This window comes from Candidatus Arsenophonus phytopathogenicus (genome assembly GCF_056113345.1).
The window spans coordinates 57,236-110,504 of sequence record NZ_JBUIOB010000007.1; the positions used below are offsets into that span (position 1 = coordinate 57,236).

The 53,269-nt window shown below is 36.4% G+C and carries 68 protein-coding genes, 1 tRNA gene and 8 pseudogenes (1 of these 77 only partly in view); 48 read left to right on the plus strand and 29 right to left on the minus strand.

The genetic code is table 11. The annotated features are described in order from the left end of the window. The 14 genes and pseudogenes from cydB to aroG all read left to right on the plus strand — a co-directional run. Positions 1-179: the final stretch of a cytochrome d ubiquinol oxidase subunit II gene (cydB, locus tag AC01GB_RS01015; RefSeq protein ID WP_474449867.1), read on the plus strand. Its footprint begins 961 nt before the window's first position; the window shows 179 of its 1,140 coding nt (coding positions 962-1,140); its start codon lies off the left edge, out of view; its stop codon occupies positions 177-179. Positions 180-191: 12 nt separating this feature from the next. Beyond that, positions 192-314, plus strand: a complete 123-nt coding sequence (cydX, locus tag AC01GB_RS01020) for a cytochrome bd-I oxidase subunit CydX (RefSeq protein WP_474449868.1) — start codon at positions 192-194, stop codon at positions 312-314. Between the two features lie 2 nt (positions 315-316). Beyond that, a complete protein-coding gene (ybgE, locus tag AC01GB_RS01025; RefSeq protein ID WP_474449869.1) occupies positions 317-616 on the plus strand; it encodes a cyd operon protein YbgE in 300 nt (99 codons plus the stop codon). Between the two features lie 112 nt (positions 617-728). Then, positions 729-866: pseudogene (locus AC01GB_RS01030) on the plus strand (hotdog domain-containing protein); the annotation flags it as partial. 76 nt (positions 867-942) lie between these two features. Further along, a complete protein-coding gene (gene tolQ, locus AC01GB_RS01035; protein WP_474449870.1) occupies positions 943-1,626 on the plus strand; it encodes a Tol-Pal system protein TolQ in 684 nt (227 codons plus the stop codon). Positions 1,627-1,643: 17 nt separating this feature from the next. Beyond that, positions 1,644-2,066 (plus strand): colicin uptake protein TolR, encoded by a 423-nt coding sequence (gene tolR, locus AC01GB_RS01040; protein WP_474449871.1) that lies wholly within the window; start codon positions 1,644-1,646, stop codon positions 2,064-2,066. 34 nt (positions 2,067-2,100) lie between these two features. Continuing rightward, entirely contained in the window at positions 2,101-3,099 is a 999-nt protein-coding gene (gene tolA / locus AC01GB_RS01045) for a cell envelope integrity protein TolA (protein ID WP_474449872.1), read from the plus strand. 133 nt (positions 3,100-3,232) lie between these two features. Beyond that, positions 3,233-4,525, plus strand: coding sequence for a Tol-Pal system beta propeller repeat protein TolB (gene tolB / locus AC01GB_RS01050; RefSeq protein ID WP_474449873.1), 1,293 nt, complete (start codon positions 3,233-3,235; stop codon positions 4,523-4,525). A 70-nt stretch (positions 4,526-4,595) separates the two neighbouring features. After that, a pseudogene (gene pal, locus AC01GB_RS01055) lies at positions 4,596-5,094 on the plus strand (peptidoglycan-associated lipoprotein Pal). A 9-nt stretch (positions 5,095-5,103) separates the two neighbouring features. Then, on the plus strand, positions 5,104-5,859 hold the full coding sequence (gene ybgF / locus AC01GB_RS01060) for a tol-pal system protein YbgF (RefSeq protein WP_474449874.1): 756 nt from the start codon (positions 5,104-5,106) through the stop codon (positions 5,857-5,859). A gap of 143 nt (positions 5,860-6,002) precedes the next feature. Next, a tRNA-Lys gene (locus AC01GB_RS01065) sits at positions 6,003-6,078 on the plus strand. Positions 6,079-6,354: 276 nt separating this feature from the next. Further along, positions 6,355-7,395: a quinolinate synthase NadA gene (gene nadA, locus AC01GB_RS01070; RefSeq protein ID WP_474449875.1), complete on the plus strand. Its 1,041-nt coding sequence runs from the start codon at positions 6,355-6,357 to the stop codon at positions 7,393-7,395. 31 nt (positions 7,396-7,426) lie between these two features. Next, a pseudogene (gene pnuC, locus AC01GB_RS01075) lies at positions 7,427-8,146 on the plus strand (nicotinamide riboside transporter PnuC). Positions 8,147-8,340: 194 nt separating this feature from the next. Further along, on the plus strand, positions 8,341-9,402 hold the full coding sequence (gene aroG, locus AC01GB_RS01080; protein ID WP_474449876.1) for a 3-deoxy-7-phosphoheptulonate synthase AroG: 1,062 nt from the start codon (positions 8,341-8,343) through the stop codon (positions 9,400-9,402). A gap of 53 nt (positions 9,403-9,455) precedes the next feature. On the opposite strand, the gene gpmA is transcribed toward aroG, so the two are convergent. Then, entirely contained in the window at positions 9,456-10,208 is a 753-nt protein-coding gene (gpmA, locus tag AC01GB_RS01085; RefSeq protein WP_474449878.1) for a 2,3-diphosphoglycerate-dependent phosphoglycerate mutase, read from the minus strand. 1,535 nt (positions 10,209-11,743) lie between these two features. Between gpmA and AC01GB_RS01090 the strand changes: the two genes are divergently transcribed. The 12 genes and pseudogenes from AC01GB_RS01090 to AC01GB_RS01140 all read left to right on the plus strand — a co-directional run bounded on the left by AC01GB_RS01090 (position 11,744) and on the right by AC01GB_RS01140 (position 18,804). After that, positions 11,744-12,223: a hypothetical protein gene (locus AC01GB_RS01090; RefSeq protein ID WP_474449879.1), complete on the plus strand. Its 480-nt coding sequence runs from the start codon at positions 11,744-11,746 to the stop codon at positions 12,221-12,223. A 350-nt stretch (positions 12,224-12,573) separates the two neighbouring features. Continuing rightward, positions 12,574-13,710, plus strand: a pseudogene (locus tag AC01GB_RS01095) (inverse autotransporter beta domain-containing protein). Then, positions 13,692-13,775: pseudogene (locus AC01GB_RS18065) on the plus strand (hypothetical protein); the annotation flags it as partial. The pseudogenes AC01GB_RS01095 and AC01GB_RS18065, both read left to right, overlap by 19 nt. A gap of 3 nt (positions 13,776-13,778) precedes the next feature. Beyond that, a complete protein-coding gene (locus AC01GB_RS01100; RefSeq protein ID WP_474449881.1) occupies positions 13,779-14,516 on the plus strand; it encodes an Ig-like domain-containing protein in 738 nt (245 codons plus the stop codon). Beyond that, a complete protein-coding gene (locus AC01GB_RS01105; protein WP_474449882.1) occupies positions 14,513-14,971 on the plus strand; it encodes an Ig-like domain-containing protein in 459 nt (152 codons plus the stop codon). The genes AC01GB_RS01100 and AC01GB_RS01105 overlap by 4 nt, the downstream gene beginning before the upstream one ends. A gap of 90 nt (positions 14,972-15,061) precedes the next feature. After that, positions 15,062-15,319 carry an Ig-like domain-containing protein gene (locus AC01GB_RS01110; RefSeq protein ID WP_474449883.1) on the plus strand — a complete coding sequence of 86 codons (258 nt, stop codon included), beginning with the start codon at positions 15,062-15,064 and terminating at the stop codon, positions 15,317-15,319. A gap of 48 nt (positions 15,320-15,367) precedes the next feature. Then, a complete protein-coding gene (locus tag AC01GB_RS01115; RefSeq protein WP_474449884.1) occupies positions 15,368-15,571 on the plus strand; it encodes an invasin domain 3-containing protein in 204 nt (67 codons plus the stop codon). Positions 15,572-15,806: 235 nt separating this feature from the next. After that, positions 15,807-16,619, plus strand: coding sequence for an Ig-like domain-containing protein (locus tag AC01GB_RS01120; RefSeq protein WP_474449885.1), 813 nt, complete (start codon positions 15,807-15,809; stop codon positions 16,617-16,619). Positions 16,620-16,628: 9 nt separating this feature from the next. Further along, positions 16,629-16,982, plus strand: coding sequence for an Ig-like domain-containing protein (locus AC01GB_RS01125; protein ID WP_474449888.1), 354 nt, complete (start codon positions 16,629-16,631; stop codon positions 16,980-16,982). Further along, positions 16,983-17,537, plus strand: a complete 555-nt coding sequence (locus AC01GB_RS01130) for an Ig-like domain-containing protein (protein ID WP_474449889.1) — start codon at positions 16,983-16,985, stop codon at positions 17,535-17,537. It begins immediately after the preceding gene. A gap of 13 nt (positions 17,538-17,550) precedes the next feature. Further along, the gene (locus tag AC01GB_RS01135) at positions 17,551-17,982 is read left to right on the plus strand and encodes a hypothetical protein (protein WP_474449890.1); all 432 of its coding nucleotides are present in this window, start codon (positions 17,551-17,553) and stop codon (positions 17,980-17,982) included. A 387-nt stretch (positions 17,983-18,369) separates the two neighbouring features. Beyond that, positions 18,370-18,804: a hypothetical protein gene (locus AC01GB_RS01140; protein ID WP_474449891.1), complete on the plus strand. Its 435-nt coding sequence runs from the start codon at positions 18,370-18,372 to the stop codon at positions 18,802-18,804. Positions 18,805-18,894: 90 nt separating this feature from the next. On the opposite strand, the pseudogene AC01GB_RS01145 reads toward AC01GB_RS01140, so the two are convergent. Continuing rightward, positions 18,895-19,681: pseudogene (locus AC01GB_RS01145) on the minus strand (TOBE domain-containing protein). Positions 19,682-19,990: 309 nt separating this feature from the next. Between AC01GB_RS01145 and AC01GB_RS01150 the strand changes: the two are divergent. From AC01GB_RS01150 to AC01GB_RS01180, 7 genes and pseudogenes are all read left to right on the plus strand, one after another. Further along, the gene (locus tag AC01GB_RS01150; RefSeq protein WP_474449892.1) at positions 19,991-20,137 is read left to right on the plus strand and encodes an AcrZ family multidrug efflux pump-associated protein; all 147 of its coding nucleotides are present in this window, start codon (positions 19,991-19,993) and stop codon (positions 20,135-20,137) included. 377 nt (positions 20,138-20,514) lie between these two features. Continuing rightward, positions 20,515-20,970, plus strand: coding sequence for an iron-containing alcohol dehydrogenase (locus AC01GB_RS01155; RefSeq protein WP_474449894.1), 456 nt, complete (start codon positions 20,515-20,517; stop codon positions 20,968-20,970). Then, positions 20,971-21,180 carry a hypothetical protein gene (locus AC01GB_RS01160; RefSeq protein WP_474449896.1) on the plus strand — a complete coding sequence of 70 codons (210 nt, stop codon included), beginning with the start codon at positions 20,971-20,973 and terminating at the stop codon, positions 21,178-21,180. Positions 21,181-21,287: 107 nt separating this feature from the next. Further along, on the plus strand, positions 21,288-22,121 hold the full coding sequence (locus AC01GB_RS01165; protein WP_310511198.1) for an SDR family oxidoreductase: 834 nt from the start codon (positions 21,288-21,290) through the stop codon (positions 22,119-22,121). A 283-nt stretch (positions 22,122-22,404) separates the two neighbouring features. Further along, positions 22,405-23,612 (plus strand): annotated as a pseudogene (locus tag AC01GB_RS01170) (serine hydrolase). A 347-nt stretch (positions 23,613-23,959) separates the two neighbouring features. Next, the gene (locus AC01GB_RS01175) at positions 23,960-24,280 is read left to right on the plus strand and encodes a hypothetical protein (RefSeq protein ID WP_474449897.1); all 321 of its coding nucleotides are present in this window, start codon (positions 23,960-23,962) and stop codon (positions 24,278-24,280) included. 107 nt (positions 24,281-24,387) lie between these two features. Next, positions 24,388-24,822: a hypothetical protein gene (locus tag AC01GB_RS01180; RefSeq protein ID WP_474449898.1), complete on the plus strand. Its 435-nt coding sequence runs from the start codon at positions 24,388-24,390 to the stop codon at positions 24,820-24,822. A 105-nt stretch (positions 24,823-24,927) separates the two neighbouring features. Here AC01GB_RS01180 and AC01GB_RS01185 read toward each other — a convergent pair whose 3' ends face one another. The 3 genes from AC01GB_RS01185 to ybjG all read right to left on the minus strand — a co-directional run bounded on the left by AC01GB_RS01185 (position 24,928) and on the right by ybjG (position 29,308). Beyond that, positions 24,928-26,295 carry an L-serine ammonia-lyase gene (locus tag AC01GB_RS01185; protein WP_474449899.1) on the minus strand — a complete coding sequence of 456 codons (1,368 nt, stop codon included), beginning with the start codon at positions 26,293-26,295 and terminating at the stop codon, positions 24,928-24,930. A gap of 144 nt (positions 26,296-26,439) precedes the next feature. Continuing rightward, a complete protein-coding gene (locus tag AC01GB_RS01190) occupies positions 26,440-27,750 on the minus strand; it encodes a serine/threonine transporter (RefSeq protein ID WP_474449900.1) in 1,311 nt (436 codons plus the stop codon). A 949-nt stretch (positions 27,751-28,699) separates the two neighbouring features. Further along, on the minus strand, positions 28,700-29,308 hold the full coding sequence (ybjG, locus tag AC01GB_RS01195; RefSeq protein ID WP_474449901.1) for an undecaprenyl-diphosphate phosphatase: 609 nt from the start codon (positions 29,306-29,308) through the stop codon (positions 28,700-28,702). A gap of 105 nt (positions 29,309-29,413) precedes the next feature. Here ybjG and AC01GB_RS01200 point away from each other — a divergent pair. Then, positions 29,414-29,704, plus strand: a pseudogene (locus tag AC01GB_RS01200) (recombinase family protein); the annotation flags it as partial. A 140-nt stretch (positions 29,705-29,844) separates the two neighbouring features. On the opposite strand, the gene AC01GB_RS01205 reads toward AC01GB_RS01200, so the two are convergent. Together AC01GB_RS01205 and AC01GB_RS01210 are read right to left on the minus strand one after the other, a co-directional pair. Beyond that, positions 29,845-30,234 carry a DUF4354 family protein gene (locus tag AC01GB_RS01205; protein WP_474449903.1) on the minus strand — a complete coding sequence of 130 codons (390 nt, stop codon included), beginning with the start codon at positions 30,232-30,234 and terminating at the stop codon, positions 29,845-29,847. A 541-nt stretch (positions 30,235-30,775) separates the two neighbouring features. Beyond that, positions 30,776-31,033: a GrxA family glutaredoxin gene (locus tag AC01GB_RS01210; RefSeq protein ID WP_474449942.1), complete on the minus strand. Its 258-nt coding sequence runs from the start codon at positions 31,031-31,033 to the stop codon at positions 30,776-30,778. Between the two features lie 161 nt (positions 31,034-31,194). On the opposite strand from AC01GB_RS01210, the gene AC01GB_RS01215 reads away from it, so the two are divergent. The 3 genes from AC01GB_RS01215 (at position 31,195) to AC01GB_RS01225 (ending at position 32,760) form a co-directional block, all read left to right on the plus strand. Next, positions 31,195-31,518: a DUF1418 family protein gene (locus tag AC01GB_RS01215; protein WP_474449904.1), complete on the plus strand. Its 324-nt coding sequence runs from the start codon at positions 31,195-31,197 to the stop codon at positions 31,516-31,518. Positions 31,519-31,649: 131 nt separating this feature from the next. Then, complete coding sequence (locus AC01GB_RS01220) at positions 31,650-32,144, plus strand: YbjN domain-containing protein (protein ID WP_474449906.1); 495 nt, start codon at positions 31,650-31,652, stop codon at positions 32,142-32,144. A 184-nt stretch (positions 32,145-32,328) separates the two neighbouring features. Then, a complete protein-coding gene (locus tag AC01GB_RS01225; protein ID WP_474449907.1) occupies positions 32,329-32,760 on the plus strand; it encodes a hypothetical protein in 432 nt (143 codons plus the stop codon). Positions 32,761-32,841: 81 nt separating this feature from the next. Here the strand turns inward: AC01GB_RS01225 and AC01GB_RS01230 are convergent, their stop codons facing one another. From AC01GB_RS01230 to AC01GB_RS01295, 14 genes are all read right to left on the minus strand, one after another. Then, entirely contained in the window at positions 32,842-33,885 is a 1,044-nt protein-coding gene (locus tag AC01GB_RS01230) for a tyrosine-type recombinase/integrase (protein WP_474449908.1), read from the minus strand. Further along, on the minus strand, positions 33,842-34,084 hold the full coding sequence (locus tag AC01GB_RS01235) for an excisionase (protein ID WP_474449909.1): 243 nt from the start codon (positions 34,082-34,084) through the stop codon (positions 33,842-33,844). The genes AC01GB_RS01230 and AC01GB_RS01235 overlap by 44 nt, the downstream gene beginning before the upstream one ends. A gap of 16 nt (positions 34,085-34,100) precedes the next feature. Next, entirely contained in the window at positions 34,101-34,712 is a 612-nt protein-coding gene (locus AC01GB_RS01240; RefSeq protein WP_474449910.1) for an MT-A70 family methyltransferase, read from the minus strand. 8 nt (positions 34,713-34,720) lie between these two features. Continuing rightward, complete coding sequence (locus AC01GB_RS01245) at positions 34,721-34,963, minus strand: hypothetical protein (RefSeq protein ID WP_474449911.1); 243 nt, start codon at positions 34,961-34,963, stop codon at positions 34,721-34,723. A 184-nt stretch (positions 34,964-35,147) separates the two neighbouring features. Further along, positions 35,148-35,888 (minus strand): antA/AntB antirepressor family protein, encoded by a 741-nt coding sequence (locus AC01GB_RS01250; RefSeq protein ID WP_474449912.1) that lies wholly within the window; start codon positions 35,886-35,888, stop codon positions 35,148-35,150. A 90-nt stretch (positions 35,889-35,978) separates the two neighbouring features. After that, positions 35,979-36,233, minus strand: a complete 255-nt coding sequence (locus tag AC01GB_RS01255) for a hypothetical protein (RefSeq protein ID WP_474449913.1) — start codon at positions 36,231-36,233, stop codon at positions 35,979-35,981. A 23-nt stretch (positions 36,234-36,256) separates the two neighbouring features. Continuing rightward, a complete protein-coding gene (locus tag AC01GB_RS01260; RefSeq protein WP_474449914.1) occupies positions 36,257-36,433 on the minus strand; it encodes a hypothetical protein in 177 nt (58 codons plus the stop codon). Between the two features lie 15 nt (positions 36,434-36,448). Next, entirely contained in the window at positions 36,449-36,889 is a 441-nt protein-coding gene (locus AC01GB_RS01265; protein ID WP_474449915.1) for a single-stranded DNA-binding protein, read from the minus strand. Continuing rightward, positions 36,841-37,461, minus strand: coding sequence for a lambda exonuclease family protein (locus tag AC01GB_RS01270; protein ID WP_474449804.1), 621 nt, complete (start codon positions 37,459-37,461; stop codon positions 36,841-36,843). Before AC01GB_RS01270 ends, AC01GB_RS01265 begins: the two co-directional genes overlap by 49 nt. Beyond that, positions 37,370-38,119 (minus strand): Sak single strand annealing protein, encoded by a 750-nt coding sequence (locus AC01GB_RS01275; RefSeq protein ID WP_474449916.1) that lies wholly within the window; start codon positions 38,117-38,119, stop codon positions 37,370-37,372. Before AC01GB_RS01275 ends, AC01GB_RS01270 begins: the two co-directional genes overlap by 92 nt. Beyond that, the gene (locus AC01GB_RS01280) at positions 38,116-38,364 is read right to left on the minus strand and encodes a hypothetical protein (protein WP_474449779.1); all 249 of its coding nucleotides are present in this window, start codon (positions 38,362-38,364) and stop codon (positions 38,116-38,118) included. The genes AC01GB_RS01275 and AC01GB_RS01280 overlap by 4 nt, the downstream gene beginning before the upstream one ends. 196 nt (positions 38,365-38,560) lie before the next feature. Next, positions 38,561-38,881, minus strand: coding sequence for a hypothetical protein (locus AC01GB_RS01285; protein ID WP_474449917.1), 321 nt, complete (start codon positions 38,879-38,881; stop codon positions 38,561-38,563). A 54-nt stretch (positions 38,882-38,935) separates the two neighbouring features. Further along, on the minus strand, positions 38,936-39,691 hold the full coding sequence (locus tag AC01GB_RS01290; RefSeq protein ID WP_474449918.1) for an antA/AntB antirepressor family protein: 756 nt from the start codon (positions 39,689-39,691) through the stop codon (positions 38,936-38,938). A 63-nt stretch (positions 39,692-39,754) separates the two neighbouring features. Next, on the minus strand, positions 39,755-40,531 hold the full coding sequence (locus AC01GB_RS01295; protein WP_474449919.1) for a Rha family transcriptional regulator: 777 nt from the start codon (positions 40,529-40,531) through the stop codon (positions 39,755-39,757). 282 nt (positions 40,532-40,813) lie between these two features. Between AC01GB_RS01295 and AC01GB_RS01300 the strand changes: the two genes are divergently transcribed. After that, on the plus strand, positions 40,814-41,227 hold the full coding sequence (locus AC01GB_RS01300) for a CCDC90 family protein (protein ID WP_474449921.1): 414 nt from the start codon (positions 40,814-40,816) through the stop codon (positions 41,225-41,227). 16 nt (positions 41,228-41,243) lie between these two features. On the opposite strand, the gene AC01GB_RS01305 is transcribed toward AC01GB_RS01300, so the two are convergent. The 4 genes from AC01GB_RS01305 to AC01GB_RS01320 form a co-directional block, all read right to left on the minus strand. Further along, a complete protein-coding gene (locus AC01GB_RS01305) occupies positions 41,244-41,501 on the minus strand; it encodes a hypothetical protein (protein ID WP_474449922.1) in 258 nt (85 codons plus the stop codon). Between the two features lie 490 nt (positions 41,502-41,991). Next, the gene (locus AC01GB_RS01310) at positions 41,992-43,260 is read right to left on the minus strand and encodes a hypothetical protein (protein ID WP_474449923.1); all 1,269 of its coding nucleotides are present in this window, start codon (positions 43,258-43,260) and stop codon (positions 41,992-41,994) included. A 266-nt stretch (positions 43,261-43,526) separates the two neighbouring features. Beyond that, entirely contained in the window at positions 43,527-43,868 is a 342-nt protein-coding gene (locus AC01GB_RS01315; protein ID WP_474449924.1) for a transcriptional antitermination N peptide, read from the minus strand. A 516-nt stretch (positions 43,869-44,384) separates the two neighbouring features. Further along, on the minus strand, positions 44,385-45,086 hold the full coding sequence (locus tag AC01GB_RS01320) for an XRE family transcriptional regulator (protein WP_474449925.1): 702 nt from the start codon (positions 45,084-45,086) through the stop codon (positions 44,385-44,387). A gap of 129 nt (positions 45,087-45,215) precedes the next feature. Here AC01GB_RS01320 and AC01GB_RS01325 point away from each other — a divergent pair, with 129 nt between their 5' ends. Beyond that, the gene (locus tag AC01GB_RS01325) at positions 45,216-45,443 is read left to right on the plus strand and encodes a transcriptional regulator (protein WP_290604188.1); all 228 of its coding nucleotides are present in this window, start codon (positions 45,216-45,218) and stop codon (positions 45,441-45,443) included. Between the two features lie 153 nt (positions 45,444-45,596). Here AC01GB_RS01325 and AC01GB_RS01330 read toward each other — a convergent pair whose 3' ends face one another. Together AC01GB_RS01330 and AC01GB_RS01335 are read right to left on the minus strand one after the other, a co-directional pair. Beyond that, positions 45,597-45,908 (minus strand): hypothetical protein, encoded by a 312-nt coding sequence (locus AC01GB_RS01330; RefSeq protein ID WP_474449926.1) that lies wholly within the window; start codon positions 45,906-45,908, stop codon positions 45,597-45,599. A 429-nt stretch (positions 45,909-46,337) separates the two neighbouring features. Further along, entirely contained in the window at positions 46,338-46,676 is a 339-nt protein-coding gene (locus AC01GB_RS01335; RefSeq protein ID WP_474449927.1) for a helix-turn-helix domain-containing protein, read from the minus strand. 167 nt (positions 46,677-46,843) lie between these two features. Here AC01GB_RS01335 and AC01GB_RS01340 point away from each other — a divergent pair, with 167 nt between their 5' ends. Then, positions 46,844-47,083: a YdaS family helix-turn-helix protein gene (locus tag AC01GB_RS01340; RefSeq protein WP_474449928.1), complete on the plus strand. Its 240-nt coding sequence runs from the start codon at positions 46,844-46,846 to the stop codon at positions 47,081-47,083. A gap of 129 nt (positions 47,084-47,212) precedes the next feature. Here the strand turns inward: AC01GB_RS01340 and AC01GB_RS01345 are convergent, their stop codons facing one another. Together AC01GB_RS01345 and AC01GB_RS01350 are read right to left on the minus strand one after the other, a co-directional pair. Then, positions 47,213-47,524 carry a hypothetical protein gene (locus AC01GB_RS01345; RefSeq protein WP_474449926.1) on the minus strand — a complete coding sequence of 104 codons (312 nt, stop codon included), beginning with the start codon at positions 47,522-47,524 and terminating at the stop codon, positions 47,213-47,215. Positions 47,525-47,929: 405 nt separating this feature from the next. Continuing rightward, positions 47,930-48,358, minus strand: coding sequence for a helix-turn-helix transcriptional regulator (locus AC01GB_RS01350; protein ID WP_474449929.1), 429 nt, complete (start codon positions 48,356-48,358; stop codon positions 47,930-47,932). Between the two features lie 97 nt (positions 48,359-48,455). On the opposite strand from AC01GB_RS01350, the gene AC01GB_RS01355 reads away from it, so the two are divergent. The 8 genes from AC01GB_RS01355 to AC01GB_RS01390 all read left to right on the plus strand — a co-directional run bounded on the left by AC01GB_RS01355 (position 48,456) and on the right by AC01GB_RS01390 (position 53,241). Further along, positions 48,456-48,692 carry a transcriptional regulator gene (locus AC01GB_RS01355; protein ID WP_474449930.1) on the plus strand — a complete coding sequence of 79 codons (237 nt, stop codon included), beginning with the start codon at positions 48,456-48,458 and terminating at the stop codon, positions 48,690-48,692. A gap of 107 nt (positions 48,693-48,799) precedes the next feature. Next, positions 48,800-49,165, plus strand: a complete 366-nt coding sequence (locus AC01GB_RS01360; protein ID WP_474449931.1) for a hypothetical protein — start codon at positions 48,800-48,802, stop codon at positions 49,163-49,165. Positions 49,166-49,386: 221 nt separating this feature from the next. Then, complete coding sequence (locus AC01GB_RS01365; RefSeq protein WP_474449932.1) at positions 49,387-50,127, plus strand: helix-turn-helix domain-containing protein; 741 nt, start codon at positions 49,387-49,389, stop codon at positions 50,125-50,127. A 1-nt stretch (position 50,128) separates the two neighbouring features. Further along, positions 50,129-50,980 (plus strand): ATP-binding protein, encoded by an 852-nt coding sequence (locus tag AC01GB_RS01370; RefSeq protein ID WP_474449799.1) that lies wholly within the window; start codon positions 50,129-50,131, stop codon positions 50,978-50,980. Between the two features lie 221 nt (positions 50,981-51,201). Then, on the plus strand, positions 51,202-51,564 hold the full coding sequence (locus AC01GB_RS01375) for a helix-turn-helix domain-containing protein (RefSeq protein ID WP_474449801.1): 363 nt from the start codon (positions 51,202-51,204) through the stop codon (positions 51,562-51,564). A gap of 142 nt (positions 51,565-51,706) precedes the next feature. Then, positions 51,707-52,096: a recombination protein NinB gene (locus AC01GB_RS01380; RefSeq protein WP_474449933.1), complete on the plus strand. Its 390-nt coding sequence runs from the start codon at positions 51,707-51,709 to the stop codon at positions 52,094-52,096. Positions 52,097-52,148: 52 nt separating this feature from the next. After that, positions 52,149-52,808, plus strand: coding sequence for a metallophosphoesterase (locus AC01GB_RS01385; RefSeq protein ID WP_474449712.1), 660 nt, complete (start codon positions 52,149-52,151; stop codon positions 52,806-52,808). Between the two features lie 76 nt (positions 52,809-52,884). Further along, on the plus strand, positions 52,885-53,241 hold the full coding sequence (locus AC01GB_RS01390) for a RusA family crossover junction endodeoxyribonuclease (RefSeq protein ID WP_474449935.1): 357 nt from the start codon (positions 52,885-52,887) through the stop codon (positions 53,239-53,241). Positions 53,242-53,269 lie beyond the last annotated feature (28 nt).

Here is a 53,269-nt window from a genome sequence, read left to right on the forward strand (position 1 = left end):
CTAATGCCAGTTTGACGATTTGGGATGCCACGTCGAGCTTATTTACATTGCAAGTGATGACAGTTGTTGCCATCATTTTTGTGCCAATTATATTGGCGTATACTACCTGGTGTTATTACAAAATGTTTGGCCGAATTGACAAAACGCATATTGAAAATAACAAACATTCATTATATTAAGGAGCGAATGGCATGTGGTATTTTGCTTGGGTTTTAGGAACGCTTCTTGCCTGTAGTTTTGCTGTCATTGCAGCTCTGGCTATCGAACAGGTTGAGGCTAATGCTGCTAAGAAAGCTAAACATACTGGTGAATGATAATGGTAGACAAAATCTACTCATCAATGCATAAGGGTCCGTTTCCGATCCTTATGCTCTTTATGGCATTTGCCATGGCTTTTTGTGTAATCTGGGATCCAACCTTATTTGCCTCAAATACCAGTTTTCTTGCTGTATGGCAGGGGTTGTTGCTCATTTGGGCAACATGTAGTGGGATAATTTTTGGTATTGGGTTTTTACCTAAAAATGCTTTTTGGTGTTATCTTTTTCATCCTTTACCTGCTGTTTTGATCCTAGCTTGTGTACTATTTTATTTCTTTCGTATTAGTTTCATTTCATAAGATAAGTTTATATTTCATTATTTTTTTGTAACTTTATTTATAAATCATTCCAATAGATGATTCACTTAAGTATAGTGACGGGTAATTTATTGATAGCAAGGGGAGTAAAAATATGCTGTTTTGCTGGCCTATCCGTATTTATTATGGGGATACTGATGCGGGAGGTGTAGTTTATCATGCTCGGTATGCGCATTTTTTTGAACGTGCGAGAACGGAAATGTTGAGAGAAAAAGGATTTGCACAGCAGAAATAGTTATTGTTTCAATTGATACATTTAAAATGAAGCCAACTAGGCTTCCTGAGTCTATTGTCGCGGAGTTTAAGCAGTGACTGAAATGAATATTTTAGATTTATTCTTAAAAGCGAGTTTTTTGGTTCAACTTATCATATTGATTCTAATAGGATTCTCTATTGCTTCTTGGGCAATTATTATTCAACGAAGCAAAATTTTAAATGCCGCAACCCGAGAAACGGAAGCTTTTGAGGATCGTTTTTGGTCTGGTATTGAGCTATCTCGTCTCTATAAAGAATGTCAGGATCGGCGTAATGCATTAACGGGAGCAGAACAGATTTTCTATTCTGGATTTAAAGAGTTTGCTCGTTTACGTCAAGCCAATCTTCATACACCAGAAGCGGTGATGAATGGTGCTTCTAGAGCTATGCGAATATCGATGAATCGTGAATTAGAATCATTAGAGTCGCATATTCCTTTTTTAGGTACTGTAGGATCAATAAGTCCCTATATTGGATTATTTGGTACCGTTTGGGGAATTATGCATGCTTTCATTGCATTAGGCTCGGTTAAACAGGCAACATTACAAATGGTCGCCCCAGGTATTGCTGAAGCGTTAATTGCAACGGCAATCGGCTTGTTTGCGGCCATTCCAGCTGTGATGGCATATAACCGACTAAACCAGCGGGTGAATAAATTGGATCAAAGTTATGACAATTTTATGGAAGAATTTTTAGCCATCCTGCATCGTCAAGCTTTTGCTTCTGAAAAGCAATAAATGCGGAGAACAGAAAGATGCCACGGACTCGACATAGGCGTGAACTGAAATCTGAAATTAACATCGTTCCTTTATTGGATGTACTGTTAGTATTGTTATTGATTTTTATGGCAACGGCGCCGATTATCTCGCAAAGTGTGAAAGTGGAATTACCCGATGCGACTCAATCAAAAATTGTGTCAGGTAGTGATAATCCCCCGATTATTCTTGAAGTCTCTGGAGTAGGGCAATACAGTGTCATTATTGATGGCCATCGAGAAGAGCTTTTACCGCCAGAACAGATTGCAGCAATAACAAAAGCCGCATTGGCAAAAAATCCGCAGGCCATTTTTTTAATTGGTGGCGCTAAAGATGTACCATACGAAGAAGTTATTAAAGCGCTGAATATACTTCATCAAGCTGGCATCAAATCGGTTGGTTTTATGACTCAGCCTATTTGATGTAATTGCATAATTACTTGTTTGGAAATCTGTTGTGAGAAAGACAAAAGAGCAAAAAAATAAATTGAGTCGCTCTGTGGTTCTTTCTATTATATTCCACGTTTTGTTATTTGGTTTTATTATTTTGGGTTCATTGGATGAAATTATTAAGCTTGGAGGCGGTGGTCAAGGCGGTGAAGTGGTTGATGCGATCATGGTTGATCCCGGCGTAGTAATAGAACAGTATAATCAGCTACAACGGCAGCAAAATAGTGTCAAACAAGCCGATGTTGAGCTAAAAAAACATCTTCAACAGCAAGAAGAAGAACTCCGAAAACAGCAGGAAGAAGCACAAAAACGCTTAAAAATGGTTGAAGAGGAGCGTATAAAAATAGAAAGAGAAGCCGAGCAGCAACGCAAACAAGCAGAAGAAGCGGCGCAGAAAGCCAAGGAGCAACAGAAAATTGCTGAAGAAGCGGCGGCTAAAGCTAAAGCAGAACAAGAACGGCTAATAAAAGAGCAGGCAGAGGCGAAAGCTGAAGCTGAAGCTCAAGCTAAAAAAGAAGCTGAAATAGCTAGGGCTAAAGCAGAAGCAAAAGAAAAAGCTGAAAAAGCCGCTAAGGCGCTGGCAGCTAAGAAAAAAGCAGATGCGGCTAAACAGGCTGCTACGGTTGACTCTCTGCTTGGTGGATTAACTGCCCAACAACCAATTCAGCAAACGGGAGGTGCAGCAGCAGCGGGTCAAGGAGGAAATAGAAAAAGCGGGGCATCCAGTTCGGATGTGGCTAATTATGCAGGTAAGATCAAAGCCGCAATTGAAAGCAAATTTTATGATGCTGATATTTATCGCGGTAAAATATGCGAATTAAGCATAAAACTCGCTCCTGACGGCATGTTAATTAGTATTGCAGCTAAAAGTAATACAGCAAATGATCAACCACTCTGTGACGCAGCGATACGTGCAGCCAAAACAGCGACAATGCCTAAACCGCCTAGTCGTAGTATTTATGATGCATTTAATGAACAGGGAAGTACTTTAGTATTCAAGCCTTAGTTAATGAATGTTATGAATAGTATAAGGCTAAGAAAATTAACAAAAGTTTTTCAGTGATCTGGTTTTGTGCATTTACCTTTGTTAATATTCAAATTAATTATTACGGACGTGGATACGTGATAAGGGAGAAAAAATGAAGCAGGCATTTAAATTATTATTAGGTTTTCTAATATTATGGGCGGCATGTGCTCAGGCAGAAATTCGGATTGAAATTACCCAAGGTATCAATACTGCACAGCCTATTGCTATTGTGCCTTTTAAATGGACTGGAACTGGTGCTTTACCCGATGATGTAGGACAAATTGTTGCTGCAGATTTACGCAATAGCGGTAAATTTAATCCTATTGATCCCAGTCATATGCCTCAACAACCAACTACCGCATCGGAAGTCACACCGAATGTTTGGACGGCATTAGGTATTAATGCAGTTGTTGTTGGTCAGGTACAACCAGCTGCTGATGGTCAGTACATTACTAGTTATCAACTGGTTGATGTGGTGAATTCTCCTGGAGCAGTATTGGCGCAAAACCAATTAAAGGTGGCAGCCAAATGGCTACGCTATGCGGCACATACTATTAGCGATGAAGTCTTTGCCAAATTAACCGGTATTCGAGGTGCATTTCGTACACGTATCGCTTACGTGGTTAAAACTAATGGTGGAAAGTTTCCTTATGAATTAAGGGTCTCAGATTATGATGGTTATAATCAATTTACTGTCCACCGCTCGCCTGAACCGCTGATGTCGCCAGCTTGGTCGGCTGATGGTGAAAAATTAGCTTATGTAACCTTTGAAAGTGGTAGTTCAGCATTAGTTATGCAAACGTTAGCGACAGGCGAAGTCCGCCAGATTGCTGCTTTCCCGCGTCATAATGGTGCTCCTACCTTCTCCCCGGATGGAAGCAAGCTTGCTTTTGCCCTGTCAAAGAGCGGAAGTTTAAATCTTTATGTAATGGACATGGCCAGTGGTCAAACTCGCCAAATAACAGATGGTCGTAGTAACAATACTGAACCTAGTTGGATGCCAGACAGCCAAACGCTGATTTATACTTCTGATCAAGCAGGGCGTCCACAAATATACAAACTAAATATTAATGGTGGTGTGCCAGAGCGTATTACTTGGGAAGGCAACCAAAACCAGGATCCAAGCGTCAGCCGTGATGGTAAATTTATGGTAATGGTCAACTCGAGTAATGGCAAACAGCACATTGCTAAACAGGATCTGGCAACGGGTAACGTTGAATATTTGACGGATACGTTTCTGGATGAAACGCCGAGTATCGCACCTAATGGTACTATGGTAATTTATAGTGCGTCACAAGGTTTAGGTACTGTATTACATCTGGTGTCAACGGATGGGCGTTTCAAAGCGCGTCTGCCGGCGACTGATGGAAAGGTTAAATTTCCTGCCTGGTCGCCGTATTTGTGATGCATAATAATCGCCGTATTTGTGATGCATAATAATAAGTATGGCAATAATAATTAAAGGATCGGACAAGATGCAATTGAATAAAGTGCTTAAAGGGCTAATGTTAGCGTTACCTATGCTAGCCGTTGCAGCATGTAGCTCAAAAAAGGGCAATGACAAAACGGGTGCTGAAAACAATGTTGCAGATAGCAATGCTAGCTTGACAGCTGAGCAACTTGCTAGTCAGCAAATGCAAGAATTGCAAAGTAACAATATTGTTTACTTTGGTTTTGATAAGTATGATGTTACCCCAGAATATGCACAGCTGTTAGATCAACATGCAACTTTCCTACGCGGTAACCCTTCAGTTAAGATTACTGTGGAAGGGCATACTGATGAAAAGGGTACACCAGAATATAATATTGCACTTGGTGAGCGCCGTGCTAATGCTGTGAAAATATATTTGCAGAGTAAAGGTGTAAACGGTGAGCAAATTGCTATCGTAATCTTATGGCAAGGAAAAACCGGCTATACAAGGTAATGACGAATCGGCATATGCCAAAAACCGTCGTGCGATACTTGTGTATTAAGAGTATTATATGAACAGTAACTTCAGACATCTTTATTTGAGTCTGTCGTTATTGGTTGGCGTAGCGGCTCCAGTAGTCGCTACCGCCCAAGCGCCAATCATTAATGTCGGCTCAGGCTCTACAAGTGATCGTCTAATGCAAATTGAGACAGCGGTCAATTCTCAAGGGCAGTTATTATATCAAATTCAGCAGCAGTTATCGGATGCTCAGCGGGACATTGATACATTGCGTGGTCAAATTCAGGAAAACCAATATCAATTGAGTCAAGTTATTGAGCGACAAAAAGATCTCTATACGCAGTTGGATTCATTGACGACTGGTGCAAATAAAGTCAAGGCAAGTACCGACAGTAGTAATAATGCTGTTGTCACGGCTAAACCAGCGAATGAAAAAGCTGAGTATGATGCAGCCGTTGCACTTGCAATAAAGAGCAAATCTAAACAGCAGATTACGCAGGCAATTAGTTCTTTTCAGCATTTTATCAAAACTTACCCTAAATCTAATTATCAGCCTAATGCGAATTATTGGCTTGGACAATTGAATTATAATCAGGGAAACAAAGATGATGCGGCTTTTTATTTTGCTACCGTTGTTAAAAATTACCCTAATTCAGCCAAAGGGGCAGAATCCCTTTATAAAGTAGGGTTACTGATGCAAGAAAAAGGGCAAAATGATAAAGCACGTGTTGTTTATCAACAGGTGATTAAGGCATATCATAGTAGCCCTAGTGCGAAATTGGCAGAAAAGAAATTAGCGTCACTCTAATGAATAACCCCGAAGTATTTATTGCTATCTATTTCGGGGATAATTGTATGATTAATAAACATTTAAATTCTTTCGGTAAAAAACATTGCACCCTTAGCAAAAATAAGTAATATACTCGGCCATCACCTCAGGTAACTTCAGATGGGTCGTTAGCTCAGTCGGTAGAGCAGTTGACTTTTAATCAATTGGTCACAGGTTCGACTCCTGTACGACCCACCATCGAAAGATATTCGGACTATTTCTGTCAAAAGCTAATTTCATGTTATCTGTCTTATTTTACTGTACATACAGAATATAGATGAAAAATAGTATTCTTTTTTATTACAACCAAATGGAAAAATAGGTTATTGAGAACAATTTGATAGTAAAAATTAAGCGACAAAATTTTAAATATTGATTATCTTGTTTAGTATGCGAAACAAAATTAGCAAATAAATAGTTTTTTGGCTAAAAAATATCATTTAAAACATTAAATACTAAACATAAGAGTGCAAAATGCCTAATTTTATCGATTTCAATTTAGCTAGCTACCCATTTCCTGCTAAATCAGCGCCTTTGACGGATAATGAAAAAAAACATTGTAAACGGTCTATTAAGCTATTGTTGGAAAAAAGAAATGCGGTTATAGTCGCGCATTATTATACCGATCCTGACGTTCAAGCTCTGGCCGAAGAAACTGGTGGGTGTGTAGCAGATTCACTGGAAATGGCACGTTTTGGCTCACGACATTCTGCATCGACTTTAATTGTCGCTGGCGTTAGATTTATGGGTGAAACGGCTAAGATCTTAAATCCTGAAAAGACAATATTAATGCCTACATTGAAAGCGGAGTGCTCATTAGACTTAGGTTGTCCTGCAAAGCCGTTTGCTGAATTTAGTGATCAACATCCAGAGCGAACGGTGGTTGTTTATGCCAATACTTCTGCGGCGGTTAAGGCTAGAGCTGACTGGGTTGTAACTTCCAGTATTGCAGTTGAATTAATTGACTATTTAGATAGTCAAGGGCAAAAAATTATCTGGGCGCCGGATCGTCATTTAGGTAATTATGTACAAAGGAAAACCGGTGCAGATATGCTTTGCTGGCAAGCTGCTTGTATTGTACATGATGAGTTCAAAATTCAAGCCTTGCAGAAAATGAAAATGTTGTATCCTAATGCGGCAATATTAGCGCATCCAGAATCCCCTGCAGCGGTTGTTGATTTAGCGGATGCAGTTGGCTCAACCGGTCAATTGGTTCAAGCTGCACAAAACTTGCCTAATCAGCAAATAATTGTGGCAACGGATAAAAGTATTTTTTATAAAATGCAGCAAGCATGTCCAGAGAAATCATTTTATATTGCACCAACGGCAGGTGAAGGAGCGTCCTGCCGGACTTGTGCACATTGTCCTTGGATGGCAATGAATAGCTTAAAAACTATAGAACAAGGACTAAAAAAAGAGGGTGAATTACATGAAATATCGATTAATGATGAATTAAGAGAGAGAGCATTGAAACCTTTGGAGCGGATGTTGTCGTTTGCTGCTAACATTAAGTAGCTGAATTATAAGTATTAATAGGGTAATAGGAATGGAGTTTTTCAATACTAGTAATACTATGGTACATATTGCTCTTGGCAGCAATGGTTATAATTTATCTTATATTGAAGCCGTGGCAACAGTAGCTGGATTTTTATGTATTTGGCTTGCCAGTCAGGAAAAAATTATCAATTATCTTTTTGGTCTAATAAACGTTACATTATTTGCGGTTATTTTTTTTCAAATACAATTGTATGCAAGCTTGTTGTTATAAATTTTCTTTTTCGCAGCGAATACCTATGGTTGGTACGCTTGGAGTCGAGTAGATGCTTATCATGAAGTAAGTCTTAAGATCCGCTGGATGAGTTTTTCTAAATTAGTGGTAACTCTATTTATCGCCATTATTTTAACGCTGCTATTAAGTTTTAACATTGATAAAGTGTTTATTTTTCTTGCCCACGTTACTTGGGACATTGCTCATTTATTAGGTTTTTATCTTGAACCTGTACAAATAGAACCCGATGCATTTCCTTTTTGGGATTCAACCATGATGGTATTATCAATTATTGCGATGATATTAATGACACGAAAGTATGCTGAAAGCTGGTTACTGTGGATCATTATCGATGTTATTAGTGTTGTTATTTTCTACTTACAAGGTGTTTTAGCAATGTCATTTGAATATTTGATGCTACTTAGTATTTCAATCAATGGTTTTCGCCTTTGGAGTCGGTCAGCTAAAGAAAATGGTTCAATATTTTTAGCAAGTTAATAGTTATTTACATTGGCATAATAGTATGATTTTAAAAAATTAACAATTTTTATATCATATTATATATTGCCATTAAATATTTATAATATAAGCATGAGTATATATTTACACTTTTATCACTAGAGGTTAAATTGGGTTCATCTTTTATTTTTAGAGAATATACTGGCTAAAGAGCTATACATTGAGTAGAAAAGATGACTTATAAGAATGATGACGTGAGAATTAAACAGATTAAAGAGTTATTACCTCCAGTTGCCTTATTAGAAAAGTTTCCGGCAACAGATAAAGCCGCTTTGACAGTTCAAACAGCTCGTGAATCAATACATCAAATTCTAACTGGTAAGGATGATAGACTTTTGGTCGTTATTGGCCCATGTTCAATTCATGACCCTAAAGCAGCCATTGAATATGCCCAAAAACTAAAAAAAATTCATGATGAATTGAAGAATGAGTTAGAAATTGTTATGCGGGTTTATTTTGAAAAACCGCGTACTACTGTTGGTTGGAAAGGTTTAATTAATGATCCTTTTATGGATAACAGTTTTGATATTAATGAAGGATTGCGTATTGCACGTAATTTATTGGTAACTATTAATGATTTAGCCTTACCAACTGTCGGTGAATTTCTTGATATGATCACTCCGCAATATGTTGCAGATCTTACTAGTTGGGGAGCAATTGGTGCACGTACTACTGAATCTCAGGTACATCGTGAATTAGCATCTGGTCTTTCTTGCCCGGTAGGTTTTAAAAATGGTACCGACGGAACAATAAAAGTGGCTATTGATGCAATTAATGCTGCTAAAGCTGCTCACTGTTTTTTATCGGTTACCAAATGGGGGCATTCAGCAATTGTAAATACTACTGGTAATGACGATTGCCATATTATTTTGCGCGGCGGTAAGAAGCCTAACTATCGTGAATCAGATATACAAGCCGTTAAAGAGAGTTTGCAAAAACCAGGCGTATCAGCCCAAATTATGATTGATTTTAGTCATGCAAATTGTTGTAAGCAATATAAAAAGCCGCTTGAAGTGGCTGAAAATGTTGCTAATCAAATACGTCAAGGTGAAAAAGCAATCATTGGGGTGATGGTTGAAAGTCATCTTTTAGAGGGAAATCAAGATATAACTACCGATAAACCGCTAGCTTATGGTAAAAGTGTGACAGACGCTTGTATTGGTTGGCAAGATAGTGAAAAATTATTATATCGTTTAGTAGCCGCGGTTCGGACCCGTCGTGAAAAGAGCAACTAATTAATGCTTAATAAGGCCACAAAGTGGCCTTATACTTATAAAGTTTAATTTGATTATTTTGCTTTACCTTGATTAGCAACCGCGGCTGCTTTAGCAGCTATTTCAGCTTGATCACCAAGATAGTGATGCTTAATAGGTTGCATATTTTCATCAAATTCATAGACCAATGGAATGGCGGTTGGAATATTAAGTTCAAGGATCTCGCCTTCACTCATCTTGTCCAGATGTTTGACCAATGCTCGTAATGAGTTACCGTGAGCAGCAATAATGACTTTTTCACCTTTAGCAACTCTTGGTTTAATCACCTCTTCCCAATAGGGGACAACACGTTCAATTGTGGTAGCGAGACTTTCAGTGACAGGGAGCTTTGAGGGGGTCAAATTTGCATAACGAGGATCATTACCGGGGTAACGAGGGTCATCTTTGGTTAATTCCGGTGGTGTAATTTCAAAACCACGACGCCATAGTTTAACTTGATCGTCACCATATTTTGCTGCAGTTTCTGCTTTATCTAAACCTTGCAGAGCACCATAATGACGTTCATTGAGCCGCCAATTTTTTTCGACGGTTAGCCATTGTTGATCTATTTGGTCTAGAATATTCCACAAGGTGTGAATAGCGCGTTTTAAAACGGATGTATAAGCATAATCAAAAACAAAACCTTCTTTTTTTAATAGCTGGCCTGCATCTGTTGCTTCTTCGCGGCCCTTATCGGAAAGTTCAACATCAGTCCAACCAGTGAATCGGTTTTCTTTATTCCATTCGCTTTCGCCGTGTCTTACTAGAACCAGCTTAGTTACTGCCATAGTTTAAACTCCTATTAGTACATTCATTAAAATCGATCTGAATTATTATATTATCCGTGCAACTGAATACCAGTACAACTGATGGTAGTTTTTAAATTGCTGGGTAAGATTTATACTGATTTAACCCGCCTGTCATTAAATTAGCTGCTTAACACCGCAAAATAGCCTATTTTTCTATTATATAAATAAATATTATTTAAGTATCTTGTATATTAAACTAGTATTAGCTGGATAATTTTGTGATTAAAGAATGAATGCCAATTAAATAGGTAAATAATAGAATAGTCTTGATATTAAGGTTGCTTATTAAAGAAATTGTTTTTATCTATTACGATAAAATATTAAGTTATAATGATTATTATTTTCGTTAAAATAAATTTTTTGGTAAAATAAGTAAAATATATGTTAATTTTTTATATTATTAATTAATAAAAAAGATGAACGTAAATAAATTAAATATTTAATTTGGCAGTTTATATATAAATATAGATGTAAAAAAATTATTAATAATAGATTTTAGGGATAATATATAACTATTTTTAAATTATGTGGGTATATTTATATTTGTAACAATAGATAAAAAAATGGAGCCATTTGGCTCCAATTTTCCTTTTATAAGAGAAACTTCTCCGTTAGTTTCAGGCACAAAATAGAATAAAGTAATTAGTATAATAAAAAATACCAATTGATATGTTATATTTCCATATATTAAGTATGTTTCCAAGTCAATTAAATCGAATATTCGTTTAACAACTATTAAGGTTTAAAGTGTAAATCTTTATATTCAATATCTGCTAGCTGTATAGAATATTCAAGGTCAATTTGTTATTAAGTTGTTTTTATTTGGTTGTATTTATAATGAGTTATTTTGCAATATCATTTAATTTTATTTTCTATATTAGTTTAAAAGCGAATAATATGTAATTTTATAATCTCTGTATAGTTAAACTATAATTAAATATGTATCTAAATGTTTTAATTTATTATATCTTATTGATTTTTATTAATTTAACTCATTGGAGAAAACGCTCATACATAAGCTGATGGTTGATAGTTAATGTCTATTGATTTTTGATTTATGATCGATTAAAACAATTTGAAGTTTTAATATTTATATATAGAATTTTACTCACTAATAACTTATAGAATTTATTCTTTTTTTGTTTTAGTTCATAGTTTAATCTAATCATCCATATGATGAGAATACTTGTTTTTGGTGCTTTTAAATAATTTGTATTTGAATATAATTTAACCACTGTCATATTATTTATAAATATAGTTTATCTATGGCTAATAGTTATTCGATATTTTACTTTATTAAAAGTGAGTATTTTACTTAACTTTATTATTAATAAAATTTTAAGGATTCACTTTTATATGTCGAAACGATTATCTTTTTTTATTAAAAAACTAGTACTACCTTTTTCTGTAATTTTTATGATGTTGTGTAGTATTGAATTATTAGTTTGGATCACTCGAAATGGCTCCTTAATGGAGCTTGTTAGTTAGCTACGTAATTGAATAAAGGCTTTGTTATGAATGTTAATTTCCAAAAGTGCGCTTTAGTATTTGGTGCTATGTTTTTATTAAATGCTTGTTCTGTACCTGTGTCAAAAAAGATGAATAAAAAAGTCAATGATAAAACAGCGAGTCAAACTAATAATAGTACCGCTATTGTCAATAACCAGAGTAGTATTCCTGCGCGAAGTTATATAGAAAAAAAAGGAATGTTATTTGATGGTATTACTATTGCCTCATCAAATAATGAATGTGTTGATCGCTTTAATTTTTTAAAAGAAGCGAATGGTGGCGAATACCAACAATATTCTAATGATTATAATAAAATCAGCAGAGATTATACGTTTTTAAATGTTAATAAAAATATTATGGATAAAGATTCAAAAGAACTATTATCTATGACGTTGAGCACGAAATTAGATACTTTATGCTCGAAAGTTCAATTCTCTGGTTTTCAAAGCGTAAAAGAAAAAGTTAAAGCATTATCAAGTATTTAAATATTCTTCATATCTTACCACCTTCAATCAATTAAAGGTGGTTTCTTGCTGTGTGTACATGTGAGAGTAAATTAATTATGACACCATTTTCATCCAAGGGAAGGAAAATAATCGCGTGGCGCCTGCTTTTAATACAACTATTTTCTCCCTTCTTTTTTTCTTCAATATCAATAGCTAGTGCAGTTGAAAATGCTGAGATGACAGATACTATCTCAGGTATTTAATCCTTAATGAATGATGCAAACGCGAGTAATAATATCGTTACTGAAGATAATACTGCATCATCATCTCAGGGGGAAACTTCTCTATTTCCTTCTGAACGTTTAAGTTCAGGACATTATCCGTTAGAAATGCCACCAAGTCTTGAAACTAAAGGCAATAGTGCCAATACGATTAATACTATTTTACCTAATTTAGGTAGAGCGGAAACACCACCTGAAGATAATACAGATCAAACTTTAGCTTTAATTACCAGCCAGGTTGGTAATATTTTAGCAAATAGAAATGCAGTTGATGCTTCAATCGGTTATGCAAAAAATATTGGCGAAGGTTTGGTTAACCAGCGACTTAATGATTGGTTAAATCAGTACGGTACTGCCCGTATTTCTATCGGTACTGATAGAAAATTTTCGGGTGATTTTTTATTACCTGTTATTGATAGCATAAATAGTCTGCTTTTTACCCAATTGGGATTAAGAACCAATAAAGACAGAAATACTTTAAATTTAGGTTTAGGTTATCGCCAATATTGGGGCGATTGGATGTATGGCATTAATACCTTCTATGATTATGATTATAGCGGTGGCAATGCCCGATTAGGTCTTGGCGGCGAAGCTTGGACTGATTATTTAAAATTGGCAGCCAATGGTTATTTTGGCTTAACTGACTGGCACCAATCGAAAATAGCGGTAATGGATGATTATGATGAGCGTCCGGCAAAGGGCTTTGATGTTCGCGCCGAAGCCTATTTACCGACTTACCCTAAACTGGGTGGTAGTATTAAATATGAAAAATATTTTGGCAAAGGTGTCCATCTTGGTACCGGTGTCGATCCAGATAAATGAAAAGATGATCCTTACGCCTTGACATTAGGCATAAATTACACGCCAATACCATTAATCACCCTGAAAGGAGAGCATGCGGCCGGTGATCGTAATGACACTATGGTTGGCATGGATATTATTTATCGCTTTGGCGTACCATTATCGCAACAGTTAGATCCTGATGATGTTGATGTTATGCGTAGTTTGGTTGGCAATAAGTATGATTTTGTCGATCGAAATTATGATATTGTTATGCAATATCGGAAACAGGGATTAATTAATATTTCGTTACTAGTTGAAATGAGAGCGGAAGCAAAAGAAACGATTATTATTCCTGCCACTGTTAATAAAACCAAATATGGTTTGAAAAAATCAACTGGACAGTCTCGCCTAGTTTTATTGCCAATGGTGGCAGTTATCAGGTTATTTCACCGACTCAACTAGAAATTATCTTACCAGCTTATGTTTATAAAATACAAAAGAATACCGCGCAAGAATATCAAATTATTGCGGTGGGGATAGATAATAATGACAATGAATCAAACAGAGCGACGACCACGATACGGGTAAAACCTTCCAGAAATGTGGTTAATGATTTGATTGTCGAGTCTAATTCCGTTTTACCGGCTAATGATCGCGATCATTTTACCACCACCGCGGTGATCACCAATGAACATGGACAGCCCTTGAGTCATCAAGTAATTACTTTCTACGTTGATGGCTTAAAACAACAAGATGGCAAATTGGGGGCAACATTGTCTAATGGTTCCCAGAGTGCTACCAATGGGTATGGGATAACGTCAACCACTGATAGCCAAGGAAAAGCGGTAATTTATATAACCAGTAAAGTAGCTGGAGAAGGCAAGATCACGGCAGCGATGGAAAACGGCAACTATAAAAATGGGCCGCTCAAATTTAGCGCTGATCGAAATTCAGCTCAGTTTGCCAAGTTAAATGTTACTAAGGATAAAGCATTAGCTGATGGTAAAGAGAAGAATATGCTATATGCATTGGTGACTGATCAAAATGGTAACGCGGTAGAAAATATAGCGGTTAATCTTACAGCAACCGATGGCGCAGTCATTGAGAATGTAGCAAGGGCAAATACTAACCAACGCGGAGAACTGATCTTTGGTGTTATCAGTACCAAAGCGGGTAGCAGCGAAGTCACTGCCGAAATTAATGGTAGTCAAAAACCCAGTCGGTTGCTTTTGTCACCGGTCACCCGAGCGCAGAAAAATCATTATTGACAGTACAACCTGTAACGATTGTTGCCAATGGTAAAACCGCGGCTAACTTGAAACTTGAACTGAAAGATGCGCAAGGCAATCCTATTTCTGGTGATAAAGTGGACTTTACCACGAGTTTGACCAATAGTCAGATCAAAAATACTAAAGAGGTAGGCAATGGTGTTTATACCGCTGAACTGACAGGTATCACTGCCGGAGAAAGCACCATTAGCGTTAAAATTAATGGTTCAGTGTTGAAAAATAAAACTGCAAAAGTGGTATTAACTGCAGATAGTGACAATCCAAGCCCCACTAAATCTAAACTGGAAGCCAAACCGGATAAGATTATGGCTGATCGTAAAGTTGTTTCAACATTGAAACTGACGCTGCAAGATGTCAATGGTAATTTAATTTCAGGTCAAAGCGTACAATTTAACACTACTTTAGCTAACAGCACTACAACTCCAGTAACGTAAAGTAGCCCTGGTATATATACTGCATCCCTAACTGGAACTAAAGCTGGCAAGACTGAAATTAGTGTTGAAGTCGCAGGTAAGCTACTGACAGTGAGTCCGGTAATAGTAATTTTAACCGCTGATAGTGGTAATGTGAGTGGTGAGAAATCTAAATTAACCGCTGCTCCTAGTACTGTGGTTGCTAATGGTGTCGAGACTTCCACTCTGACTTTGGTGCTAAAAGATATTAATGATAACTTACTTGGCGGTCAGCAAGTTAATTTTACTAGTAATTTAGCGAAAAGTCAGACAAGTGGAACAAAAGAGACCAGCGAAGGTGTTTATAGCGCAACTCTGACGGGTACTTAGGCTGGAGAAGCAGTAATTGGTGTTGAGGTTAATGGTAATGTACTAAATATGACCGCAGTGACGAAAGTCACTTTGATCGCAGATAGTACTAAACCTGGAGTGGATAAATCCAAACTTGAAGCTGCTCCTAACCGCATTGTGGCTAATGGAACGGAATCTTCGGTCATAAAACTTACCTTAAAGGATATTAATGGTAATGCGATTGTTGGCCATAAAGATCAGGTGAAATTTACTACTAGTCTGACAAAATAGCAAAGTTGGTGACACCGTAGAGGAAAATAATGGCGTTTACACCGCAAAACTGACAGGAACAACGGCGGGAGAAACTACCCTTGGTGTTGAAGTCAACGGTCAACCATTAATTGTCAGTCAAGTGGTAAAAGTCACTTTGAGTGCCGATGATAGTAAACCGAGTGCCGATAAGTCTAAATTGGCGGCCAACCCTAGCAGTATCGTTGCTGATGGCTAAATATCTTCAACAATAACGTTGGAATTGAAGGACGTGAACGGTAAGCCACTTGCCGAGCAAGGTGTAGTGTTTACCTCTAGTCTATCGGGTAGCGAGATCGGCAAGGTGACTGAAAAGGGTAATGGAATTTATGAAGCATCTTTAGTTGGAACTAAAGCCGGGCAAGCTACGATTAGTGTTGGTGTTAATGGTAAACCACTGGTTGGTAAGACCGCTACCTTGACCTTAACCGCCGATAATAGCAAACCTAGTAATGAGAAATCTAAATTAGAAGCCGATCCGATAGAAATTGTTGCTGACGGTCAAGCTAGCTCGACGATAAAATTGACCTTGCTGGATGTCAATGATAACCCGCTGGCAGGTCAAAAAGTCGAGTTCACGAGTGACTTGAAAAATAGTCATGTTAGTGATGTGGTTAAGGATGAGGGTAACGGTATTTATAGTGCCACATTAACCGGTACCACTGCGGGTAAAGCGTCTATTGAAGTTAAAGTTAATGACGTTGTGTTGCCAGTTAAAGATGCGGCTATAGTAACTTTAACTGCCGATAGCAGTAATCCAAGTTTAGACAAATCCAAGCTAACTGCCGAGCCTATTACTATTGTCGCAGATGGTAAAGATAGCACGACCTTGAAGCTAACCTTAATCGATATTAAAGATAATCCAATTACCGGTTATCCGGATAAAGTAGTCTTTAGTACCGAACCAGCAGACAGTAAAATTAAGCTAGAAGCAGTCACCGAGCAGGATCCGGGGGTTTATAGCGCAAAACTGACTGGCACCCAAGCGGGAGACATCAGCATAACGGATAAATTCAATGGATTGGAGTGAAAACTTGCGTTGGTAACAGTAACTTTAACGGCAGATAGCAAAAATCCTAGCGTAGATAAATCTGAACTCGTCGCCGAGCCTGCCACTATTGTTGCTGATGATAAACAGACTTCAACCTTAAAGTTAACATTAATGGATGCTAATGATAATCCGATTGAAGGCCAAGTAGTGAAATTTGAGCCCAGTCTGGCGAACAGCCAATTCGATGAAGTTAAAGAGAATGATGAAGGAGTTTATACTGCTAAATTGAAAGGAAAAACGGTCGGTGTCAATACCATTAAGGTGAAGGTTAATGACAAGGAATTCGCTATCAAAACTAATGTTACTTTAATCGCTGATAGTAACACCGTGGTATTAAAATAGGTGACATTGGATGGTGCTAATACCAGTAAAGTGGCTAATGGTAACGATAACTTTACCTTTACCGCTGTGGTTAAGGATGCCAACGATAATCCGGTGCCGGAGATTACCTTAAAATGGCAGCATAATGCGGGTAATAAGGTTACCTTATCGGATAAAGGTGAGAGTAAAACTGACCCTGAAGGTAAAGCTAAAATCACCTTGACCAGTACTACAAATACCGTTACTGAGGTACAGGTTTCGGCTAAAAAAGGCGATGATGAAGAGATTAAAGCAAATAAGACAGTCAATTTTCTTCGTGAGTTTAACTTGGACGGCGTCGTTGCAGATGCGACAACCAATAAGTCGATTAAAGATGCGATAGTTGAACTCTATACCTCAGATAGTGATTCAGAACCTAAATATAAGGTACAAAGTGATGGCAATGGAAAATTCTCTATCCGTGATGTGCTTGACCAACCTTATACCCTGAAAACTAAGGCGAAAAATTATATTAATTATAAGCTTGACATTACTAAGCCAGATCAGCAGTTACAGAGAATTCTTCTGATACCTTAGTTGGGTAATGATTATGCGTGTATTGTCTTATCTTGGGGGTGCGAAACCTGATGATTTAGACGCTTATTTATGGGGAGATACAAATGCTGGTGCTCGATTCACTGTGTATTTTAATAAAAAAGAGGTGCCTGATAAGAGTGCAGTTCTGGATATTGATGGGAGAAATGGTTTTGGTCCTGAAACAATTACCATTAAACAGTTAAACTCAGGGCGTTATCGTTTTGTAGTTAAGAATCATAGCGAAAATCCTGAAATTACTGGATCTCATGCCAAAGTGGTTATTGCCCAAAAAGACAAAGATGGTAGTACTAAAGTCAACCAATATGACATACCAATATCAGGTACCGGTATATGGTGGGAGGTATTTGAAATGGATGGTAATACCGGAGATATCCATCCGGTCGGGACAATTTCTAAAGCTCCCCCAGAAACAATAATAAGGTAATTAAATTAATGAATTAGTAAAAACTGAATGCATAGTGAATATGCATTCAGGATTGATAAATAATAGAGTGGAGAAAATAAAGTAAAAATTTAATCGCTAATGAGTAGCTTTAATTATTTTCAACTTGCTGTAATAATTGCTAAAAATAAAATCGTTACTCTAATTAGCAAACAAAATTAAACTTATTTCAACTTAAATAATAGTTATAGGACGTAGTTAACCTGCCACGGATGGCAACCTATATTTTAAAGCTATGGTGATTAATATGAGAGGTAGATCGCTTTATTAATCGTTAGATAAAAAAGTTGTTTACTTCTTTTATCAGTTAATTTACCATTCGTAAATTAGTGTAGATCAAAGAAAATAATATTTTTAGGATTCAATGACATGATGTACAGTAAAAAAAATTTGTTTAGTGTATTATTCGCTATTATGATGTTGACAGGATGTGCGGGTTTTGCTAGAAAAAATAGCGATATCGATAGTCAGACAGCTGCAGTTGAATCTCCAGTTGACAAATCTGGAATATTGTTTAATGGTATTATTATTTCCTCAACAAATAATCAATGTATTGATCATTTAAATCTACTTAAAAAAACTGAACCGGTTAAATATCAAAAATATATTAAAGATTACGTCATGATTATGGATGATATTAAATATTGGAATATCAATAAAAATATTATGGATAGTGATTCAAAAAATCTGTTATCGATGGCGCTCAATACCAAACTTGATTTATTATGTGCAAAGGTAAAATATAATAATTTTGTTAGCACTAAAAAGAAAATACGGAAGTTAGTTGATTCCTATCAAAAGTAGTTAATCTTCTCTTATATGTATGGTATCCATATTAATTTTTTATATTTTAAAATAAATTTTATCAAATTAATCTGATGCTATGGTAGGTAATTATTGTAGTGTTGAGATGATAATCTGGCTAGCGGCAAAAATCGCTGTCACTTTACTGCCAATTTTTATCTTCTGTTCTGCTATTTCTTGATTTGACATGATTGAGCAAAGTAATAATCCATCCTCTAGTTTCACCTTCAGTTCACTATCTTTATCATCTTTTTCAATATCAGCTACCGTGCCAATTATTATATTATCGGCTGCTGGAGTTGTTGTTTGTTGTGGCAGCAATTTTATTGTCGGCGCTTTGATCAAAATTAAAACTTCTTTGCCAGCCAGTTAAGTGTAATCGTGTGCTACTTTGCTTGGTTAATGATGCATTGATAATGGTGTTACTATTAGTTAACTGAATTTTGATATTTTGCTGAATTGAGTGGTTATCATACTCAATTAAAGTACCAAAAAATTGATTACGCGCGCTGGTTTGTAATGAAAAATGTGAAATTGCCGCCAGTAAGCTATCGAGCGGTAAATTTTCATCATTTAACACATGATAGGCTTGTTGCTGGATCTGTTTTAATAATCCATAGAGTTGCAATAACCGTTCGCCATAGGGTGTTAAAGTGGTACCCCCGCCACCTTTACCGCCAGTTGCACTCGCAAGTAGCGCTTTATCGGCTATTTGGTTCATTTCGTTTATTGCATGCCAGGCTCTTTTATAACACATGCCCGCCAATTGTGCTGCTTGCTTGATCGAACCAGAAGATTTTATATATAGAAGTAAGTTGATCCGCCGTGCGTCAGCAAATAGCCGATCATGACGTTTTAAAGTTAAGAAAATATCCATAAAATGGCCTTATTAGCCTAAACACGGTTAATTAATTTATTGTGTTATTGCTTTTTGTTATATCAAATAGTGGGAATAGAATGAAGGCTTGTTGATTGTTTCTAAGAAATATCTGCTGATAGAGAATTAGTATTGTTAAAATATAGTAATATCTGTCACTAACCGTATTATTGGTGTAAAAAAATGAAAATATCTAGTGCTAGCCTTCAAAAGAGAACATAAATAGAATAATCTAACTTATAAGGTTACTATTTAGTTACGTTCATATTTTACGTAATTGAATAGATCATTATTTTGCTGAGGCTCTCAATGCTAGAAATTTTAAAAAGTATGCTTTTTGCACTGTGTATGGCGCCTATCGTGATGGGCGGCATTATGTTATTAATTTATGGCATTGGCGAGCTTTTTAACATATTATCGAAGGCACAGTTCCGTCATTCAAAGAAACAACATTAATTCGTTTATCTTCTCTTGATAGTTAGCTAACATTTTCAGGCGCTTTATTATTTATTTTTTAATCTGAAATGACATATTTAATAATGACATATTTAATTTAGACATAACAAATTCCTCAATTATCTCACCGTTCTCTATTCTTTGCTGTTTATTATTTGATCGGCAATAAGCTTAATACTCTATTTAATGTCGTACAGATGCCAAAATATTAAATATAATAATCCTTTTAAGTTTCAAAGTATAAATAAACTATAGAACTATAAATTGACTAAGTGATTGATAAAGCGATTTTTATTGCTAACTGTGAAAAAATAGCTTGGTTGTCATTAGATATCACGATAAGTTTATTTTTTTTATTTAGCTTAAGGATAATTACTATGCCGCCATCAACTTTTTGCATTCCTACTATTAATAAAATTGGCCGGGGGTGTTTAGTCGATGTGGTAAATTTAATGAAGGATTATGGTTATCAGCAAGTGCTTATTGTGACTGATCCTTTTTTAATGAAAAGTGGTTTGGTTGAAAAAGTCACCAGAGTTTTTTTACATAATAAGATTAAAAGTCATCTTTTTACTGATGCTAAATTGGTGTCATCGTTAGAGATCGTAAAGCAGTCGATCGATTGTTATCAACATGATCAGATTGATTGTATTGTCTCAATTGGTGAAGGGGTTGCCTATGATTATGCTAAGGCAATGATTTATTTACAATCTCATCTCGCCATTTTTATTAGTGATAATATTAAAAAACCATGGCCTTTAATTACTATCAATACAACTTCCGCCTCAAATATCGATAATTTTAATCCATTGCTTGATCAAACTAAAAATTAATTGATCAATTTGGCTATTGCCGGATCACGTATTACCTCATTACTTTCAGTGACTGAGCCAGAGTTAATGCTAGGTTTATCAAGTGAATTTATTGCTGCATTAGGTATGAACTCTTTAACCTATGCAGTTGAGGCTTATGTTTCAACAGCAGCTAATCCTGTTCAGGCTAATATGACTGATTTGATCACTATTTATCAATTAGCAATGTAGTCTTCATTTTATAACTAACTATTGTTAGAGAATTGTGATCTTTGAATTATATTAATAAGTAGGTAAGTATAATGTAACTACTGACTTGATCGGAGGTGGTGAGATTTATGAAGAAGGTCGCTATCATTGGTTTAGGCTGGTTAGGATTACCCTTGGCACTTGAGTTAATGCGCTCAGGAATGGCAGTGGTTGGTAGTAAAACCACGTCAGATGGTGTAAATGCAGCAAGAATGTCAGGTATTGATTGTTACCAGCTTCGGTTTACGCCAGATATTGAATGTGAGGCCGAAGATCTTGAACAGTTAATGAATGCTACGGATGTGCTGGTTATTATGTTACCGGTCAATAAAACCGCAGAAGGTGGTATTGGTTATTTGAAAGCGGTACAACTTTTAGTTGATACTGCGCTTTCCTACGCTATACCACGTATTATTTTTACCAGTTCAACATCAGTATATGGTGCACAAAGTGGAACTTTAAATGAAGATGCTAAGCTATATCCTAATACCGAGGAAGGCAAAACGCTGGTTGAGGTAGAAAATTGGTTACACCAATTGCCAAATATATCGGTAGATATTCTTAGGTTAGCAGGTTTGGTGGGTGAAGCTCGACATGCAGGACGGTTTTTAGCTGGTAAAACAGCCTTAACAGGAGGAAATGAACCGGTTAATCTTATTCATCAAGATGATATTATTACTGCGATAAAATTATTAATATTACGGCCAGAGGGTGGCAATATTTATAATTTATGCGCACCTGAACATCCGGTTAGATCATCTTATTATACTGCGGCGTCGCAACGGGTAGCTTTACAACCGCCAGAGTTTATTGCTGAATTAACGCCTATTATAGGAAAAATCATTGATGGTAGCCGTATTTGTAAGGAGCTTGGTTTTGAATATAATTACCCTGATCCTGGCAATATGCCAATGAGTTTATAATTAGTGAATTTATTGTAAGATATATTTTACAGCTAGGCAGTCTGTAAAATTGTCTGTTAGCGCCAAAAATTAGTTATTGAAGGCTTTTCTGCTTATGGCGAATAATTATATTATCTTAATTATATCAACTGAAATAGTTGACAATCTATTTTTTCTACCTCAATTTGTGTAGTAGATCAAAGATAGCGATATTCTTTATGTTTTTTAGCTAACTTTAATCATTATAAGCTCTTTATAGTAGCATACTTGATATATTTTAATCAGAAAGCGCGGGAGATCGATAATGAAAAAGAGCTTGATGAAAATAATTAATCGTTTGACAATTGGATTAGGTCTATTATTTATTTTTGTTTCCTCGATGAATGTTCATGCCGATGGATTGCAGGTTACACCGCAACTTGATGTAAAAGCTTATGTACTGATGGATTACCATAGTGGTAAAGTTTTAACAGCCAGTAATCCAGATGAACGTTTAGATCCAGCTAGTTTAACAAAAATTATGACCAGTTATGTAGTGGGTCAAGTGATTAAAGTGGGTAAAATTAGCGTTAATGATCTTGTCACCGTAGGAGAAGATGCTTGGGCAACCGGTAATCCTGTTTTACGAGGCTCTTCTTTAATGTTTTAAAACCCGGCGATAGGGTTTCAGTGCTGGATTTAAATCGTGGTATTGTCATTCAATCTGGTAATGATGCTTGTATTGCATTGGCGGATTATGTTGCGGGCAGTCAAACTGTTTTTGTCGATCTCATGAACCAGTATGTTACCTCATTAGGCTTAAAAAATACTCATTTTAAGACCGTACACGGCTTAGATTCAGAAGGCCAATTTAGTACTGCCCACGATATGGCGGCATTGACTAAAGCATTAATTAGAGATGTGCCGGATGAGTATTTATTACACAGCGAAAAAGTGTTTATCTACAATAAAATTAAGCAATACAATCGCAATCGTTTATTGTGGAGCAAAAGCTTGCAGGTGGATGGGGTCAAGACCGGACATACCAGTGGAGCGGGGTATAATCTTATCACTTCGGCAACGAATGGCCCAATGCGATTGATTGCTGTTGTGCTGGGGGCATCGAGTGATCGCATTCGTTTTACCGAAAGTGAAAAGCTGCTAAATTGGGGATTTCGTTTTTTTACAACCGTTGTTCCTATAATGGCAGATAAGCCATTTACTACTGAAAAGGTATGGTATGGTAACCAGTCTACGGTATTATTGGGAACTGAAAAAGATGGAGTAATCACTATCCCGAAAGGAAGAGAACAAGACCTAAAAGCGACCTATAGTCTGAACTCAGATTATCTCGAAGCTCCATTAAGCAAAAATCAGGTGGTTGGGACAATTAATTTCTTTTTAAATGATCAATTGATTGATAAATGCCCACTCGTAGTGAAACAAGCAATAGAGCAGGGCGGTTTTTTCAGTCGATTATGGGACTATATTGTTGTCACTATTTCCAGTTGGTGGCATGCATTATTTGGTTAGTTAAACCGTTAGATTATAAAAAAAGACCTGTGGGTTTTTTTATATAATTAATTTTAATAAAAATAAATAGTTATTAAATTAAATTAGCTTTATATTTAATTAATATTTAAAAGTTATTTTAATATAATATTATTTATTCATTATAAATTTATTTTTATTTACAGATAAACTTCATTGCTAGATTAAATTAATTAACTCATAATTGTTTTTGGTATAATAAAGTAATTAATAATTATACATTAATTTAAGTTATTTTAATTTTTCCGATTAATTATTTCGGATTATCTCAAAGATATTCCGCATTCCCTATTGTTAATTAAATAAAATCTTGTGATGGAGTTTGTGTAATGGATACTGATAGATTCAAAGTCAGAAATTATAAATTAAAAGGAGAGATGAAAAATAAAATAAAGGAAAAAATAAAATTCGGTCCTTCTGTAACGGTAAATGATAATGGAGCTGTTGTAACAATTAGAGCAATTAACAATATTAGTATAGTAGTAGCGGATGGTGGTAAATCACAGATTGGCAATATCACCTCGGGTAAAGAAAACCACATTACGGCAACAGCAAAACAGCATGGTAATACAGAGATAGGCGATATTACTACCTGTGAAAAGAATACTATTAGACAAACGGCTAAAGAGAGCGGTCGCTCAAACTATTAAGGATGTTACCGCGAATAAAGAGAATGATATTACGGTAACAGCAGTAGAGTATGGTAGTGTAGCACAATATTAATATAATGGGAGCGTTATCATGTGAAACACCGGCAGTGGAAAAACCGTGGGTGTATCCAGAGCAAGTGCTGACGGAGGAAAGCTCAACAAAGGAAAGTCCAACAGAGAAAAGTTCAACCGTGAAAACGCCATCGGCGGAAGAACTGTGTGTATGTCCAGAGAAAACCAAGGAAAACCTAACAACGCAATCACAGATAGATCTAGCCCCAAGATTGGGAGTGCAAACTCGTAAATCTGCTACTGATAACAATCTAATAAATATAAATTATAATCAAATAAATATAATTAATATCGATAGTTATAGTAGCTTTTCTATTGAAGGAAATATATTTGATATTAATATGCGAGAGGAAAGATTGGGGCAAATAATATCAGAATTTAAAAATAAAGAATCTACAGCTTATAATATCTGTGCTCCAGTGGCTACCAGCAATCAATGCCCAAGCATATATGTGCCGCAAGTTGTTTGACATATATACTAATATAATAGTGAATAAAATAATTTATTAACATTGAATAAGCCAGTTGTTAAAACTGGCTTATTATTTAATTGTTGTAATAGTTTATTAAATAGTTTAATCGCAATAAGTAATTTTAATCGCTAACCCACCTTGTGAAGTTTCACGATATTTGGCATTCATATCTTTGCCGGTTTCATACATGGTTTCAATCACTTTATCCAGACAAACGCGCGGATCACTGGCCCGACGTAAAGCCATCCGGGCAGCATTAACCGCCTGAACTGCTGCAATCGCATTACGCTCAATACAGGGAACCTGGACTTGACCGCCAACCGGATCACAAGTAAGCCCAAGATGATGTTCCATGCCGATTTCTGCTGCGATACAGACTTGGGCAGGGCTACCTCCCATTAATTCGGTTAGCGCAGCTGCGGCCATAGAACAGGCCACACCAACTTCACCTTGACAGCCAACTTCAGCACCAGAAATTGAAGCATTCATTTTATAAAGGGTGCCGATAACGCCAGCAACCAAAAAGAAGCGGGTATATGAATTTTCGTTAATGGGGCGAATAAATTTATCATAATAAGAAAGTACGGCTGGAATAATACCGCAAGCACCATTGGTTGGTGCGGTAACCACTCGTCCACCGGCTGCATTTTCTTCATTGACTGCCAAGGCGAACATATTGATCCAATCAACAACCGCCATGGGATCCGTCGTCGTATTACCGGAGGTGACGAGCATTCTTCTCAATGCTGCTGCACGGCGTGGTACCCGAAGTGGGCCTGGTAATAGACCTTCGGTATTAACACCTCGTTCGATAGCTTGCTGCATAACCTGCCAAACTGCATCGAAATGCGTTTGGATTTCTTCTTTGCTACGCAGCGCCAATTCATTTTGCATCACCAGTGCAGAAAGTGAAAGGCCGGTATCTTTACATTGCCGTTGTAGATCAGCAGCTGACTGGTATGGATAAGGCACTTTAACCGGCGATCCACTTTCTTGACCAAAATGCTGTTCATTAACGATAAAACCACCGCCAATAGAATAATAGGTATTACTATACAGTTTATCTTCAGCTGCGAAAGCGGTAATTACCATACCATTTTCATGCAGTGGCAGATTGGTGGTATGAAAATTCATACCACCTTGTGTAGGAAAATCCACTACATGTTGTCCATTGGCAAGTGATAAGCGCTGAGTTTGTTCAACATTTTTAACAAAAGTGGAGATAGAATCGATAGCTACCGTATCGGGTAGATTACCGGCTAATCCCATAATAATGGCAATATCAGTGGCATGTCCTTTACCGGTTAAAGATAATGAACCATAAATATCAACGCTAATACGCTTTACAGAAGTCAGAATCTCTTTTTCAATTAGATCATCAACAAATTGTTTCCCGGCTTTCATTGGTCCGACAGTATGAGAACTGGATGGGCCAATGCCAATTTTAAAAATATCAAAAACACTACTCATATTTTATTCGCCTCCTTGTTAAAGGCGCTAATTTTTAGTAATAAGCTGGCCGAAGAGTTTAAGTTAACATTGCGGCCTTAAGATATTTGGGAAAGCTAATTCATTTATTCCAATAAATGAAAGCCATCCCAAAATCATTAAACGTTAAAGAAATAATTTATATACTGCAGCTGAAATAGCGATAATACCGACAATGACTACAAAAATATTACTAATCTGACCAGAATACTTACGCATAGCAGGTATTCTACTAATTGCGTACATTGGCATCATGAATAATAAAATTGCAATAACAGGTCCACCTAAACTTTCAATAATGCTCAGAATACTTGGATTTAAAGTAGCAACTAACCAGGTAGTGACTAACATAAAAATCGCAGTTGCTTTATTTAGTTTTTGGATATTGATTGTTTTACCTTTTGCCCGATAAGCACGTTCAACCAAACCATTAAAACCTTCACGCGCACCGAGATAATGTCCTAGGAACGATTTTATAATTGCGACGGAGGCAATTAGTGAAGCGGCAAATTTAATAAAAGGTTTATCGAAATAGCCAGATAAATAGTCGAGGATACTGATGTTTGCCGCTTTTGCTTTTACCAAATCAGCAGGAGATAAAGTAAATACACAGCTAAAAACGAAAAACATTACGGTTATAACCATTAAAATATGTGCTGAAGCTAAAATTCGAGAAGCTTTTTGATCAGCATGCTGGCCATATTCTTTACGATTAGCAACGGCAAATGCAGAAATAACAGGTGAATGGTTAAATGCAAAGACCATAACAGGAATAGTTAACCAAATCGTAACCAACATACTCTGGTTATTTTCGGTACTATCCATATTAATATTGGAGAATGAAAGTGTTTCTAATGCAGCGTCATGCCAGTGAGGGATCATATAGAGTGAAAATATCACCAAAACCGCAATAAACGGAAATACTAGCATACTCATTATTTTGACTATATATTTCTCACCCAGGCTAACAATAGCCATGATACCACCGACAAGAATAAGTGCTAATAGCCAGCGTGGTGGAGCATTAAAACCGAGAAGTTCAACGATAAAATTCTCGACATTATTGGTAATTGATACGCCATATACCAATAAGATAGGATAAATAGCAAAAAAATAGAATAGTGTGATCCAATTACCGGAAGAACGGCCAAAATGTTCTTCTACAACCTCAGTGATATCGCCATTAGGTTTTGAGCCGGATAATACAAAACGGGTTAAACCGCGATGGGAAAAAAAGGTCATTGGAAATGCGAGTAACGTCATTAAAATGACGGGTAATAGGCCACTCATACCTGCGTTAATGGGTAAAAAGAGTACACCAGCACCAATCGAGGTGCCGTATAAACCTAGCATCCAAACTGTATCATTTTTACGCCAAACTTTTACGTCCTGGTGTGCATATGAGGAAGTGATGGAATCAACTCGAGTTGTATCCATGGTAATCTCCAAAATATAAAACGAGAAACAAAAAATAGTAAATTTTTAATGTATGAAAACCGGTCAATATAATTATGATTGCAGGTATATTTATACAATGCTCTTTATCTACATAAAAAAATATATAGCTAAAATTTATGTAAATAAAGTAACTGATTATTCTAGTAAAGGTTAATTGCGATACTATACCACATTATGGTTTAGTGTCATTATCATAACACTGTTTAGAATCAATTTTATTTGTTTTATATGTCAAAATTATATTTTAGTTTTTCAGACGAAAATCTTATTATTTATCGGTATAAAGTTCCGTGATCAGCATCCCAAAAGTATAATCATCTATAGTTTGTTGTTAATTAGTGTAAGTTTTTTGTTTTTATTATGTTAAATTTGGCTATTCTTAGTTAATATTTACTTAAAAGTTGTTTTAATAAATATGATTAATCATTCAGTTAATAAGCTCAATTTTTGATAAAAATATTTTTATTAATTTTTATAATGTATATAAATAAACGGGCAATTTACTGATAATATTTGCCGCTTTCACTTAGTTATAATCATTAATTGATTTATTGTTGGTTATTGGCTGTTTTCATTTTAAACATCATATTATTGTTTTTTTACTTTTGTACGAAAAATAGTTTATTTTTATTAACTTGCCGTTTAGATTTCATAGTGAAATGATTTCATATCTAAGATATAATCGTTATAAATTAATAGCCTAAGTTTAAATGACAAATAGCATAAATATTAAATCTAGCAATGTTTAATTCTATTTTAGTAAAATCAGATAATGTTATTTTATTTAGGTAACGCTTATCATAAATAATTATCTGCTTATTTAACTTATTAAAAATGTTGAGTGATAAAATAGCCTCGTTAAAATTGGTAAATTATTGAATTAAATTAACAGAGGCTATTTATGTATATATTTAAATTATCTTAGTATTCAATCTCTAATCCAACCTTTTTTAATTAAAGGCGAAAATAAGATTTGATAAGCTTTTATTATATATGGTAGTAATTTATCGCCACCAATTTTCCAGATTGTTTGACTAATTCCACAAGCTATAATCGCAACCAAAAATGCGCCTGCCATATCTAAAGGCCAATGTACCCCGAGAAAAATTCTAGCCCACGCAATTGTGAACGCCGGTATAAATAATAACAGCCCAATCCAATTTCTTAACCAGAATAAAAAGCCAAAAGCGAAGGTAAAAGCAATAGTAGCATGATTACTCGGAAATGATGGTGTTGGAGCATGAGCAAGGAAATGTTGGCCTATCCCCAACATAAAAGGTCGTTCTTGTGGGAAAATTGCGCCAATAAAACCGGAAATAGCTAAACCGATAATAACTGCGAGAGCGGTTTTACAGACAAACACTCTTTGGCGAACTAGATTTTTCGATGATCCCCAAAGCCAGCAGGCAATGGTAATTAAGGGAAATATAAGAATGGGTCGTTTAGCAAAAAAAATTGCAAGTGTTAATGTACCAATGGATGTAATTGGGGTGGCATTAATAAAACTAAACAAACTTAAGTTAATATCGTTTAGCAAGGTAGAGCCCTCATTGAATATGTATCCTGATTACTTATATTAGGTAGCCAAGGGTAAAATGTTTTTTACATAGGGTAAAGTAAGTTTGGTAATATTTTTATAAAACTTATTCATTTATTAAAAGAATTTGATGCTCAGGGCGTGGGCGTCCGGTTTGTTGATGACGGGACAAGCAGCTGATGGTGAAATGGGAAAAATAGTCGGCACCACTCTCTGTACCGTGGCTCAAATTTAACGACGGAGAATACTGGCGCGCACGAATCAAGATAGACAGAAGATGAAGTTTATAAAGTATCGTTTTGGCCGCAGGCGTACCTTCGATAGCAACATTGTGTTGGCCCTTCATCAGAAAGGCATTGGCCAACAGAAATTGCCCGTCAGCTCAATGTTGCCTGATCTACGGTTTATAAAATTGTGAAATACGAAAAGGCCGCTAAAGCGGCCCGCATTTACATAATAACAATATGATAATAAAAGATTTTATATATCATATAGCCCTTGCAAATGATACCCATTTGTGTGTGTTTAGCCAGAGATTAGCATTGCGAAGACCATTTTACGAATTCGGCGTTATAGACAGATTCATCGTCGCTGACGAAGGTGGCTTCTCCCGCTTTTGGGCTGTCTTTCAATATTCCCAGTAGCTCAGCCTGCACCAGCCGCTCATCAAACTCTTTGCTTTTTTCATCGAACGCTTTGTAGCAGCCGACATCACCGGTTAATTCAATTGGCTGATCAATTACACTATATACAACAACATTAAACGTTTTTTCATACTTCGGCTGTCCTTCAATCACCACCGTACCTTCTGAGGAGGGAATAGCTTGGATTATCAGTTTATTATGTAAATCTTTTGCTGCTATGGAAGAAAATGAGAGTAGAACAAGTGAAGAAAGAAGGACCTTACATTTACATACCGTTTTCATTGACAACCTCCTTTATGAACAATTAGTCATTTATTAGGCAGCCAGATTACGGGGTAAATAAGAGTAAAACAAGCGAAGAAAGAAGAACTGTAGCTACGTTTTTCATTAACTACCTTCTTTATGAAAAACTAGTCATTTATTTTGCAACCAGATTTTAGATAAAACTTAAATCCTGTCTTAATGGATATTATTTAATTCTTACTGCGCGGTTATATTTTTTTTACCTAATTTTCGGCAATTTGTATCCATATTGGTAATCACGGTGGTGAACGTCAAATTATTGTAACCTTGCAAGGTCGATTAGATAGTATGAATAAAAAGCCGATAGTTTAAATAGGACGTAATTTAAACTATCGGATTCCTCAATAATTTGGGGACATTCAAAGAAAAGCAGTGGCATAAGTTAAGACTATTTATTATTCATAAAGTTCTTAAAGAAGAAAAAAAGCATTTTTTGATCAAAAAATGCTTTTGTGATTTGTGCCTGAAACTTAATATATAAAATTAAAAAAAAGAAAATAATTTTAATAAAATCAGTTTATTATGAAAGAATATGTTTTTTTGCATAGGCTTCAAAGTCTGTACAACCACCAATATGTTGCTCATCAATAAAAATTTGCGGAACAGTCTCAACAGGTTTACCCGCTTTTGTAGCTAAATCAGCTTTAGTGATCCCCTCCGCTTGTATGTCAACATAATTATAATCAAAATCATCACGTTCATGTTTTAATTTTTCTGCTAATTCTTTTGCGCGGACGCAATAGGAACAACCAGAGCGACCAAAAATGACAGTAAACATCATATCTCCTTCAACTAAATTTTATTTATTATCTACAGTTCAATTACTATGCCTATAGTTAGCGTCAAAAAAAAGTACAATTTATATTTATTGCTATCTGAAATGTTAATAATTACCTAATATAACAGGATAGTGTTTTTTAACAGGAAACATAGATTGTTATGAGAAAAAAATTATCAGCTATGCGTTCTTTCGGTGATATGCCTAAATTTGTGATAATACTCGAAGTTATTGGTTTATTATTGTTATTGGTCTATTTAGTGATAGATAACTATATTGAATTAGCTGCTTTATTTATGAAAAATGGTGTTTTGCTTGCTATGATTATGCTAGCAATTGGTTGTATGATACCGGCCATCATTCATATTGTTTGGCGCGCACTGCCTAAGCTTAGTTTTTTCGGCATTGACCAACAAAAAAATAGTTCGGAACATCACCAACGCAAGCTAAGAGCTAAGCAGTGTAATCATCGCAAGATGGATTAAATTGTGAGTAGGAATGGCTCGTTAAATATGATTTAACATGATAAAATATGGTCTGTTTTTGGTTTAAGATGATAGATAGCGAATTTTCTTAGGTAGAATTGTTAGTATTTTGTGTAAAAGAAGGTTAATTAATGGATTCGATTTGTTTCCCTGATATAGCTAAATTGCGAGAGTGGCTTGTTCAACTCAAAACTTCATATTTTGAATGTGATAATTGCCAGGCATTGCATTTGCCACATGTGCAAAATATTGATGGTATTTTCGATGCTAAAGTTGATATTGTTGAAAACATATTAGTTTTCTCTGTTTTGGCTGAACTCAAACCGACATCGATTATTACCCTATTAGCAAATTTAAGCCAAATTAATGCCAGCTCATTAACGGCGAAAGCATTTATGGAAATTAATGATGAAAATTTGCCTAAACTAGTGGTTAGTCAATCTTTTTCGTTATTGGCTGGCATGACTTGTAATCAATTCTCCAGTTTTCTTCAGCAAGCAGAAGAGCAGATGGCGGCTATTATTTTTGAAGTTTATAACAATGATCTACTGTATAGCGGTCAAGAAGATATTGACGATGAAGAGCTATCAGAGCGACCTTTACCTGCCCGCTTTCTGCTACATTAAGTTATAAAAATAGATGCAATTGGCATCTGCCATTCATGTGGATGGATAATGGGTTATCTATTTTACATTTATGAAGATTAAAAGAATAACAATAAATCTCAGACTATTTACTACTTTAAAAGGTCTGGCTATTTTGCTAGATTCTTTTTATTCCTGTTAACCGCTTTCTAAAAGCAATTAGAATATGATCAGTTCATCGCAATCTGCTAGTGTCAATAATATTGAATCTTCCGTTGCTTCCAGTCCTGATTTTGATCCGATAAAAGTAGAAATCGATAAAAAAATCGACAATAAATTTGTAATGGTTTTTAGTGGATTTTCTGGCATGGGATATGAAAACACAGAAAAATTACAAGACTATATAACAAAAGAGATAAAACAAAATATTGATGAGCATGGGATTCATAATTTACTTATTGTTGCCGGCGCGACTCCTGAAGGTATTGGCTGTGTCTATGATATTGCTAAAAATTTAGGGGTAAGCACTTTTGGCATTGTTTCACAACAAGCTTCAACAAATAGCCTATCAAAAAATTGTGATAGTGTTATGCAAATAAAGGATCCAGATAACAGCTGGAAAGTTTTGGATGATTCTGGTGATTCTTATTTGGTATAAGTTTCATGAATTTAAAATACTTATATATCAGATAGATAGAAATCAATTATCACAATAATTCATTATTCACTCACTATAATTTTAAATTTCAATCCAACTATTATTCCTATCATCCTGATATTTAGCTGTCATTTCTGCTGATTTATGGCCTAATAATTTTTGAGCAAAATTACTACCCATTTTTTCAGTATACAGTCTTGCGGACAAGCTTCTAATTTCATGAAAAGTCGGGGGAGATCCTTCCCATGTTAACTTTGTTTTATCCCTAAATTTTGCAAATTCGGTTGATATTCTTACTGCTGTAATTTGTTTTTTATTTTTTGTGATAACAAAGTCAGCTACATGATTAATGTTTTTCAAAATATTGATTAATTTTGTAGACTCAATTTCAAGATCCAAAGGAATTGCTATTTTAGTTTCGGTTTTTTGTTGAACAATCCATAGTTTCCTATCATATATATCTTTCCATTTTATTTTTGCAATATCAGATACTCTTTGCCCCGTAACTAAAGCAAGTTTCATTGCTTGACTCAACCAATGATGATCGTCATTTATTAAACTCAAAATAGTATTAAAGTCATCGAGAGACAACCTTGCTCGCTGAATTTTAATTTTTGGATTTTTTGTTTGAGATACAGGGTTAATTTTTATGATGTCCGTGTAAAGAGCTTCCTTGAAAATATCATTCAAAGTTCCCCTTATTTGCTTAGCAGCCGATGGCTTATCGTTCATTATATATGAATAAATAAAGTCGCTAATTATTTTAGTAGAAATATTTTCTATTGGTGCGTCAAGAATTCCTTTTCTTATCGCTAATACTTTACTTTTATAATCTTTTAATGTTTTTTCCCTTAATCCCCTTGTTTTCAATATTTCTTCATATCTATCTAAAAACTCATGGAAATAGACAGCTCCTTGTCCATCGATCCTTTCTGTTAGAGGTTTTACTTTCTCTGTATTGAGTAATAACTGATTAGCACTGATAGCCTCGTTAATTGCATAGGCTTTGTTTCTACCCAAACCGTATTCTTTCCGTGTACGCGGGTCTCTATAGGAATAGTAGCCATTTCTTTTGTACAGGTTAGGGGGCAAATCCCGATTTTTTATTTTTCTGATTCTGGTCATGACCTATCCTTCGTAATAACAAACTCTGATGGCTAATTTCGTTAAGACTGTTGACTTTGACGGCGTATTCTTCGACAAGGTATTCTCTACCGTCCTTGATGGGTGGGGGCTGAATTAGTCCATTTCTTGCCCAAATTCTGACGGTATCCATTCGGCGTGGCCTGTCCCTTCGAGCGTTCCATTCCGCTAAAGTAATCATGTTTATTTATCCTCATTCAAAAACTCACACTATTCTCAGGCGCTTCATTGCCCCATAGATCCCAGCCCTGCACTTTGTCACGAGCAAAAAGCTCGATACGTTTCACATCACCGTAGAGCTTCTCTAACCGGTAATGGACTTCTTTAGGTTTTTGGCTATGTTCACCGAGACAGGCGTAGATAACCTGTTTGATGGAAGCGTCCTTGCGTTCTAGTCCTTTTCCCTTGATGGCAATCAAACAGTCTTCTGAATTACTGCGGGTGTAGTTACCGCCATTCATGCGTGTTTCAGCATTGAGTAATGCCAGAAAGTCATTAGCATCAGACAGCTTAGCTTCCTTGATAGCTTTGGAGATCCGCTCTTTTGCTAACTTATTCAACTTGACCCATGTAAATCCCTTCATGGTTTTGACCTTAAATCCCCATGCTTCGGCTAACCGGATAGCTTCCAGCGCAAAGTTACCCGTATACCACATGCAGAGTACGGAGTTATTATTAACGATGGTTTCTATAGGTAGTCGGGTGAGGGAGTAGAAGTCAGTAGTGTTGTAGTGATTGTGTGCTGCGCCGTTTGATGCTTTGTTTTGATATTGCCAGGGTGGGTCTGCGAGTATCAGGTCATACTTCACTTCATCTCCTAAACATACCAGCTTTTACTTTTATGCAAGTCGTCTATTTTTTCTAATACAGTGATTTTATTGCCGCCATTTCCGGTTAATGTTTTACTTTCTCCATCGGTATCAAATTGATATATCAACCCCTTGTTTGTTAATTTTTTCGCCTTCAATCCAATTATTTTCATCATCTCACCATGGTAAATAACCTGTATACCAGCTTTTACATGATGTAACGTTGTTCGGTATTGATGGACGTTATTCATAGGATTTCTCCGGTTATTGATTACATGAATGTGAATTTGATTAAAAAATTGATCATATGTGAATTATTTGTGGTAATATTATTGCCGTTGTGTGTTAGTTAACAGCAACATTTTCCCTAGTGTTGGCCAGCCTTGCGCTGGTCTTTTTTAAAGTTGCTCGGAAATACCAAATAGTGGTCAATTTCTAGTGAATACTTTTGCTATTAGCAAATAACGATTTGAGATTGATACCGTATACCTGTAGCCATGATTCAGCAGGCCATGACTTAACCTGACCATAACGAATATCCGGTACTTCGGTTGCTTCCACCTGGTTTTCACGACACCATCTGCGAAGTGGGGTAAACTTGTATTCTTTCCCTGTGGCATTCTTTACGGCTGTGATGGTGGCATGTTTAACACTTTCTCCTAGTCGTTCGGTAAGTTCTCTATTTTTACGCGTAGCCACACTAAGTTTGCCCATTGCAGAAGCTTCACGAGTGCGACTGATTTGTGATTTTGTCCGAAGTGCTTCATCTCTTTGGTCAGTAATAACCGATTTTTCCTTTTCAGAGATAACCAGGGCTTCTAATGCTTCGATGTAATTACCCGGTAATGACGGCTGTAAAATTTGTCTTTCACATTCAATAAAATACTGTCTTGCCTGTTTCCCTTTCTCGTTGCGTTCAACCATCGAAAGTTCTTTCGCCATATCGAGGGAAATGTGGTATTCCTTTGCCGGACGGCCTCCGAAGGGGTTTTCGCCAGAATTGGCGAAAACTATATAGTCGATATTTTCCACAAATCCGTACTGCTTAATACGGTCTTTAATCCAATTTGAGAAATCCTTGCCAACTTCTAGAAATTGATGTAAATCACGTGCATTGACTGTTTGGATTAATTCGTCGTTGATGTTTTTTGTTTCGATATTAATTAAATTTGACATAAGGGTATCCCTCAAAGTTAATTGATGAATGAATATGGATGTTTGTTAAGCGATATTGATCATGGGGGGATAATGCCGTTCTGGTGTGAACTACTTTTTTAGCTTAGGCCATAATATTATGATACAAATCAATGCCATAGTGCCTAACAGTACGAATGTGTCCTCCATCTCTTTTCCGTCTAACTGTAATCCGCTCAATGCTTCATTACCCCATTTGATCTCGGGGAATATTGCCGGTGGTGTTGTATCAACATGGGATAGATGTTCTACTATCAGCTCAAAGGCAAACGCTACACTAATAAACAATAATGTCGTGATTAATAATTTAATGATGTTAAGTTTCATAATTGAACCTCGATGAAATTAGTTTATTTCTTAACGCAAATCGATTTGGCGTTGATATCCTTGAAAGTTTCAAATTCCTGCTCAAACTGTTTAGCAGCGAATTGACACATATTTTCAGTATCAAATTCCTGTGTATGAACACTTGCAAAGTTGCTTGATGCATAAGGGCTGGCGTACATGGCCAGGATTAAAATCCACATGATGGGCTCCTGTGTCTAAAAGGGGATATATTCGTCTTCAAAATCAGTTTGATGAATAGCGTTACTGTTTGGCTGGTTAGTGGTTGGCAGATTCGGTCTACTTTGACTTTCCTGCGGTTTTCTTTCTTTCCGGTTGCTCAATATTTCAACGTCATTGACTAAAAATTCGGGTGATATCCTTTGCTGACCGGATTTATCTGTCCATTTATTTTCCTTGTAGGCGGCAGTGACACGAACAAATGTGCCTTTTTGTGCATAATTATTGATATATTCGGCTATTTGCTTAAATGCCTTGCAGTTTATCCATGTGGTGTCATCAATCCATTGACCGCTGTTGTCTTTTCTTGATTTGCTGATAGCGAGAGAAAATACGGATATGGGATTTTTATCCTGGGTATAGCGGACTTCTAATTTTCCGATGCGTCCGGTAAAGTGACACTGATTCTGGTTTGCCATGATGCCTCCACTTTTTGATTAATTCTGTTGATTTCTGATTTTAATTTTTCAATAAAAATTTGAACGGCCTGTTCAATCTCGTTAACTAAATCATCATCCTTGATAATTCGGGTTTTATAGTAAGCAAGGTTGGGGGGAAGTCTGTCATCATAGCTGACAAAATCGCACCAGTTTCTGCCTGTGCACATCATTTGGCCGTGCATTTGTAACAGGTATTCGTATTTAGGTTTTCCTGTAATAATGGTTTCAATGTGGGTAGTGGTGTTGGGGCATTTAATTTCGATAAGTCCATCATCATTAACCAGGCCATCAGGACTGGCGCCAAATAGCGCAATAGTCGGGTGGGGAATAAAGCCTACTTCGGTGACCGTGACATCAAACTCATTAAGGCAATATCGTGTTCTGGCTTGAGGCTCGAGGGCAATGCCTCGTTCAATCGCCTGACTGGTTTTAATTTCTTCTCGTCGTCCGGTCAGGGTTTCACAGACTAACAGCATGAGGTAGTTTCGTTGTGTTGTCCCCTTGCCTTTGGATAACACCTTGTGTAAATTGCTGGCGGTGACTTTCCCCAGTCTTGCCTGAAACCATTCGTCCGTTTTCTGCTTCATGATGAGCCTCATTTTTCATTGCAATATTGCGATAAATCGCCATTTTGTTTTCTTCGCCAATAATTTCTTTCTCTTCTAGTGTTAACTGTTGCCAATGGGTTTTCATCGACTCAACACCCCCTTTTGCTGCGGTTTTTAATTCCTTGATTAATTGCTCGTAACGGGCTTTTTGTTGTGCCTGTTCTTGTTGTATCACGACTTTTTCCTGTTCGGGTAAATCTTCACCGGCATAGATATAAAACCCTAATCCAAACATCGAAATGGCTTTAGTGAGGCAACGCATCAGCGCTTTGTTGATATCAACGGCGTTAGGGTTAGAAATCGCCTGATTCCGGTAATCCATAACGGGTAACCACATTTTGCGGGGAAATTCGTTATCACCCTGTTTAATGGTGAGGGTTAATGACACCATGGCACTGCCATCATCGTTATAGTTCATGGGTTCAATGACATAGTAAGATTCTGGGTAGTGTGCCATTAATACGCCCCACGCCCATGCCCATGAGAGATAAGAAAGTCCGTTTTTCTTTTCTATTTTTTCGTTAACATTAATGGCAGAAAGCGTTTCCCAAACTTGCTGTTGAAAACTTTTTTCTTTTTCGGTATGTTGTATTTCGCTCATAGATATTTCCTCTTAGGCGCTCGAATTGCTTTGTATCGATGAATGTGCTCATTTTTGAAATGGTCAAACAGCGCCTGCCAGATATCGTCAAAATCCTCATTACTGAGTTTTCTCATGACGGATGAAGGTAGGCAGTCATAAACAGGCTGGACAAGTTCGCTGATTTCGTCGTCCAGTCTGTCTTCCCAATAAGCAATTTCTTGCTGTTGTTCGTACCCGTAATCTTGCATGGCGTAAGGGTTCATATCACTTCCTATCTTGCTAACAATAAAACGAGGCTTGCCAACGCGATGATTAGCAAGGTGGGGATGATTTTTATGGAATCTTTTTTAACGAAACTGTCACTATTTAAGACGTAGCGAAGCTCCTGCTGTTTAAGCTGGTTCATGTTTTTAACCCTTAATTGATATTCAGATGTGATTAATTTGTAGAATCCGGTCTTTATTCGTCCGTTTTCTTTGATTGATGCTTGAGTAGTGCCTGTGTTGCTCTGCGGTGGCGACGATGCGCGTTATAGAGTTCACGCTTTTTCTTCATTAACGCCCTATAGTGGCGATTTGTATATTTGATGACGCCTTCGTATTCCGGTTTTTCTGGGCTAAGTGAACCACAATGTGCTCTGGGGTCGCCATTTTTAATCAAATATTGACGTATGGCCGAATGATAAATATCTTTCAGCGTCACGATGGCTTTTTCACAGGCAAAAATATCTTTGGATGCGGCAATGATACGCGCGATAATAACGTCCTGATTCATTGTCATCTTAGGCCACCTGACTATATTTGTTGTGAGTGAATTCACCGTTCCAGTCTTTTTTCATGGGTAGCTTACCTTTGAGGTATTGGTGATATAGCCATGAAGCCCCCTTTTTAGCAGAACGATTTTGTAACACTGACGTTGCCCGTAATCGTTTGTCATGATGAAGGGGGATTCGGTTAAATATTTATCTCTTGCATAAGAATGCACACGCCAGACATGAGACTTGTAGATATCCTTTTCTGCATCGTAGAGAAAATGACGCTCCTGTAGAAAAAGGTTGACTTGATTAATGTTTACGCCATTAAGCTGTTTGCAAAACTGGACAGGTGACATGCCCACCTGGAACAGGTTTTTCAAACTATCGATTTCGGTTTGCTGTTCTTTATTAACTAACGATAAGTGTTGAACCTTTTCGGCCATTTCAGCGGCAAGCCTTAGCGCTTCAGGAAGTGTTTGTGGAATAACATGGGTAGCCGTTTTTGCCTGTCTTTCACATTCAATAAAATACAGTCTGGCCTGTTTACCTTTTTCGTTACGTTCAACCATTGAAAGTTCTTTTGCCATATCGAGGGAAATTGCGTATTCTTTAAGCATTTGCTGTCTAGAATTCGCGCTCCCCGAAATTGGGGAGCTCAAATTTTCTACAATTATGTAGTCCTGATTTTCAATAAATCCATATTGCTTAATTCTGTCTTTTATCCATGTGGTAAAATCTTTACCGATTTCCAAAAACGCATGTAAATCACGTGCATTAACGGTCTGGATTAATGCGCCGTTGATGTTTTTTGTTTCGATGTTGATTAAATTTGACATAAGGATATCCCTCAAAGTTAATTGATTAATGATTGCCCCTGTAAAAAGGGGCGTTAGGATTATTTAGTTACGTTGGAGGAAATGGGTGAGTTCCGCTTTATGCCAGTTTGATAGCGCACCATTTAGCATTAGCTGATTATCCTGTGTAGCCTGAGATAACAAAGTTTCTATCTCAGCAATAACTTTATCGGCATTTTCACGTTTGCGGATAATTCGTTTAATCGCTGTTTTTTCTGCATCGGCTATCACATCTTGTAGATGGTCTGTCGCATGCCAGATACGTTCACATTCTGTAGCGATAGAAGGGACTAGCCGAACTTCCATCGGATAAGGTGAAGGAATACCTGTCACTTCCCTTAATGCATACCAGATAGCATTATTCCATGCATCCCTGAAACGAAAGTTTTGTGTCATGAGTGCAATGATACGGGCGAGATTTTGGGTATCTTTGTTGCTGAACTTTTCGTGAGCTTCAGGGTGGGGTTGGTATTTTGGTGCAGAATGTAGCTCTGATTCCATGCGGTTAAATTCAGCAATGTAGGCTTCTTTAAATTGCGCTGCTTTTTTTCCAGAAAATCCCATTACAAGAAATACGAAGCCATCTTTGGTCATATGATAAATTTTTGATTCACGAATTGCTCCACTTCCGATCTCAGCCTGAAAAACCATCTCCTCAAAATTGAGGGAATGGAATTCTGGAGAACAATCAAGTGATATAATAGCTCGAATTACATTATCGTGACGTTTACCGAAGTGATCAGCAACATCTTTAGAAGTAGTTACGGTTTTACCATTGTGGATAATAACTTTTGGATTAATGATAGAAAGTTGGTTATTCATTTTTAATGTCCTTCTAGATTGTTCACAAAGCCCATTGTTCATATGGGCGGTCGGGCACTTGAACACCGCTAGAAGACGGCCAACAGTTTTTCCCAAAGGGTGTTGTATATACTGTTCGCTACCCGACCATAACAATCTATGGACGTAAAAAAACCGCATTACTTTCGGGCGCGGTATCCGCTTCTAGGGTGTGTTCAGCACCTTATAGAAACTATAGCGCATGATTTCTTCTTCCGTCAATGGTTAATGTTGAGTTATACTTACCAAAAAGGAGGATTTCCTATGGGTCAGGTTGCATTTGATACATTAAAATTTGTTGAAACGCTTGAAGGTGCTGGTTTACCTAAAGATCAGGCTAAAGCTATATCTCTGGCTGTCCGTGAATCACATGAAGCGGTTGACGTGGCAACCAAGAGAGATTTAGGCGATGTTCGTAAAGAAATAGACGGCAGATTTGACAAAGTTGATACTCGCTTCGAGAAAATTGAGTCTCAAATAGCTGATGTTCGCAAAGACTTATCTGCTGAGATTTCTAACGTCCGCAAAGACATGGAAATAGTCCGTAAAGATTTATCTTCTGAGATAGCTCTAGTCCGTAAGGATGTTGAACATATTGCTAATGGACTACTTTTAAAACTTGGTGGTGTAATCGTTGTGACTATTAGTGCGGCAACGGCAATACTAAAATTTTTCTAATCCCTGTGTTGCAGGTTCAAATCCTGCACAGCCCGCCAATTTCCCAGTATATCTTCATCAGTCTTAAATTATCTTTTTTAAGACGCTTATTTTCTTTTGTTAAGCACTGTATAATTTCTTTGAAAGTTTTTGTTTCCATGTCGTCGTCATCACGAATATCAATGCTGCTTAAGTATTTCGCATCGCTCAAATTACGACTGCCATTAGTCACCCCAACCAAATTTCCCATATTTGGGTGTTTTGCCGTTACAATGAGTGGATTGTCTAGTTTCATGATGTATATTCCTCCTAAATACAAATAAGTTTTAGTGATGTGTGCTGGGTGCCTCCCAGTGTCCGATTACAGTCATGACGGACGGGTAAATACAATCAAACTACTATATCTAGCTAAAAGTTAGATTATATAGCGGTGACTGTCCCGCGAGCGCATAGCCGCATTCACACACCCTGAAATTGATTTGATTGCCTGATTATTTTGCCACTTCAGGCGGCAGTGGTTCTTCACATTCCCCAACGTGAAGGAATCGGTTATAATTCAATCTTCCCGACGTGAGAAGGATTTATGTGACGATGCTTTATTTAAAAGAAAAATGATTTTATTGCCTGATATTTCTGGCGCGTCAGGCGTTGTAGCCTGTTAACAATTAGCGGTTACTCCAAAGTTTGATTTAGGGTTAGAATGTAGGTAATAAAAAAACCCTCGGGGAGGGTTATCCTTATTTTTTATAGTGATAGTAGGAGAGATTCTTATTTATCAATAAATGTTATTTCAAGGAATCATCTAACTTATCTTTTGAAAATAGTTTTAATTCTTCAATAATCTTTTCGTAGTCTATTGGTGTATGTTTTACTTTATTATTATATAATCTTATTGGATTATCGCCCAAGTTAACAATAGCAATTTCCAATAATTTTTTTTGCAAATCTGGCGATATTTCCTGAGTTTGTTTTTTGTATCCTTCAAACGCCATTGCTGAAGAATACTTATAAGCGTAGTCTTCACGAATTATGGTTTGGTATGTGCTTTTTCTACTTGTAATCCATGCAAGCCATATTAATGGAGACATAACAGAAATTCGTGTTATAAAATGGATTGAAAACATGTCATTATGGTAACTTGAATTAAAAATATTCCATAAACAATAAAATATAACAATTAATACAGTGTAAGTAATGCTGTCTAATAACCAAATACCTTTCGTGATTTCATCTTTTCTCCTTTTGAATGAACCTGCCATGCTTGCACGGTTTGCATCATTAATTATTTTCTGTATTTCAGAATGTTGAATTTCGAATTGTCTTTCATTCCTGTTAATTATTTCAGCTAAAGTTGATTTATTTTTATCAAAAAGATTTTTCTGTTCCTCTATTTCTTTAAGTTGTTCATTAATCAATTGCTGATTGCTCTGAATTAACTGTAATGTTTCTTCAGAGCTTTCTTTTAGTTCTGTTATTGATTCTGTTTCTTCTGAGCACTGGTTTAATTTTTCGGAAATGCTGTTTCTATTTTCTTCAATTTCTTGATTCAGGGATTTTATATTCTCAAGAATTTCTTCAATATCACTAATTTCATTCTCGAATGATTTTAATTTACTGGCTTTGTTTAATAGCTCATCATATTCTTCGTTTTTTATTTTTAAATCAGTAATATTTTCAGCCAAAATCGCAAGTTCTGACTCTGATCTATAACCAAATTCAACTAAGTTATGGTAAGTGATTTTTACAATATAATTTGCCATTAGAATATCTTTAAGCAAACTATTATTAGTAATAGTTTCTAAATTTAAATTTTTATTCAATTTAGTGATAAATCTGTTTGCAAAACTTTGTGAAAGTAGAATTTCTTTTGATTTGTGAGAATTCAGATCTAAATTGTTTAATCTTTCAACCAATCCATATAATTCATCTAAAGCTTGTGAACAAAAAATTTCATCTTTGTTGATTGACAATACTTTATTTTTTAATTTAGTTATATTTGATTTTATATTACTTGAGCTAACTGTCATTTCAGTTCCTTGTTTTTTAAGGCCCAATTTAATACATCATAAAGAAGCCATTTTTTAGATAGTATCTGAACACCATCGTTACAAACAGGTTTAGGGAAGTCTTTTTCTAACATTATTTTATCTTTAAGCGCAATATAATTAACGCCAAGTATCGATGATAGATAGGATAGATTACATTCAATTTTGTTATTTTTAAGCATGAATAGTAGAGCATTTATGAATATTTCATCTTTAACTATATAATTTTTTCTCATATGAGACCTCGAAACTAATTAAGTATATGACGTATAATCTTAACAATTAGCGGTTACTCCAAAGTTTGATTTAGGTTTATTGTTAAACCGTCTAGAAGTGTACAAAGCTGCAATAGGAAGACAGCAGTTATCAAATGCGTCATAAACTTTAGTAGGACGAATTGATATTGCTATTTCAACACGACTCATCACTTTTCTTTTTAGAGAAAGAACAGGGCGTTTAGTGTTTGGTGTAGTTTGTTGCTGAGAGGGTTTACCTGGATTTAAGGCTGCTTTCAATGCCATATTAAGTGCTTTGTTATATTCATAAGCTGCTTGCCTGGCTCTTCTACGCTCATGTCGACGACTACGAGCATTATCATAACCATGAAAGTTACACATATTACCTCCTACAATGGGTTTTGGTGGTGTGTGCCGGAGGTATCCGGATTATATTTACAGTCATATTGGTAGTTCCCTGGTGTTGGTTTTTAACTTAATGACTGTATTTTGGTTATTTCACACACCCCAAAACCGACTGTTTGGGTGTTGTAGGGTTCGCTTTTTCAGCGAAAGGGTGTTAAAGAGCGGTACTGCTTAACTGTCGTCACTTGCCTTCATGTTCGTACGCCTCAGGCTGGCTACTTAGCAACGTCTGGCTAGGCTTAAGATAACTCGTGGTATTGTCTGGCGTTTGCCTGTTGCAGTGAGTTGATGGGGTAATAATAGGTTTTTCTATTTTAATTGTCAATCGTAAAAACGATTAAAGTTAATAATTTTGAATAACTAAATGATAATATAGTGTTTTTTTATCTGAAAAACGATTGTCGTTAATTTTGAAATGAAAAGTAGATTTGGAATATATAAATTAATTGAAGGCTACTAAATGCCCACTTGGATAGTGGGTTAATTATATGTTTAATCGATTTTACCTGCTACATAGTAGATTTTCCCTATTATTAGTAGCTCTGATGCAGAAACGATCAATTCTGGGTAATCATCAGATTTATAATTTTTTAATTTGATTTTATTTTCAGGCAAGCTGTAAAGTGCGCGTATCATAAATACACCACCATAAGATACTAAATAAATCTTACCATTTTTAATATCTTTTATGCTCGTATCCAGTACAACGGTAGAGTTTTCTTGAATAATCGGTGACATGCTGTCATCAGGTGCAATTATTGATATTGAATCTTTAATTGAGCTTCTGGTTTCTTCAACTATATTTTTAGGTATTAAAAACATAGAATAAGTGTCCTTTTCACCCCTAACGCTAGGGGAAAGCACCCACTCAATGCGGTTATATAATTTTAGTTTGACAACATTATTATCTTTTTCATCAGTTTTACTCTTGTCCGTGTAATGCGATACAGAATCAATAATTAATTGATTATTAGATTTAATACCGTGAGCTTTCATCGTTCCAATACCATCTGAAAGCCATTCTGGATTAACATCTAAAACTTTTGCTATTTTTATTAGTTTTTTTGTTCCTAATGCGCCGCCACTCGTCAGTCGCCATACGCTTGATTGAGCCATTCCAACAGCTTTAGCTAAAGCGCCTTGACTGAATCCTTTTTCTTGCATTGCTTGCTTGAGTCTCTCTGAAAAGCTCACCTAAATAACCCCACGAAGATATTTGATCAAATAATATCGCATTAACGATATATACGCAAAATAGCAAATACGATTGACAGTTTATTAATTGATTCTTATAATCGGTTTTATCTATAGGAGATTCGATTAATGAAAAATTATGGAATAGAAACTGCTATTAAAATAGCCGGAAGTCAGAAAGCATTAGCAAAAAAATGCGGATTGGCTCAATCGACTATTTGTGATTGGTTAAATGGTAAAAAACCAGTATCTCCCAAATCTGTACCTGATTTAGTTGAAGTCACAGGAGGTACAGTTCCAGCTTATCGTTTTAGACCTGATTTACCAAAGTTATTCCCTCATCCTGAAAGTGAATAATAAATAATTACGATTTTTAGTACCACCGCTCTTTAACAACCTGGCCTCCCTGAAATTGGGAGATTTTTAAATTCCCAGCCCATCGGGAGGGATAACTATTATCTGAAACTTATGGACTAAGTTTAGGATAGTATTGCTGCAAAGACTATCAAATTATTTCGTCTGTATGATATTTGATTTGCTTGTGTTTGAGTATTTTCTTACAGAATAGAGATAAGTATTGGGTAAGCAACAGTTATCAAATGAAGGCTGAGGCTTTTTGTTTTTTAGATTGAGAGTGAGTGATGCAATCGTATTAACGGTGTCATCTTGCTTGTTGAATATGGAATCAAGGATTTGCTCTGTAGAACGTGGCTTAGGTTTCGCTTCGTATTCAGCGCGTTTTCTATCCCAGAATGCCATTTGTTTTGCCAGGCGACGAGATTTAGCATTGTCTTTTTTAGGTTTAAAGATAATGGTTGCCATTTTGTTCCTCCTAAATAAGTTTTAGTGGTGTGTGCCGAATGTTTTCGGTTTGTATGCACAGTCTGTTTATTCCCTGGTGTAGAAACGAGATTTGACTGTTTTGTTATATTCACACACCCCAAAACTCACTTGGTGGTGTTGCTCTAACGCTTATTCAGAGCTTGATTCCAGTATGTTAAAGAGCGAGATGACTTAATTACTGATGACTACACTTGCCTTCATGTTCGTACGCCTCGGGCTGGCTACTTAGCAACGTCTGGCTAGGCTTAAGATAACTCGTGGTATTGTCTGGCGTTTGCCTGTTGCAGTGAGTTGATGGATAAAGTAAATCATAGATTTACTATTATTGTCAATCTAAAATTTATTTAATCTGTTTTAGAAACAAAAAAACCGCAAAATATGGCGGCTTCTTTGAAGGATAGGATTTTTTTATTTTGAATCGGTTAATCTATTGCTTTCGTCTTTACTTCTACGCTTAATATATTCTTCGACAAATTTATCTAATTCTTTAAGCCTCAATTTAAAAGCAGAAAGCATAGTTTCTTGCTCATTTAGAGGTAATTGATTGAAAATATCTAATAGTTCCTTTTCGTTTTGGCGTAATCCCTGTCGTTCATCAACTTCTTCTCCATATAACCATTCTAGGGAAACGCCAGCAGCTTCAGCTATTGATATAGCAGAATTTCTACTTATATTACCCTTTACGAACCACGCGTTTACGGCTTGCCTACTTACTCCGGCTATTTTAGCCATTTCAGATTTAGACATGCCTCTATCATTTAATTCTGTCAGTCTCCTAACTAGAGGAGATTCTGATATTTTTCTTGTATTCATAAACAGCATTGTAAACTTTAACTTTATATTATCAATAAATTAAAGATTGACTTAATATGTAAGCCTATGCTTTACTATAGTTGCCTAATAAGGAGTTTGATATGACAGCACTTGAAGTTGCCATAAAAAAAGCAGGATCTGTTAGAAAGCTTGGAGCAATGATCGGAGTTTCAGGAATGGCTGTTAGCAGTTGGAGAATTAAGTACCAAGGAATAGTTCCTGCAAAACGGGTACTTCCCATACATTATGCTACAGGGTTCTTCCCCATGAACTTCGTCCAGATCTTTACCCAAACCCAACAGACGGTATCCCTGCTGATAAGCAAAATGCCATCTAAGTAACACCGTTCTTTAACATTTTGGCCTCCCTGAAATTGGGAGATTTTAAATTCCCAGTCCATCGGGAGGGATAACTATTATCTGAAACTTATGGACTAAGTTTAGGATAGTATTGCTGCAAAGACTATCAAATTATTTCGTCTGTATGATATTTGATTTGCTTGTGTTTGAGTATTTTCTTACAGAATAGAGATAAGTATTGGGTAAGCAACAGTTATCAAATGAAGGCTGAGGCTTTTTGTTTTTTAGATTGAGAGTGAGTGATGCAATCGTATTAACGGTGTCATCTTGCTTGTTGAATATGGAATCAAGGATTTGCTCTGTAGAACGTGGCTTAGGTTTCGCTTCGTATTCAGCGCGTTTTCTATCCCAGAATGCCATTTGTTTTGCCAGGCGACGAGATTTAGCATTGTCTTTTTTAGGTTTAAAGATAATGGTTGCCATTTTGTTCCTCCTAAATAAGTTTTAGTGGTGTGTGCCGAATGTTTTCGGTTTGTATGCACAGTCTGTTTATTCCCTGGTGTAGAAACGAGATTTGACTGTTTTGTTATATTCACACACCCCAAAACTCACTTGGTGGTGTTGCTCTAACGCTTATTCAGAGCTTGATTCCAGTATGTTAAAGAGCGAGATGACTTAATTACTGATGACTACACTTGCCTTCATGTTCGTACGCCTCGGGCTGGCTACTTAGCAACGTCTGGCTAGGCTTAAGATAACTCGTGGTATTGTCTTGGCGTTTGCCTGTTACAGTGAGTTGATGAGATTAATTAAATCAAAGAGTTTTAATTTTGTCAACCCTAGGTTTATTTATGAGGAGTGGTTTTTAGGAGAGATTGAGGATTATGTTTAGATTTTTTTTATACCTCTTTTGGCCATTAACTCATTTAATATTTTATCATAGTGAATCTTTACTCCTTGAATTTCTTTAAAAAACTTGCTTGCTTCTGATTCGGGTAATGACCGAAAAATATCAATTAGTTCTGATTCATGCTCTGTTAATAATTTTAAACCTTTTTTTTCATCTTCCGAAGGTAAAGGGTACGTATCATCACCAAATAACCATTCTATAGAGACATTAAGTGACTTTGAAATCTTTAATGCACTTTCTTTGCTTATCTTGCCTTTTTTGTTGCCTCTAAACCATTTATAAACGGCTTGTGGCGATACTTGGCATATGCGAGCTAAATCAGCTTGCTTAATACCTTTTCTTGTCAAAAGTTGTTCTAGTCTTGTTGCAACGATTTCGTTGGCATTTAAGTTATTTTCTTTTTTCATACTATAAGTATAAACCTAAAGGTTATAAACCAAAATGACCTTTAGGTTGACAAATTAATAAACCAAAGGTAACTTATTTAGTTGATTAGGAGGTACCATGAACGGATTACAAAAAGCTATTTTAGAAATGGGCAGTAGTAAATCTTTAGCTCAAAATCTTGGCTTATCGCAAATGTCAATAAGCAAATGGAAAAATAAGTATAAAGGTCGTGTACCTGTCAATCGTGTATTAGCCATTTACGAATTAACAGGAATAACTCCCCACGAGTTACGTCCTGATATTTACCCAAACTCAACAGATGGTATCCCTGCTAATAAGCAAAATACTCTCTGAGTAACCCCGTTCTTTAACATTTTGACTCGCTCTGAATAAGCGTTAGAGCCACCACAACCTCATAGAAATATCGAGGTAGGGAATTTTATTACTTAAGGATTATAACCATGGAATATTCAAATACTATCAAAATCACCTGCAAACCTGAGCATTTAGAATCTTACTTCTACCAGAAGATGGCTTCGGAAGGCGGTAATAACGGGTTTGCCAAATCACTAGGGATTCACCCATCAACAGCGAGTCGGGATAAAACCAGAATATTTAAATTAGCCTGTCAGGTGGTCTCAGAATACGGCTTGCCAAGGCATGTGGTGAATGTGCCTGATTCATCGACACAGGAAGTTGTTATTACAAATATATCAGGTGAAGAAATACGCAAGCTGATTGATATGTTGGAGCATTTGAGATTGCCAAAAAAAGAAGCTCCAGAGTTAAAAAACAATGGAGCTTGCAAATATCATATCGAACTTTGAGTTTAGTTAGTATTTCAAGGAGAAGGGAAACGCCGAATTTCCCTTTTTTCTTTCAATTTCAGCGAGGTCATTATGCCAAAAAAACGCCGGTTTATCAATAAAAACCATGAAGAAAGGTTGTACCCAGATAGCCCCGATGGGCTATTGGTTGCTGCATCTAAAAACAAGCGTTTCGCACATCGATTTGTATCAGAGTTTAAGAATTTAAGGGAGAGCACTCAATGAGTATGACACTGATGGTTCAAGCCATGAAAATGAAAGTCGGTAGTACTGCCAGAAAACTAGTACTCCTAAAATTAGCTGATAATGCGAATGACAAAGGTGAGTGCTTCCCTTCATACCAACACATTGCTGAACAATGCGAAATGAGTCGCAAAACTGCAATTGGACATATTGATGCGTTGTGTGAAATGGGGTTAGTGAAAAAAATTCATCGAGGCGGAGAAAAAGGGAATTTAAGCAATATTTATAAGTTAAATTTAGATGGTGTAGAAATTACACCACCTAGTGTAAAAATGACACCAGAGGTAGTGAAAAAATTACACCACCCTAGTGTAACAGTTACACCACCCCCTGGTGTAAATATTACACCCAGAATCAGTCACTCTTTTGAACCAGTCATTGAACCTAAAGATCTTAACACCCCAAATGCGGTTGAAAAAATTCCTCGTTATGCGTTTGAAGGTGAAGTCATTCGACTCAATCACAAAGACTTCGCTGATTGGCAAAAACTTTACCCTAATCTCGATCTGCCCAGTGAATTACTGAGGCTGGATATTGAGTATCAACACGAAAAACCGAAGAAGTGGTTTATCATCACGAGTCAGAAACTGAATTACCAGAACAAACAGGCTATTAAACAGGCTGTAAGAAATCCTGTTCGAAAGGTTTCAGGTATGGTGACTAATTTTTCGCATTTTGATTATGGTCAAACCGAAATTCCCTCATGGGCAGAGGTTTAACATGGACTATCGAACAAAAATCGAATCATTGAAAACTCGGTTGGAAGAAACACGTCAAAAACCGAAAGTGATAGAAAATACTGTCGTGCAGGAGATAACTATCACTTGTGAGAAACACGGAGAATATCAAACCTACAAGCGAAAATTGTTGAGTTTGAGAGGGATAGAAACACAAGGTGAATGTCCTGAATGCCTGAGAGAAAAAATAACAGCGCTAGAGCAGGAGCAGCGGGCGGTTGAGCGCAAGCGAGTTCATCAGGACAAACTTGATTTACTAAGATTGTTCAATGTTCCGAAACGGTTTGATATGGCTTCTTTGGATAACTATGAACCTGTCAATAGTTACGCCAGACAGTGTTTAGCTGTTTGTAAGTCCTATGCTGCAAAATGGCCTGAAAGATTGAAACAGGGGGGCGGATTGGTTATGTGTGGTAAGCCAGGGACAGGGAAAAACCATTTGGCAATTGGAATAGGGAAATCGATTATCGAAAACTTCATGGCTTCGGTCAGGCTGACATCAGCAATTAAAATTGCCCGAAATTTTAAGGCGACGTGGGCGAAGGATTCAGAAGAACGTGAGTCAGATGTGATCGAAATGTACGCTTCACCAGACCTGCTTATCATCGATGAGGTGGGTGTCCAATTCGGTAGTGATGTAGAAAAAATGATTTTATTTGAAATTATTAACTGTCGTTATGAAGACTTAAAGCCAACGATATTAATTAGTAATTTGCCCAAGGAAGAATTAGCAACCTTTGTTGGCGAGCGAGTTATGGACAGGATGAATGACGGAGGGGGTTGTACACTCACGTTCACTTGGGAAAGCTACCGTTCACGCAAAAAAGCCGCTTAGTCTTACGCTTAAATTATTCGTATCAGGACCCCCAATGAAATACCAAATCGAAGCAACCATTGTTAAAAATGGTGGCGAACCTGTTCATTTTAACTTTAATGAAAGATTAGTTAAATAGAAATTAATTAACAGAATTTAGTTGATTATTTTTTTTAATGTAAACATAATGACGTGTGAGTATAAATAATTTTTACTCAACTGGTTAGATTAGAGGTTAAATTATGTTAACACCGTTTGGTAAAATTGTAAGAATAATGCGTATGGATTTAGGTATTAACTTGAAATGCATGGCTGAATCTATTGGTATGACATCTTCTTATCTTTCCTCAATCGAAACGGGCAAAAGAGCTATTACGCCGCAAATTTTAGATAATATTGTCTCATACCTTGCTAAAAATGAAGAAGAGTCAATCAACCTGAGAAAGGCAGCAAGAGATTCCCAGCAATCGGTGGAGATAAGTTTGTCTGGCAAAAGTACCAATGCAAGAAAGGCCGCTATGTCTTTCGCTAGAAAGTTTGATGACTTAAACGAAGATGATTTTGCTAGACTTTTAAATTTACTTAATAGGAATAAACACAAGTAATAGGGAGATTCAAACTTTGAGCGGTTCTGTATACAAAGTGCCTATCTTGAGCCGAATGGAAATTCGTAACTTCACAGATACAATTAGACAAAAGGTAAAAATTTCAGGTGCATAAAAATGAGATAATAGGCAGGAGGCGCATTTGGAAGACAAACTACTCTTCCACGAATCAACGAAACAATCCGTCTGGCAAACACTAAAAGCTGTTCTCGCAACAAAGCAACCGCATCAACTCATCATTAAGCCTTACCGAAAAACTCGCTCACTCTCTCAAAACTCACTTTTTCACCTGTGGACAGGGGAGATAAGCAAGTATTTGTGTGCTAACGGCGCTCACTTCACACCTGAGCAAGTGAAGGAAATGCTTAAGCACACATTTCTTGGCTATGAAGTGGTCGAGCGTATTGATGTGACCACACAGGAGCCAGAGCGTGTCAGAGTGCTCAGGAGGACATCAAAGCTTGATACGGGGGAAATCATGTCTTTATGCAAAAAGTGGAATGCTGGGCGATTGGCATCGGTTGTTTCGTGACAATACCGGAAAGCTCGGAGTATATGAAATTAAAAAAGTAGCAGGATAAATAATGACAACTTTAAACGATGCAGTTTATCAGCGAATCGATGGTGATCAATATCGTCACATTTATGCCGTAGGTGACTTGCATGGCTGCTATGCGTTACTAATGGAAAAAATACAACATTTTGATTTTGATGAAGAAAAAGATTTGATTATATCTGTTGGTGATTTAATAGATAGGGGTGATCAGAATGTTGAGTGTCTTGATCTATTAAATGAGAAATGGTTTAAGGCAGTTCGTGGTAATCATGAAGAAATGGCTATTAATGCATTGAAAACAGGCGATCTTGACGGTTGGATATATAACGGTGGCCAATGGTTTTTTATGCTTGATTATGAACAGGAAATATTAGCAAAGACATGTTTAAAATTAGCCGAAAAATTACCTCTCATTATTGAATTAAATGTTAATAACAAAAAAATAATCATTGCTCATGCTGACTATCCTGATGATGAATATGAATTTGGAAGGGATATTAATGAAATCGATGTTGTCTGGAGCAGGGATAGAATTAGCAAAAGGGAAAGTAGAGAAATTAAAGGCGCTGACCTTTTTATATTCGGGCATACTCCATTAATTAAAGGTTCTTGGCGTAGAAGCAATCAAGAATACATAGATACAGGGGCAGTATTTGGTAACGAACTGACATTAAAGAAAATAAAATGAATGCGTTATTAATAATATCTCTCGTTGTTTTCTGCATTATTTTTTGGTTATTAATCGCATTTGGAAACTTATAATATTGGAAAAATTTAAAATCACCGTTCCTTTCCCTCCTTCCGTAAATCACTACTGGTATCACGCAAAACACAAACACTTCATCACCGCAAAAGGGAGATTATACCGCCAGTCGGTAGTTGCAGAAATCCTGCATCAAAAGCTTTGTAAGCGATTATCGCAACGTTTAGGGGTTGAGATAGGGGTGTATCCACCTGACCGTCGTAAGCGAGATTTAGATAACCTGATGAAAGCACCGATTGATGCACTCTGTCATGGTGGGTTGATAATTGATGATGCTCAGATAGATGTGTTGCACGTTGAGCGAAAGGAAATCATTAAGGGCGGGAAACTGGTTATCACCATTTGGGAATTAGCGTAATCAAGAAACCAACATTCAACGCAGGGCA

Coding starts and splice junctions, on each gene's coding strand:
- cydX (WP_474449868.1), top strand. CDS start 192: ATGTGGTATTTTGCTTGGGTTTTAGGAACGCTTCTTGCCTGTAGTTTT.
- ybgE (WP_474449869.1), top strand. CDS start 317: ATGGTAGACAAAATCTACTCATCAATGCATAAGGGTCCGTTTCCGATC.
- tolR (WP_474449871.1), top strand. CDS start 1,644: ATGCCACGGACTCGACATAGGCGTGAACTGAAATCTGAAATTAACATC.
- tolB (WP_474449873.1), top strand. CDS start 3,233: ATGAAGCAGGCATTTAAATTATTATTAGGTTTTCTAATATTATGGGCG.
- ybgF (WP_474449874.1), top strand. CDS start 5,104: ATGAACAGTAACTTCAGACATCTTTATTTGAGTCTGTCGTTATTGGTT.
- nadA (WP_474449875.1), top strand. CDS start 6,355: ATGCCTAATTTTATCGATTTCAATTTAGCTAGCTACCCATTTCCTGCT.
- aroG (WP_474449876.1), top strand. CDS start 8,341: ATGACTTATAAGAATGATGACGTGAGAATTAAACAGATTAAAGAGTTA.
- gpmA (WP_474449878.1), bottom strand. CDS start 10,208: ATGGCAGTAACTAAGCTGGTTCTAGTAAGACACGGCGAAAGCGAATGG.
- AC01GB_RS01090 (WP_474449879.1), top strand. CDS start 11,744: ATGAATGTTAATTTCCAAAAGTGCGCTTTAGTATTTGGTGCTATGTTT.
- AC01GB_RS01115 (WP_474449884.1), top strand. CDS start 15,368: ATGACCGCAGTGACGAAAGTCACTTTGATCGCAGATAGTACTAAACCT.
- AC01GB_RS01135 (WP_474449890.1), top strand. CDS start 17,551: ATGCGTGTATTGTCTTATCTTGGGGGTGCGAAACCTGATGATTTAGAC.
- AC01GB_RS01140 (WP_474449891.1), top strand. CDS start 18,370: ATGATGTACAGTAAAAAAAATTTGTTTAGTGTATTATTCGCTATTATG.
- AC01GB_RS01150 (WP_474449892.1), top strand. CDS start 19,991: ATGCTAGAAATTTTAAAAAGTATGCTTTTTGCACTGTGTATGGCGCCT.
- AC01GB_RS01155 (WP_474449894.1), top strand. CDS start 20,515: ATGCCGCCATCAACTTTTTGCATTCCTACTATTAATAAAATTGGCCGG.
- AC01GB_RS01165 (WP_310511198.1), top strand. CDS start 21,288: ATGAAGAAGGTCGCTATCATTGGTTTAGGCTGGTTAGGATTACCCTTG.
- AC01GB_RS01175 (WP_474449897.1), top strand. CDS start 23,960: ATGGATACTGATAGATTCAAAGTCAGAAATTATAAATTAAAAGGAGAG.
- AC01GB_RS01185 (WP_474449899.1), bottom strand. CDS start 26,295: ATGAGTAGTGTTTTTGATATTTTTAAAATTGGCATTGGCCCATCCAGT.
- AC01GB_RS01190 (WP_474449900.1), bottom strand. CDS start 27,750: ATGGATACAACTCGAGTTGATTCCATCACTTCCTCATATGCACACCAG.
- AC01GB_RS01205 (WP_474449903.1), bottom strand. CDS start 30,234: ATGAAAACGGTATGTAAATGTAAGGTCCTTCTTTCTTCACTTGTTCTA.
- AC01GB_RS01210 (WP_474449942.1), bottom strand. CDS start 31,033: ATGTTTACTGTCATTTTTGGTCGCTCTGGTTGTTCCTATTGCGTCCGC.
- AC01GB_RS01215 (WP_474449904.1), top strand. CDS start 31,195: ATGAGAAAAAAATTATCAGCTATGCGTTCTTTCGGTGATATGCCTAAA.
- AC01GB_RS01220 (WP_474449906.1), top strand. CDS start 31,650: ATGGATTCGATTTGTTTCCCTGATATAGCTAAATTGCGAGAGTGGCTT.
- AC01GB_RS01225 (WP_474449907.1), top strand. CDS start 32,329: ATGATCAGTTCATCGCAATCTGCTAGTGTCAATAATATTGAATCTTCC.
- AC01GB_RS01230 (WP_474449908.1), bottom strand. CDS start 33,885: ATGACCAGAATCAGAAAAATAAAAAATCGGGATTTGCCCCCTAACCTG.
- AC01GB_RS01235 (WP_474449909.1), bottom strand. CDS start 34,084: ATGATTACTTTAGCGGAATGGAACGCTCGAAGGGACAGGCCACGCCGA.
- AC01GB_RS01245 (WP_474449911.1), bottom strand. CDS start 34,963: ATGAATAACGTCCATCAATACCGAACAACGTTACATCATGTAAAAGCT.
- AC01GB_RS01250 (WP_474449912.1), bottom strand. CDS start 35,888: ATGTCAAATTTAATTAATATCGAAACAAAAAACATCAACGACGAATTA.
- AC01GB_RS01255 (WP_474449913.1), bottom strand. CDS start 36,233: ATGAAACTTAACATCATTAAATTATTAATCACGACATTATTGTTTATT.
- AC01GB_RS01260 (WP_474449914.1), bottom strand. CDS start 36,433: ATGTGGATTTTAATCCTGGCCATGTACGCCAGCCCTTATGCATCAAGC.
- AC01GB_RS01265 (WP_474449915.1), bottom strand. CDS start 36,889: ATGGCAAACCAGAATCAGTGTCACTTTACCGGACGCATCGGAAAATTA.
- AC01GB_RS01275 (WP_474449916.1), bottom strand. CDS start 38,119: ATGAGCGAAATACAACATACCGAAAAAGAAAAAAGTTTTCAACAGCAA.
- AC01GB_RS01280 (WP_474449779.1), bottom strand. CDS start 38,364: ATGAACCCTTACGCCATGCAAGATTACGGGTACGAACAACAGCAAGAA.
- AC01GB_RS01285 (WP_474449917.1), bottom strand. CDS start 38,881: ATGACAATGAATCAGGACGTTATTATCGCGCGTATCATTGCCGCATCC.
- AC01GB_RS01290 (WP_474449918.1), bottom strand. CDS start 39,691: ATGTCAAATTTAATCAACATCGAAACAAAAAACATCAACGGCGCATTA.
- AC01GB_RS01295 (WP_474449919.1), bottom strand. CDS start 40,531: ATGAATAACCAACTTTCTATCATTAATCCAAAAGTTATTATCCACAAT.
- AC01GB_RS01300 (WP_474449921.1), top strand. CDS start 40,814: ATGGGTCAGGTTGCATTTGATACATTAAAATTTGTTGAAACGCTTGAA.
- AC01GB_RS01305 (WP_474449922.1), bottom strand. CDS start 41,501: ATGAAACTAGACAATCCACTCATTGTAACGGCAAAACACCCAAATATG.
- AC01GB_RS01315 (WP_474449924.1), bottom strand. CDS start 43,868: ATGTGTAACTTTCATGGTTATGATAATGCTCGTAGTCGTCGACATGAG.
- AC01GB_RS01325 (WP_290604188.1), top strand. CDS start 45,216: ATGAAAAATTATGGAATAGAAACTGCTATTAAAATAGCCGGAAGTCAG.
- AC01GB_RS01330 (WP_474449926.1), bottom strand. CDS start 45,908: ATGGCAACCATTATCTTTAAACCTAAAAAAGACAATGCTAAATCTCGT.
- AC01GB_RS01335 (WP_474449927.1), bottom strand. CDS start 46,676: ATGTCTAAATCTGAAATGGCTAAAATAGCCGGAGTAAGTAGGCAAGCC.
- AC01GB_RS01340 (WP_474449928.1), top strand. CDS start 46,844: ATGACAGCACTTGAAGTTGCCATAAAAAAAGCAGGATCTGTTAGAAAG.
- AC01GB_RS01345 (WP_474449926.1), bottom strand. CDS start 47,524: ATGGCAACCATTATCTTTAAACCTAAAAAAGACAATGCTAAATCTCGT.
- AC01GB_RS01350 (WP_474449929.1), bottom strand. CDS start 48,358: ATGAAAAAAGAAAATAACTTAAATGCCAACGAAATCGTTGCAACAAGA.
- AC01GB_RS01355 (WP_474449930.1), top strand. CDS start 48,456: ATGAACGGATTACAAAAAGCTATTTTAGAAATGGGCAGTAGTAAATCT.
- AC01GB_RS01360 (WP_474449931.1), top strand. CDS start 48,800: ATGGAATATTCAAATACTATCAAAATCACCTGCAAACCTGAGCATTTA.
- AC01GB_RS01365 (WP_474449932.1), top strand. CDS start 49,387: ATGAGTATGACACTGATGGTTCAAGCCATGAAAATGAAAGTCGGTAGT.
- AC01GB_RS01370 (WP_474449799.1), top strand. CDS start 50,129: ATGGACTATCGAACAAAAATCGAATCATTGAAAACTCGGTTGGAAGAA.
- AC01GB_RS01375 (WP_474449801.1), top strand. CDS start 51,202: ATGTTAACACCGTTTGGTAAAATTGTAAGAATAATGCGTATGGATTTA.
- AC01GB_RS01385 (WP_474449712.1), top strand. CDS start 52,149: ATGACAACTTTAAACGATGCAGTTTATCAGCGAATCGATGGTGATCAA.